The following is a 57671-nucleotide window of genomic DNA, read 5'->3' on the forward strand; positions in this document are numbered from 1 at the left end:
GCCTACTGTGGCTGTGGTTGATAAAACCGTCGATAAACGTGACCGGCGAGAAGTCGCACAAGCCTATTTGGAGTATTTATACTCCCCTGAAGGGCAAGAAATAGCCGCTAAAAATTATTATCGACCCCGTGATGCGGATGTCGCTAAAAAATATCAGCAACGCTTTCCTAAACTGAAACTATTGACGGTTGATGATGTGTTTGGCGGTTGGACTCAAGCGCAATCTACGCATTTTGCCAATGGGGGCGTTTTTGATGAGATTAGTCGCCGCCCCTAACACACACGGCATATTTTGAGTCGCCGACATCATTTTTGTGCACCTAATGGCCGGTTCTTTAGCCACCGAACGGCATGTTACATAGGAGAAACAGGGGTTGCTTTATGATGCTTGTGGATTGCTACCGCTCAATGAGGGGATGAGCGGTAGCAATATTTTTTCTGTTATTGCCAGACGTATTTCACGCCTAATTGGCCTAAGTAGAATGTTTGGCGGTTATGACTACCAGAGGTAATGCCGGCACCTTTCGGATTTTCCCAAGTACTCGGCTCAACAGCGAATCCACCCCATAATGTGATTTTGGGGGTTAAATTATAGAAAACTTGTGTGCCAACTCGGTAACCCTCTTTCACTTTCTGGGTCGTACGTTGGTTGCTGTCGTAATTGTGCTCATTTAGGTAATAGCGGAAGTACGGCATAATACTCCATTCTTGGTTTAGGGTAACTGGGAAGTAGCCACGGATTTGGTTTTGTTCCCATGTTTTATTGAAGTCTTTATCCCATGTCCAGTCGGTGTACATATAGAGTTTAGCGGTTGCCGAATCATTCACCTTGTAGACGATACCGTGCTCGGATTCCCACTCATAACTATTGGGGGCGTGGAAATTATCGTAGTGGTAAAACGCATCCCAGAAATTAAATGCCCACTTATCGTTGAAATTATAAGTCCCGCTAGGCATCAACCAAAATAGTGTGTTCGATGGACGCGCCATCGTTCCGGGAGCCGAGTCATTTGATTCTTTTCGGTAGGTCACGTTTAGGTTGAATTGCCCTACATCGCTCGAATACATTTTACGTGTTGCCCCAATTTGGGTACGGTTACGAATAAAAGAGTCTTTTGATGTAGAGAAATTATGGTTATAGCTTCTTAAAGACTCTTTGTGTTCAAGAAAGAAGCTCCATTTAGATTCAGGGTTTGATAAGAAGAGCTGGCCTATCATCGTTGTTTTGTCATATACCTTGCCGCCACTGGTATTATGGTGACCTTCAAATTTTTCTAATTCCATATAAACGTTAGACGTAATTCGCCAGTAGTCATTATTTATAGGCTCAGCCGCTAATACTGGGGTAGCAAGGCTAGTAACAGAGAGAAAGAGTAAACCATTCAATGATATTTTCATGATGATCCTTTAATTTTTAATTATTGTTTATGAGGTAGCAGTGTTTGTTTTTGTTGAGGTGTAATAACCAGCCTTATATTTCCGATGGAGATATAGAGGCTGGAAAGTACAGAGTGAAAATAGGCGTTAATGTGTTGTGTTGTAGGTTTCACCGTAACCATAAGGAAACAGGATTTTATCCCCTTGAGGGTTCTTGATATTGACCGGCAGTTGCCCCTTAGGCATATTCAAAGGTTGTGTCTGTTGGTCTGCAAATAATGTGCGTAATCCACTACGAATATTTGTTTCCAGTGAATTACGGTTATTATTCGTAATATCAAATCCAGTAATGCCGTAGATAGCGATGTTAGCTTTAACGTCTTTCAAATAGGCGATATCGTAAGGGTTACGAGAGGAAATAACGACGAGCGGAATATTTGCTTTATTCGCTTCATCAATGATTATCTGAGCGTTAGTTGGATTATCTTTTAAGTTATAGGTGGTCAATAAGATCAGATCTTGGTTTTTTAATCGAGGTTTAATATCTTTTTCAGTGAGGGTGTTTTCCGCTAATTTGATCACGATTTCTTGGCTATCAATAGTGACACCCGTTTCATTAGCAATAGCATTTAAGTGTTTTTGAATTAATTCATTACGTGGTTTTTCATCGGAAATGACGAGTATTCTATTTTGTGGTTTCAAGATATAAGGCAGAACATGATCATTTTTGATCACCGTAATCGCTTGCTCTGAAACCATATTCTCCAGATCTTTATGGCCTTTAGAGGCGACAATCTGTTGAGCATTTTTTAAATCAACCGGTTGAGCGGTGATCTCTTGCTGTAATTTTTTCAGTATGACGCGTTTAGCCGACTCATCAATACGTTTTTGTAATTCAGGGTTTTTCTTAGCCTCACTTTCAAGATAGCGATACATATTGTCTAGACGAGTAATTGATTCGCTGTCCCACATTTTGATTGGCATAAGGATGATATCCGAGCCTGCTAATAAAGAGGTTTCTACAGCCCAATTCATATCAAAATTATCCGCAATCGCTCCCATATCCATGGCGTCAGTGATGATGAGGCCATCATAATTTAGCTCATCACGTAAAATGCCGTGTAGGATAGGTTTTGACAGCGTAGCGGGTGTTCCCACCTCTTTCCCTGTTAGCGTTTTGATCTTGCTGTTATCGAGGGCAGGCACAATGATGTGCGCCGTCATTACTGCGTCTGCGCCATGGTTGAGCGCATACTGGAAGGGCGGTAACTCTGTAGAGCGCCACTCTTGTTCATTTGAATTCACGACAGGTAAGTCTACGTGAGAGTCAGAGGAAACATTACCATGCCCAGGGAAGTGTTTTAGTGAGGTCAATAAATTGTATTTATGGATGCCTTTGATGTAATTGGTCGAAAGCTGTTCGACCAGCTCTTTATTATCCGAATAGGAGCGCACACCAATGACAGGGTTATTTTGATTGTTATTCACATCGACAACAGGGCCAAAGTTGATATTAAAGCCGAGGCTGGATAATTCATAGCCATGGATCATGCCGGTTAGCTCTGCGAGAGCAGGATTACGGGTCGCGCCTAAGGCCATATTACCGGGCATTTCGGTTCCGACACGAAGGCGAGTGACATAGCCGCCTTCTTGGTCAGTACCAATAAAGAGTGGCAAATTACTACGGGAAGCTTGTAGCTGGTTAATTAATTCCACCGTTTGGGGGGTATCAATTAAATTTTCACGAAACAAGATGACAGAACCTAAGTGGTATTGATTAATCACTTTAGAAACTTCCTCGTTCATGACCAGAAATGGAGCTGGCTCGCCTTTGCTATCCTGATTCCAATATCTGAAGTCCAACATAAATAGTTGGCCAATTTTTTCGGCTTCAGACATATTATTGACAATTTCTTCAGCAGATTTTTGTTTGTTTTTCCACAAAGTATCAAGCTGTGCTTGTGAAATAGGTTCAGCCAACGACACGGCGCTCAATAAACAGAGGGAAAGTAGAGTCAGATTTTTCATCGAGTTATTCCTAAGTTATTTTTCGATGAATAATAAGTAGGGTTAATTAATTATAAAGTGAGATAAATCACAGATAAGATTATTCTTATTTGTTATGAAAGAAGAATAGTTATCGATTTAACAAATTGTGCTATATTAAGTAGTGCATTGATTTTGTTTGATTAATTTTGTGGAATACTTAATATTTCTATAGAATAATTCCACTTTGGAATTATTCCCTTATGTGATCTAGGCTGTGAATTGCGTGAAAAGATTTAATTATCTAAACTATTAATTGAAACTGAATTTTTATTCTGATTAATGTGTAAAAAATGTTTTAATTATTAATTTTAATATAAAATATAGCGTTTAATAAAAAAGCCGTATTACTGCTATTACGACTTTTTTATCTTTTAAAATAAAGTGTTGTGTTCCGCTTATCATTGCCAAGAGTATTTGATACCAATTTGCCCCAAGTAGTAGGTTTGACTATGACTCCTTCCTGATGTCATATGATTGTTTATGGAGTATTTCCACTGTGTCGCTTCAATCGCTGCGCCACCCCAGAGTGTTAATTTGGGGGTCACGTTATAAGCGATTTGTGTTCCAATACGATAGCCGTTTTTGATCCGTTGAGTTAAATTTTTCTGGCCATCATAACTGCTGTCATTCAAAAAATAGCGAAAATAAGGCGTAATCGCCCATTTTTCACTGATCTTAATAGGGAAGTAGCCTCTTATTTGATCCCGTGCAAAAACTTGATTGAAATCTTTATCCCACACTCTATCGTTATATAAAGTGAATTTTGCTGTAACGGCATTCGAGTGTTTGTAAGTGACGCCGTGTTCAGCTTCCCACTCATAGTAGTTTGATGCTAAAAAGTTACTGTAGTAATAGAGCGCATCCCAAAAATCAAAAGACCATTTTTTATTAATTTGAATGCTACCTGCTGGCATTAACCAATATAAGCTATTGGATGAAAGCGCGGTGGTATTCGGTGCGGAATCATTGGATTCTTTTCGGTAACTTCCATTTAGACTGAATGCTGCAACCGCACTTCGGTAGAGCTGGCGGGTCGCGCCAATTTGAGTTCGATTACGGATAGAGGAGTCACGGGAACTCGAAAAGTCATGCCCATAATTTTTTAATGACTCACGATGTTCGAAATAAAAGCCCCATAATGATTGTGGGTTAGTCAGTGCAAGCTTACCTACCATGCTGACTTTGTCGAATACTTTGTTATTAAAGCTGTCTCGTTGACCTTGGTACTCTTCAACTTCGACATAAACATCTGTGTCTACATGCCAATAATCATTACTGGCTTGGGAAAAAGCGGTTGTTGGTAATATTATGACTGTGCTTAGAATTAAACCTTTAAAATATTCCATAATCATCCTTATCGTGAATGCTTTATTTGATGAAAATTAATAATGCAATGTTGATGACGAATAGCCGTTATCATTTTTTATTTAACAGTAAGGTGTTATTTATCGTTAACATTCATTTTTTTAAAACGTGTAAATAATTTAAGGTCGAAGCCAATGTGAATTTAATGTAAAAAAAGTCGCCTTGTCGAGTATTCTTGATAAGAGGTATGAAAGGAATATTTAAGAATATTAGTGGGATAAGTAATAAATCATATTGATGATTTATAGTTTATTTTTCTAGGGATGATAAAATGCGAAAAGGAATAATTTATTTTAGGGAGTTTTTGTTTTTGTGATTCAAATAAATAAAATGAATTTTCTTTATTGTGGAAATATATTGTTTTTTATTAGTGTTATTATTCTTTTATTATGGTAGCAAATAAAAAAACCGCCAATAAACATTGACGGTTTATTCTCAATAAAAATAAATTATTTCGCGTTTTTCGCTTCAGCAGCCGCTTTAACAATCACAGCAAATGCGTCAGCTTTTAATGACGCGCCACCGACGAGTGCACCATCAATATCTGGTTGAGTGAAAAGCTCTGCCGCATTACTTGCATTAACAGAACCACCATATTGGATGATCACTTGTGCTGCGATGGCAGCATCTTTTTTCGCAATGTGGTCACGAATGAATTTATGAACAGCTTGTGCTTGCGCTGGGGTCGCTGATTTGCCTGTACCGATAGCCCAAATAGGCTCATAAGCAATCACTGCTCCTTGGAATGCCTGCGCGCCGAGTGTATTGAGCACCGCATCGATTTGGCGAGCACACACTTCTTCTGTTTTACCCGCTTCGTTTTCCGCTTCTGTTTCACCAATGCACAGCACAGGGATCAAACCTTGTTCTTTCAATACCGCAAATTTTTTAGCAATAAACTCATCGCTTTCTTTATGGTATGTGCGGCGCTCAGAGTGACCGATGATAATGTATTTTGCACCGATATCTTTGAGCATTTCCGCAGATGTTTCACCAGTGAATGCGCCGGAAAGGTTTACGTCAACGTTTTGTGCACCTAATGCGATACGGCTACCTGCAAGCGCATGTTTTGCTTGACCTAGGTAGATAGCCGGTGGGGCAATCGCTACATCGCAGCCATCAACACTGCTCAGTTCATTGCGTAAACCCGCGATCAGGTCATTAACCATATGGGTGCTGCCGTTCAGTTTCCAGTTACCCATTACCAATGGATGTCGCATGTTGTTTCCTCCAACCAGAGAGTTTGATTTATCAATAAGTGACTCGCCGCGCTGTTACATTTTGTGCAACGAGAAAAATGTTTCTGTCACTGTGCCTAAAATTGAGGTGTTAAGTATAAAGAGAATACATAACAATAGCTTTGCTTTTTATCACGCTGCTGACGATTGCTGTGATCCTTATCTATTTAAGGCGCTTCTGTTTCTAGCTTAATCGGTTCAACAGCAAAAGTAAGCACATTATTTTCACTTTTTACTAAAATGTAGCGTAGACCGCCTAAACGAACCTCTTCGGCGTGGACGGCATCTTTATTCGCCATAAATTTATTTAATGCGAGGGTTAATTCAGGCGCTTTATCGACAGAAATGTTTGGGTCAAATTGATGGATAATCGCCATAATATAGCGCTCTGCTAATTGCCTATTCGCTTGAGTATCTTGACGCTCTTCTGGCAGTAAAGTGACTTGTAAACTTTTAATCTTTTCGCTTCCACGCTCAAGAACAGCGGATGAATATAGGTGAGCATTAATTCGAGAAGCGGCACGAATATAGGGAGCCGAAATATCTTGGCTCGCTATCACCTTGTATTCATGTAGCGGTAACGTCGGATTGGTTTGATTAAACTGGTTACGTAACTGAGGGATAGTGAGGTCGAATGAGGGCGCATCAGGGGCTAAGTAAGCCACTTCAAAGTCCGTGTTGGGCAGTGTCGGTACTTTTTGTGCAAATGTCAGTTGTGGCAAACCAAGTAGAAAAACGGTTATGATGATAGGGATTGAACGGAGTGCGGGTTGTTTCATTTGTTTTGCCACTCATTTTAGGGTTTTTAATAGTGTATCAGGATCTGGTGTAATGACATTACAACAATGGGCCTTCTCCTTCAAAGGGCGAATAGGTCGTCGACCTTTTTGGGCGGGTATCGCCTTATGCTTTATTTTAATGACGGTTATTGTGCTTTTGCAAAATGCATTGCGCTTACCTGAAATCGTAGTGATCGTGTTGTTTGTATTGTTGCTATACCCGTTAGCGGCAATTTTTACCAAACGTCTACATGATAGAGGAAAACCCGGCGGCTGGTTTGCATTAATTATTCTTGCATTTGCCTTGTTTTCCATGGACGTCAGCCAATTAGCACCTGTTTGGCAATGGGGAATTGGGCGTTTTTTACCTCTTTTAATCGCCATGATTATGTTGTTAGACTGTGGTGTTTTTGTCGGGATGGATTCTGAAAATCAATACGGCAAAAAAACACAACCTGTTGATTATCTTTCTTGATCCCCTATATCACGCATTAAGGGGATCTTAGGATGACTACCAATATTGTTCACTGCTGATATGACCCGGTTTACGGCGTAAATGTTTGCGCATATCACGGGTTTTTATCAGTACCTCTCGTGTGTCTTTAACCATTTCAGGGTTACCACATAGCATTACGTGGCTGCTAGCAGCATCAAGGGAAACTCCTGTAACGTTTTCGAGCATCTGGTTTTCAATTAATGCAGGCACTCGCCCATATAAAGCGCCTTTACACTGCTCGCGGCTGACAACGGTCACCAAATGGAGCTTTTCTGGGTAGCGCTCGGCTAGCTGTTTCATTAAAGGAAGATAACTTAGGTCTTTTTGATAGCGGACGGCATGTAAAAGGATAATTTTTTCAAAACGCTCAAGATCCTTACCTTCTTGTAAGATAGAGAGAAAAGGACCTATTGCTGTGCCCGTTGAGAGCATCCAAAGATGCTGGCAGTCAGGGATCTCATCCAAAATAAAGAAACCAGACGCCTCATCAGTGACTTGCAGTGTATCTCCTACACGCAATTGGGCAAGTTTAGGGCTTAATTTCCCGTTAGGGACGACGACAAAGTAGAATTCAAGTCGATCATCGCTGGGAGCATTGACGTAAGAGTAGGCGCGTTGTACACGTTCTCCCTCGATTTCCAAGGCAAGTTTTGCAAATTGACCAGCGATAAAAGGTTTAATGGGGGCATTGATGACTAAGCTAAAGAGTGACTCGGTCCAAAATTTTGCTTCAATAACAGTTCCGTTAACCCAATTGGCCATAAATTTTCACCTCTGAATTTTTTTCAGCTTTGCGACTTATCAGAGTTTCATACTAAATCAGTTTACTATTTGCGCTTATCGATAAAGTGTTCCAGTGAATTATTCTTTTAAATGGTGCACTGCTAAATTTAATGTACAGTTTTATTGCCATATGTGGCGAATTTTGCTGACGTTGGCATGCTAATTAAAATGCTATCCTATCTCGAAAAAAAAATTCAATTTGTTATCTTAGTCGCGCAGCAGCTAACGATGGGATAACGGCTGCTTTATCAAATAAAACAATCGATAACACTCTGGGGTGTTCCCCTGAAATAAAGCTTTCATGTTATTTGTGTCTAATGACACAGCTAGGCTGTGCGCTCAGGATGATAAAATTAGTTTGAGAAGAAAATGAGAAAACTGGAAAATTTTAATTTACTGATCTTGCTGATTGCTTTAGCGGCAGTGGGGCAGATGACGCAGACGGTTTATGTACCTGTCATTGCGGATATTGCCGTGTATTTTGGACAACCGTCCGGCTCTGTGCAACGTGTCATGGCGGCCTATCTCTTTACTTATGGCTTTTCTCAGCTGATCTATGGGCCGTTGTCAGACCGAATTGGTCGCCGTCCCGTGATTTTAGTGGGAATGGTGATCTTTTTACTCTCAACGTTACTGGCTATTTTTGCGCCTACACTGGATATTTTAGTGCTCGCGAGTGGTTTGCAAGGTCTGGGAACTGGCGTCGCCGGTGTTATGGTTCGTACCATGCCACGCGATCTTTATAAAGGCACTTCATTACGCTATGCGAATAGCTTATTAAATATGGGTGTATTAGTGAGTCCTTTAGTGGCACCGATGTTTGGGGGCTTATTAGCCCACTTCTGGGGCTGGCATGCGTGTTATATTTTCTTGTTTGTATTAGGCGCTACTGTACTGTTAAGCATGTATCGCTGGTTGCCTGAAACAAGACCTGTTTCACCAGAAAAACACAAAATGCTCACTTCATACCGTCAATTATTATCAACGGGTTCTTTTGTGTCTTATTTAATCATGTTGATTGGCGCATTAGCGGGTATTGCTGTTTTCGAGGCGAGTAGCGGAGTGTTGATGGGCGGCGTACTGGGTCTTAACAGTATTACTGTCAGTATTTTATTCATTATTCCTATTCCAGCGGCGTTCTTTGGGGCTTGGTATGCAGGGCGTGATGGTAAAAGTTTTTATCAGTTAATGTGGCAATCGGTCATTTGCTGTCTGATAGCTGGCTTAATGATGTGGATCCCTGGTTGGTTTGGCACAATGAATATCTGGACTTTACTGGTACCGGCTTCTGTCTTTTTCTTTGGTGCGGGTATGTTATTCCCGCTTGCTACAACGGGGGCCATGGAACCTTTTTCCTATTTAGCGGGGGCGGCGGGCGCCTTAGTCGGCGGTATGCAAAATGTGGGATCCGGCATAGCAACTTGGGTGTCCGCGTTATTACCCCAAAATGGGCAGTTTAGTTTAGGGTTATTAATGTTCTTGATGTCAGTACTTGTTTTATTGTGTTGGCTGCCATTAGCACATCGCATGGATAGGACTGAACATACGGTATAATCCTCAGTTGCAGGCGGTACGCAATACCGCCTGCTCTAGCTTAGAGAGTTAAAGGCGCAGAAAAATTCTTGGTGCTAGCTGACCACAGTGTGTCGTTTTCTACACGCATATGCAGCGGTGTGTTATCCATCGCAGCAATCAAATCAATGTGTTGATCTCGCTGATTAAAAACAACGGGCCGATTGTAATCTAGCCACTGAGTATTCTCACTGAGCGGTATGGATGTATTTTGGTTTAATATTAATGTATTAGGATGAATATCGTCTTGTAAGTGCCTATCGATATAAACCTTAAGCCCTGTGATAGTTAATTTGGGTGTACTGTCGATATTGCCGATAATCGATAATTGCTCTCCCTGTCGTGATATCATCCATTGCTCTTGGGGAACTTGCTCTTGAATTTGCCCTGAGCCATCATCCAGCAGTAAGGTTAGCCAATAAGTGTATTGTCCTTCTGGCAGTTGCATCGCTGAGATATCCACGGTTTGATTAATATAAGCATCAGACAGCAGTAAACTCTCTGATTCAACATCATAAGCGATTGGCGTTACATATTTATCGATAACCTGCTCTAAGTGATTGATGGGTGAAAATGTGTGCACACCGTGAGGTAAGGCATGTTCTCCCCACGGATCACGTAATGAAAAATATTGTTTTTGCCGCTGCCCATCTTTCACCCAAATAGCACATAACACACTGTCTTGAGTTATTTTCTGTTTGTCGATTTTTCCAGTGGACATATCAATCAACGCTGTGTCTGTTGCTGACCAAAATAGTTTACTGCCTTGCCAATAGTCATCGAGCGTCAGCTGAGGAGTCGGGGATTTGCTATCCCACCGGCTAAATAGACGGTTTGCCAAAGCATTGGGGTTGTTGTAGGTATAAATGGGCTTATCGAGTTGTTTATCGGTATTGATTTTGGCTAATTCAAGTTTGACGAGCTCCCCTTTGTCAGGAAGATTGAGGTTGATTGTTGTTAAGTCCGTGACCGCTTGTAGATGTTCGGTCAATAGACCATATTGAGTCGCGTAGGTCACTTTAAGTGCATAGTGCATGTCGTCATTGTAAGGCCGACCTGTTGCTGTGATTAAATTATGGTATGGCGCTGGTAGGTGACCACGTGTTCGTATTGGCTTGAGCGTGCTATAGGGGTGAAGCTGACCATTTGGCATGGTTAAGATTGAAGCATTGATCCAATAAACAGGGACATCTCGTTGATGGGCTAATTCATAGGGAGAACTCGTTGGGTAAAACTGCGCGAAATTATCTTCCGTGAGTGTTTCCCATTGATGACTATTATCTGACCAACGCTGATAATAACCGTCACCAGCGAAACCATGATCTTCAATATCTTCACCTTCTAGAGCGTTTGGCTGCCAGCGTAATTTTTGTCTCAGAAATTGTTGTATACGCTGAGTAAAATAATCGGAGTGGGAAGTGAATGCATTAAAAATATCATGGCCTGCATCACTTAGGTAAGGATATAACATAGGCAGCACTTCAGCCACTTGGCCTGTATACGCATTGATGTACTTGTAAGTCATATATGACTGTGCCTGTTGGTCAAATGCGATGTTGAAGCCGTTGTGTTTCTTATCAAATGGGTAAGCCGTGCTAGGCTCCGTAGTATGGTGCAGACCAAATCCATGTCCGTACACTTCGTGCCACATGACATTGGCATAAGCGACACCACTACCTTGGTTTTTCCATGCTAAGCCAAGTAGGCTACTCACGCCTGTCGGGGTCAGTGAATAGTAATTAAAGTCACTATCAAGTCCATTTGTTCTACTGGTTTCGATGCTGCGATGGGAACCCCAAGAAATTTGTTCGCTGTGATGAGGATAAAGGCCGCTTAACCTATCATAGGTCGGCATAAAAAGTGCTGCGCGATGTGTGATTTGTGGCTCGAGAGGTAAAAACTGCGACAAAGCTGGGTAACTATATAAGGTAAATGCGTTAGTGGGCAGCTTGGCTGCGGCTTCCATCCCCCAGCTCAGGGGGGAATAGGCATAAACACCTTGTCCGTGACGATAAAGGCTATGGTTCGTGACACGCGAAACCATGTCATTGCTTGTGCTAATTTGGGGAGTAAAGATACCGTGGTGATCGGTGTACGGCATCACCACCGGGGTATCGCCTACCAATAATTGCAATTTGATACCCGGTTGTATCCATTGACCTTGAAGCGGAGCCGTATAACTCTGCTGATGCAGCTCATGGCTTTTTATGGTTGGCGTATTTGGAATAACAGGTAATTGCTGAGGTAAATTTTCTGGTCCAGTTAAACGAATTCGCCCAATTTCTTGGTCATCTTTATCCATCACGACTGCGGTAATGTCTGGCGCATTCGCGGAGGATGGACTTGTGATATCAACTTTTAATAATGCCCAACGATTGGCCGTGAGTACGAAATAGGGGGCATCGGGGCTTTGTAAATGGGTCTGTGCGAGCTGGATGGTGTGAACTTGCATATCTACCGGTACGTGATTGCCACGCGCAGCAGGCTCATGGTAGATCGGATCAGGTAGTGTAAAGACTCTTTTCCCCGGGTAGTTTGTCACAGGGGCATCGTCTGATTGTAGTTGAATCGACATGGGTGCGGAATATTGGCCATTTGTCAAAATGGCCATAAAGTCAAATTGATCGCTCCCTGAAAAAGGACTATCGCTATTTGCCTGATAGAGCCATTCACCTGTTTGATGGTTGAGTCTGACCTTGCCAAATGTTGGCTCCTCAAGTAAACGGTATTCAATAACATCTGGGTGAGTAGGCAATTTTCCCGTTATTGCTCCGATGACCAAAGAGGCGGCTTCTTCTCTATGATTTTCAGCGATAACAAAAGGCAATGTCTGATGTTGCAAACCCAAATTGAAGTTTTCAAGGGAACGCTTTAATGGGTCGAAGAGAGATAGCACCTGCTGATTTTCATCATAGCTTACATGCAGCGATTGGGTCTGCGCTTGGGACCGTAGATAATGCTGTAATTGTGCAACAAATTGCTCGGATGATGTGATCGGTAAGTCAGGCGATTTAAATTCACTCTTTAGCAAATGTACACGCTTGTCCGTTTCGCCTGCCAGTGATAAAGAAAGATGTGTTAATTCTTTCAGGCTATTCGCATACAGTTTGAAGGTGTGTGTCGTGCCATTTTCATCCTCTGTCGATGCTATGTGTGTGGGATTGATGGATATATGGGCGGTTGGTCGATTTTGTTTCAGTTGAAACTGAGTAAAATAAACATCATCACCTTGAATAATAATATGATTATTTTGATATCTGACGGATACCCTTGTGTCCACGTGGTCGGTGATCCGCTGATTAATATGTTGTTCTATTTCTTGTACTAATGATTGCCATGAAGGGTGAGATGACAGAGGGATATCTTCTAAGATAAAGGGCGTCGTGGCTTCAGGCGTGTGTAGCGTGAGTGAAAAGTACTCAGTTTGAGCAAGCATTTCTTCCGTTAAATTCAGCGTATTTATTGATGTTGAAGGCAACTGAATGGTTTGCTGATAATGAGATTGCCTTAATGAAGGTTCGGTTATTGTCGGAATAGGGTCTGAACTCACTTGAACGTCAGCGGTGTCATACTCTAAGGCGTCATCAGGAACCGGTTTATAGTCTTCACCATGACAAGCTAATTGCCAATAAAGTGCGAAGTGAGGCACTTCCCCCTGTGTCATTATTGTGGCTTGAATAGGGTAGCTTTCACCTGATTTTATATTATGAACTTGATTGCTTTCAGGGTCCTGAATGTGGCTGACTGAGTTTATTTGATAAGAGAAGGGCTCTGAACCTCTGCTGGTTAACCATAAGTCACCATCTTCAGGTGCCGTGACTACACCACTAAATAGCCATTGAGTTGGTCGGCTACGAGCAGGTAGGGGATCATTTGAGTTTGCAGAGAGCATATATTCTGCAACTCGCGTTGTTTCGTTAGTCAGTGGATCCCAGTCACTTACGGTCACTTGTAATCCCTTTCTCTTAAGGGTGACCGCTGGAATGGTGACATGTTCTTCATGGTTTTGTTGTGGATGAATGTCACTGATTAATTGTTGAATGGCTAGGCTGGGAACATGATGAGTTGGGCTGTGTAAAATAAAAACACTGCCGCCAGTCAGCTCCATCCAATGGCGGATTAACGCCACTTGTTGTTGATTCGCATTTGCTGGTAATACGACGATGTCATAATGGCGATGCCATTCACCACTGGGGAGTAGGGCATCTGCTAGTTGCTCTGCGGCTCGATGGTCGTTATCTTGCCAATGGTGTGGCGAGTTAAAGCTATCAACAAATAGATTGTGTTTGGTGTGAAAATCAAACCCAGAAAATTGTTCGGTATCGACCGCACTTAATAGGTAAGTTTTGCGGCTTTCATGAGCAATTCGTGGTTTTCCTGCTAACCAACTGATCAATTGAAAGGCCGTATTGCCCATCTTGGAATCGGTTGGACCTTGGTGAGATAATGCAGCGAGTAGTGCCGAATCATCGCGTATTACCGCAACACGACCACGATTCTTGTAATAGCCTAGCTGTAGTTTTTTTTGCTCAACTTCATGCACAATAATGGTATTGATGGCTTCATTTTGCGGATGATCGAGAGGTGTTGTGTTTATATTAGAGGCTTCTCTATGCTGAGGGTGGTGAAGTACATGGTCGGGCACCACTTCAAACCCATTCCCAGCATCCCAATAAAAGCGAAATTGTGGCACTAAGCCATCTGTAATGGCGGTAAATCGGATGGGGTATTGTTCCCCTGATTTGAGATGGTCGACGGTGATACCATCAGCGATTTGTTGTTGGCTTAAGTCGATTTTTTGCTGATTGATTTCAAGCGATAACGGTGTGTTATGCTGATCAACCATGAAGAGATATTTTCCATCCCGTGGCACATTGAGTACTCCCTCATAAACCCACTGGCTTTGAGAGGGCCTTGCCGTTAAAGGCGTCGTGTTATTTCTTAAATCCGAAATGGCAACAGATTGTGTCATAACAGGGAGATTTGGATCTGCCATATCATAAACAAACGCTAACAAACCAGATTCATTTTTTTCTTCTTTTGGTAAAGATACGGCCTCTTTTTGGTTATCCATAACCTATCTCCGTTGTTGAACAGTGGCTTTTATTCCCTATAAATCAATTGGATATTTTAAGTTATTAAAATGTGGCGTCTAATTTATTATTAATATACTAATAAGCTAATTATTTAATTAATCGATGGCGCGGTCATATAAAAAAGGCAACACCGAAGTGTTGCCTTTTTGTATGGGTTAGTGAAACGTGGCGTGAAAACTAGGCGCGATCTTCCCACTCTTGCGCTCTTGCAACCGCTTTCTTCCATCCTTCATATTTATAATTACGTTCTGTTGTTTCAATCCCCGGTTTGAAGACGCGTTCGATGCTTGCTTTTGATTGCAGTTCATCAAGGCTATTCCAAAAACCAACGGCTAAGCCGGCTAGGTACGCGGCACCTAAAGCGGTGCTCTCACGCACTTGAGGACGCTCAACAGAAGTCCCTAAAATATCCGCTTGGAATTGCATTAAGAAGTTGTTTGCGACCGCACCGCCATCAACACGTAGCGCTGCAAGGCGTGTTTCAGCATCCGCTTGCATTGCATCCAACACATCACGAGTTTGGTAAGCGATGGACTCCAGTGTGGCACGAATAATATGATTACGGTTTGCACCACGTGTTAAGCCAAAAATAGCCCCACGTGCATACGGATCCCAGTATGGTGCCCCTAAGCCAGTAAAAGCAGGTACAACGTAGACACCGTTACTGTCTTTGACTTTGGTGGCGAAATACTCGGAGTCAGTCGATTCATCGATCAGCTTCAACTCATCTCGTAGCCATTGAATGGATGCGCCACCGACGAAAACAGCCCCTTCCAGTGCATAATTGACTTCACCTCTTGGACCACAAGCGATTGTGGTAAGTAGGCCATGATTTGAACGAACCGCAGTTTCACCCGTATTCATCAATAAGAAACAACCGGTGCCATAGGTATTTTTTGCCATACCCTGTTTCACGCATAATTGGCCATAGAGTGCTGCTTGTTGATCACCAGCCATACCTGAAATAGGAATACGTGTTCCACCTTTACCACCGATGTTAGTTTGCCCATACACCTCAGATGATGGACGAACCTCGGGTAGCATTGCTCGTGGAATATTTAAGGCTTTTAAAATCTTATCATCCCATTCCAGATTGCGGATATTGAACATCATGGTACGGGAAGCATTGGTATAATCTGTTACGTGAACACGCCCTTGCGTCATTTTCCAGACAAGCCAAGTATCGACTGTGCCAAACAGCAGTTCTCCTTTTTCAGCACGTTCACGTGCCCCTTCCACATGGTCCAAAATCCATTTGACCTTGGTGCCGGAGAAGTATGGGTCAACAACCAGCCCAGTGTTTTGACGAATATACTCTTCTAGTTCCCGATCATTTTGTTTGAGATGCGTACAAAAATCAGCGGTACGGCGGCACTGCCAAACAATGGCATTATAAATTGGCTTACCTGTCGCTTTTTCCCAAACAATGGTTGTTTCACGTTGGTTGGTGATCCCGATACCCGCAACTTCGTCGGTACGAATATCTGCTTTCGCCAAGACTTCAATCAGTGTTGAGCTTTGTGATGCCCAGATTTCCATCGGGTCATGTTCTACCCAGCCTGGCTTAGGGTAGATTTGGGTGAATTCACGTTGAGAAATACTGATAATGTTGGCGTCGTGATCGAGTACAACGGCCCGCGAACTGGTTGTTCCCTGATCAAGAGCGACAATATATTTTTTCTCGATATTTGTTTCTGTTGTCATAATTTAAACCTGTTCCGGTGATGATTAAACGTTTTTACTCGCTGTTTTTGATTGCTCGTCTTTTTTCGTATGAATGAAACCGGGTAAATGACGAGTAATCAGCATGCGATAACCAAATGCACCAATTAACGCACCTACAATAGGAGCAATTAATGGGACAAGAAAATAAGGAATTTCACGGCCACCCGTGAGCGCAATGTCTCCCCAACCAGCAAAATAGGCGACGACTTTAGGGCCAAAATCACGAGCTGGGTTTAAGGCAAATCCTGTCAGTGGTCCGAAAGAGCCACCAATAACAGCGATTAATATACCAATTAGAAGAGGTGCTAAAGGACCGCGTGGAATACCATTACCATCGTCAGTGAGTGCCAAGATTAGGCAAAGTAGAATCGCGGCGATAACGACTTCAATAAAGAAGGCATGCATTTCGCTTAGCTGTGGTGCTGGGTAAGTGGAGAAAACACCCGCAGTAAAGAGACTTTCTTGTGTGCCGCGAACAATGTGATGAACTTGGTCGTAGTCAATGAATACAGGGGAGTACATGGCGTAAACTAAGGCAGCAGCAAAAAAGCCGCCTAACATTTGCGCAACAATATAAGGGGCAACTTTATGTCTTTCGAAACTCGCGAATAACCATAATGCGATGGTTACAGCTGGGTTAAGGTGAGCTCCGGAAATACCGGCTGTTAGATATACAGCGAGAGCAACACCAAAGCCCCAAATAATACTGATTTCCCAGAGACCGAGTTGTGCTCCCGCGATACGGACGGCAGCAACGCAGCCTAATCCGAAGAATACGATGAGTGCAGTACCTAAAAATTCTGATATGCACTGACCTGTAAGTGTAGTTGTGGTCGTTTGGCTCATATCTTTCTATCCTACGAAAATTAAAATTATTGTAATGTTTTTCAGATTAAGATCTTCAAAGTGAAAACCTATAGTGTAAATTTATCGTTAATGAGCGCAAACGAGAAATATCGAAATTGAAATATGTGTGTTACATCACCAAAACGAAAAAGAACGACCAAAAATAGTGACGTAATCGACCTTTGCAATGTGATCCGACCAGTGTTTTAAAATAAGTGATTAAGGGAATCAGAGTCAAGCTACTAGACACAGGGGATCATGCTACTTACAATCGATAATAAAGCTTACATGGGAGGTTAGAAGAATGTCATTTGAAGTATTTGAGAAATTAGAAGCAAAAGTCCAACAAGCGATTGATACAATCACATTGTTGCAAATGGAAATCGATGAACTGAAAGATAAAAATAGTGCACTCGTTCAAGAACTCGATAACGCGAAATCAGGTACTGAGTCACTCGTACGTGAAAATGAACAACTGAAACAAGAGCAGCAGACTTGGCAAGAAAAGTTGCGTGGGTTGCTCGGCAAAATGGAAGAAGTTTAAATACCCGTTATGTTTCGCGCCGCAGCAGTGCTGGCATCTCTCGGTTGCCTGATGCATATCTAGTGTATGTTCATCGGGGTCACTTGCGAATCGCTGCCTAGCTGCAACTCGAATAATTTAGGGTATTCAGTTAACGAGTTTCAATTCGTTAGAGCGGTATGTTTATTCATCAAGATAACAGTAATTTGGTGTTTAACGGCAACACAGGCTAGTTAGAGCGTTATACATTCAAGACGTTATGACGCCGTGTATGTTTGCCGTCATAGCTTGTGATGGCGACCCAGTTACAATACGAACGGTGTTGAGTATTTGGGAGAGTAATGGCTTTAATCATTTATAGCTGTTACTGATACTTGTAGGTGACATATTGGTATTAAAAGCTGACATGCTTGATGGGGTAGTGAGATTAACACCGCTACCCTTTGTGATATAGATACAGCAAAACGTGTTCTACCGAAAAGAAGGGCCGATATCATCATCGGCCCTTCTTTTTTAATGGAATTTGTTTATTTAAGGCCTAGAGGTCTTCATCGTCAATGACTTCAAAACCTGCACTATCCTGCGTTGCAAGAGGCTCTTCTGACAGAATAATGCCTGTATTATCGGCATAAAGGTAGTCACCAGAGAAGAAGGTAACGCCGCCAAAATTAACGCGGATATCACTTTCCCCAATCCCTTCATCTGGGCAACCGCTCGGTATTGCAGCAATGGCTTGAATACCCAGATCGAGCTCCATCAATGCATCCACTTGGCGTACAGCACCGTATATCACAATGCCTTCCCAGTGGTTATCGACCGCTAATCTAGCGAGCTCTGCATCAATGAGTGCTTTACGCACAGAACCGCCCCCATCGACGAGGAGAATACGGCCATGGCCATCTTCTTCCAGCAAATCATACAGTAGGCCATTGTCTTCAAAGCACTTAACCGTAATGATTTGACCGCCAAATGAAGTACGCCCACCAAAATTGGAAAATAGAGGCTCTACCACATTGACGCTTTCTTGGTAGATATCACAGAGTTCGGAAGTATCATATTTCATAGTGTATAGGTCTTTTTTTGCTGCAAGAGAGATAAAGTATATCCCTTTTAAGAGGTGATTGGCAAAATTCACCTCTTAAAAATAGGGGAGTCGAGTCAAAAAATAAGCAATTATTTACTCAATACTACACCGATAGAAAAGAGAACGTTAGTGAATAGTGCTGCTTTCACCATGTTTTCTAGCATCGGACGCATGCCTTCGGGTGTCGGATCACTGAGTACACGGCGAATATGATTCATCAACATAGGCACCGCCAGTAAAAATAACCAGCCGGCCCAACCGTGCAGATACAGTAAATTAAAGAAAGCTAGGCATAAAATCGCGATAATAATGATAGCTGCGTGATAGATCCTCGCACCTTGAGGGCCTAAACGTACCGCGAGGGTATTTTTGCCCGCTTTAATATCATTTTCGATATCGCGCATATTGTTAATATTGAGCACTGCAACTGAAAGTAATCCACATGCCGTTGCAGGTAAGAACGTGATCATATTAAAGCTGTTGGATTGCAAATAATATGTGCCAATAACACTGAGCCAGCCGAAGAAAATAAGAACAGAAATATCCCCTAAGCCTAGGTAACCATAAGGTTTTTTACCAACGGTATAGGTGATTGCCGCAACAATTGCAACTAACCCTAACACTAAGAAGCCGATAGCGTCTTCTGGTTTTTCACAAGCGACTATAATTAACAGCAGCCCTGAAATACAGGCAGCGATAATATTAATTTTGAGCGCTTTTTTCATATCTGCTTGGGTGATGACCCCTTTTTGCATGCCACGCAGAGGGCCTATACGTTCGGCAGTGTCAGAGCCTTTCACGGCATCGCCGTAATCATTAGCAAGGTTAGACAATATTTGCAGTAAACCTGCTGTAATGAGTGCTAAAAGGGCAACTGGCCACTTAAACGTGCCCATTAAATAGGTTAACGCAGAGCCAGTGATAATCGCAATCACCCCTAGAGGCAGGGTTTTAGGGCGTAAACTTTCTAGCCAGGCCTGCTTACGGCTAATAGAAGTAGATGAGCTCATTCAATAATTTCACAGGTTTGTTATGTTCAATATCATTAATAAGCCCTCACATGACATACCTTATGACTCTCGTTTCATGAGAGCGTCCTCATGGACAGCATAGGTCATGGTTTTGTGAGAAGCTGAATATTTGCTGCTTAATCTCATATTATAAAGTACAACGATGAATCACCGTTGTACTTTATTAGATGCATATTAAGGATACATGAAAACCTGATAATTAATAAGCTTATAAAATAAATCTACTCAGATCTTCATCAGCCACTAATTCATCTAGGTGTTGTCTGACGTATGCCGCGTCAATGTGAATGGTTTGACCGTTACGTTCACTCGCATCATAGGAGATATCCTCCATTAGACGCTCTAAAACAGTATGTAAGCGACGAGCACCAATATTTTCAGTCGACTCATTCACTTGCCATGCGGCTTCTGCAATGCGGCGAATACCATCTTCTGTGAACTCAATTGTGACACCTTCTGTTGCCATTAAGGCTTTGTATTGTTCAGTCAGCGAGGCATTTGGCTCCGTCAGAATACGTACAAAGTCTTCTGTCGTCAGTGCTTGTAGTTCAACTCGAATTGGCAAACGACCCTGTAATTCAGGGATCAGGTCAGAAGGGCTAGAGACTTGGAATGCCCCAGAAGCGATAAACAGAATATGATCTGTTTTGACCATGCCATGCTTAGTTGAAACAGTACACCCTTCGATCAATGGCAGTAAGTCACGCTGGACACCTTCACGGGAAACATCAGGGCCGGAGCTTTGTCCACCTCGTTTACAGATTTTATCGAACTCATCGATAAATACGATGCCGTGTTGCTCAACCGCTTCGATAGCCTGCTCTTTCAACTCTTCAGGGTTGACTAACTTGGCTGCTTCTTCTTCAACCAAAAGTTTAAAAGCTTCTTTTATCGTCATCTTACGTGCTTTTTGTTTTTGGCCCGCAAGGTTTTGAAACATAGATTGCAGCTGATTAGTCATCTCTTCCATACCTGGAGGAGCCATGATTTCAACGCCCATTGGCGCGGCAGCAACTTCAATTTCAATTTCTTTATCGTCTAACTGGCCTTCACGTAGTTTTTTACGGAAAGATTGACGTGCTGGTGAGTGCCCATCAACAGGCTCTGATTGGCCCCAGTTATTTTTTGCTGGTGGAATCAAGACATCGAGAATACGCTCTTCGGCTAATTCTTCTGCACGATACCGATTTTTTTCGATAGATTGCTGACGTACCATTTTGACAGCAGAGTCTGCGAGGTCACGGATGATAGAGTCTACTTCTTTACCAACATAGCCAACTTCAGTGAATTTTGTTGCTTCAACTTTGATGAAGGGGGCATTAGCAAGCTTTGCCAGACGGCGTGCAATTTCCGTTTTACCAACACCAGTTGGTCCAATCATTAAAATATTTTTTGGCGTGACTTCATGGCGCAACGTTTCATTCAGTTGCATACGACGCCAACGGTTACGCAGGGCGATTGCGACAGAACGTTTTGCCTTATTTTGACCAATAATATGGTTATCAAGTTCGCTAACTATTTCGCGTGGAGTCATTTCGGACATACAGGCAATCCTTATGATTTTGAAGAAATTTCTTCAAAGTTGACATTGTGGTTGGTATAGATACAGATATCACCGGCGATAGACAGTGCTTTTTCAGCAATTTCACGAGCACTTAAGTCGGTATTTTCAAGTAACGCGCGTGCAGCGGCTTGTGCATATGAGCCACCTGAACCTATAGCAATTAAATCATTCTCTGGCTGAACGACATCACCATTCCCTGTAATAATGAGGGAGGTATGTTCATCAGCAACAGCAAGTAGCGCTTCGAGTTTGCGTAGCATGCGGTCAGTACGCCAATCTTTTGCTAGCTCAACAGCAGCTTTAGTTAAATGGCCTTGATGTAGCTCAAGCTTGCGCTCAAACAACTCAAAAAGAGTGAATGCGTCAGCAGTGCCACCGGCAAATCCGGCAATAACTTTGTCGTTATATAAGCGACGAACTTTGCGGACATTGCCTTTCATGACGGTATTACCCATCGTCGCCTGCCCATCTCCACCAATTACGACCTGGCCATTACGGCGAACACTTACGATTGTTGTCATGAGTTAGCCCCTGGTTTTATGACGAAAAAATGCGGCGTATTAATTTTCCCAATTACCGACCTTCTTAAATCGGTAACTGGAAATAAACAAAATGCTGTAATAGCCGCTCTTGATAGTACGTTACAACAGTACATGGGGGAGGGGATTATATTTTTCAACCCCCAGAGGCACGAAGAATACAACCAGAAACACCGACGCTACTTGCTCGATCGCGCATTTTTTCTGCTGTTGCCTTAGAATAAGGGCCAAGCACAATACGATGCCAACCACCACCAACAGTGATTCTGCTCTCGATTCCTGAGAATGCGAGAGTGGCTCGGACAGATTCAGCCTGCTCGGCAGTACGGAAAGAGCCACATTGTACGAGCATATTTTGTAAATTATTGGCTGGCTTACTTTCAGATTGTGCAGGTGACGACTGCGCTGGTTGTGTAGAACGCGTCTCTGTTTTTGTCTCAGGCGGCGTTGTAGGCTTGTGCCGCACGGGTGGACTCACCGGCTGAGTTGGCTCATTGATGATCACTTGTGAGCGCGGTACAGGCTGCCCGTTATAAGGAACCTCCTGTAAATTGGTTACAGGACCACGTCTATCTGAATCAATTTGCTCCAAGAGCTGACGCTGTTCAGGTGTCAGATCGGATGGACGCATTATATTGCCATTCTGGCTGTTTGGTTGCTGAATATTTGGCGTATCAACACCACGTCGTTCCAGCTCTTTAATATAGCGCCAGCGCTCCTCGGGTTTTGGCGGCAGAGTATTGGTCGGCGCTGACGGTGGATTAGCCCCCACATTCTGCGGCGACTCTTTTTTATTTTGAGTGATATAGAAAAGGCCACCAACAAATAAAACCACAATGCCGACGGCAACGACCAATGTCGTTATCGGCAGTCCTTGTGCTTTCTTTGATTTACCTTTACTGGTTTTTCGGCGGGCTGGTGACCGCCCACGAGCTACATAATCTTTTTGTGCCACGCTGTTAATTCACTAGTTTATTGAGTGTCTGTGATTATTCAGTTTTATACTTGCATATCTCAAGCTGTAGTTGATTCGTTAGGCTGATTGACAATAATGGCCTATTGTTGCAGGCATTTCACTATTGTTCGGATCACCACTTAAGCTGCACCTTGAATAAGTTAGGACATACATGTTACTTAACCTGAACGACTTTGCCTAGCTTTTAGGCGCTTTTGCACTCTCTCTGATGATTAAATCAGAATCTAGGAGGCGAGAACCCGGAGTGACACTATTACCCTGTAGTTGTTCAAGTAGCAATAACATAGCATGTCGACCAATTTCATCTCGGGGATGGTTAATGGTTGTTAATGCCGGCAGTGTATACTTGGCTTGTTCTAAATTATCAAACCCGACGATAGATAAATCGTCAGGTAGCGTTAAACCTAATTTTTTAGCCTGCCACATGGCGCCGATTGCCATAATATCGCTATGACAAAAAATAGCGGTAGGAGGTTCCGGTAGCGATAGCAGAGTTTTGACTGCTTCAGCGCCACTTTCATGGGTAAAATCGCCTCGAACAATATAATATTCCCGCAATTTTTCGCCGGTACGTAGCATCGCTTTTTTATAACCTTCTAAACGATATTGGCTGTGAGGCATATGCTCAGGCCCTGCAATACATGCAATGCGCTTATGACCTAATTTTTGTAAATAATGGGTGGCATTAAAGGCTGATGTTAGGTTATCGATATGAACAGTCGGTAATTTTAATTCAGGCGAGAATTCGTTAGCCATAACGATTGGCGGTAAATTTTTTTGTTCTTCTGCGGATACATCAAACGGTAAGTTCGACCCTAACAGTACCATCCCATCGATTTGCTTTGTGATGATTAGATTAATAAAAGCGTTTTCTTGCTTTTGCTGATGTTTGCAGTCACCAATCAGTACAAAATAGCCTTCTTGTGCGGCAACTTTTTCAAGTCCACAAATAACATCACTAAAAAAAGGGTCGCTAATATCAGGCACTATCGCCAAGATCGTTTTCGATTCGTTACGTTTGTAGCTTCTCGCTAGGCTGTGTGGATAATAGCCCACGTCCATCACTGCTTGCTCGACTTTTTGACGAGTTTGTAATGAGACCTTTTCAGGCGTCATTAATGTTCTAGAGACAGTCGCCGTTGATACGCCCGCTGCTTTAGCAACATCTTTCATGGTTGCAGTAGCATTTTGTTGTTTTTGTTCCACAACGCCTTCCTTACGTTTAGTTAATCGATTGCTTTTTTGAATGGCGCAAAGACGTCATCGCTTCAAGTAACGAGTTATTCTAATTGGTTTAACAATAATATCTGTTACCTAGTTTACATAAAAACTGTGACTCACGTCATTTTTTAGAGCTGGTTCGCAAATATTGAAAATAGTTAGCATAAAGTTTCTGAATAAAAAGGAGGGATAATATCTGGTGAGTCAGTTTGTATGATTGCAGGTGATCGCAGGAAAAAAGTGCGGCTATTTGCATATCAAAAGAGGCTGGGAACGGTCGAGCCATGTCGAGTGTGATTCAACGGTCATTGCAATAACATAAGCAGCACTTCAAACGGGTAGGCTTTGCTTACTGTTAAACTCACAGGTAGGGCGGGCTTGATGTTGTAAATTCCCCCGAACACTCTATTGGCCTTGCTAAACGATATTACCTTTATTCTTGGTAAGAACCTCTGACACGCCATTCAACCCATCGTGAGTATTTTAGAAAATCTATAAAATCAATGAATTTTACTTACTGGAAATAAGTGTTTTTACGCAAGTAAACACAATAATCTACATGTCGAATACATAATCAGAATTTATCTATGATGTTTAGAATATTTTATAAAAATTTTAAATTATCAGACACAGAGCAGCTCATGATCTGAAGCTCAGAAGGTTTAGTCTTAACAAATGTACTACCTGAGATATTTGAGGAAGACATAATTGCATTATCAAATATACAGTCTTCAAAATAGCAGTTGTAAAAATTACATTTTTTTAAACTAGCATTAGTGAAATCACATTTGATAAATTTTTTACCATTGGCTAAAACATCTTTCATGTCGGAGTTAATAAACTGACAGGAAAAAAAATCAGCATTTAATTTTGATGACTCAAATTTTGCTCCACTGAAATTACATTTTGTAAATTTTTCAGCCAAGTTAGCAGGCATCTGTGAACCAATAAAGTTGCAATCTTCAAGTATTGAACTAATAAATCCAGTTACTCCTCTTGATGGTCCGTAATTATCTTTATTACCACTTATTACCCGTGAATAAGAAAAATCAATATTTGAGATATAGTGGTAATGAATAGGCTCTCTAAAAACAAATCCTCTAAAATCTAGTTTATTATTATCGGTGGACCCAAAAGGAGCCATATTCCAACGAGCATTAATAATATTTTTGTCTCGCCAATCTTCCTTTTTAAACATGGCGTTTATCTTAAAGTTCAGCTCATCAGTCCATCTCTCTACCATTTCTTTTTTTAATTTATTATTCATATAAAATAACCTCTATTGATAAAGAATATTAATCAACCAATCCGTAACATCGTCAATATTATATTTACTCATTTTAGATGCTTGCCCCGAAGTAGTTATATCAAATACAGCTACTTTTCCGTTTGGTAGTTCGAAATGATAATCTGGGCGTAAGCTCCCCCACCATGAACCTGTTTTATTTCTGATAATACCTTCAAGATATCTATTGTTAACGGTTAATTTGTCCGTTATTTGCTGAATAGCATTCCCGCTAGCAACATTTTTTAACCACTGGGGTATATGTTGATTATTTGCCCAATTTTGATATATCTTTCCCCATGCAGTAACCGCGGTCAAGATATTTACTTGCTCTCTGCACTGCGTAATCAAGTTCTCTCGCTGCTCGATCAACTTTTTGATTTCCGCCTAACCCTTTTCCATCTGAAGTTTTTCCAGAACACGCCCAACCCCACGGGTCCACCCATGTCAGTGGATTCGGTGCATACTGGTACAGATTGAACCCACCCGCTAACCCGATGGGGTCTTGCTGGGTAAAGCGGCCTAAATCTGGGGCGTAGTACCGGAAGGTATTATAGTGCAGGCCGGTTTCTTTGTCGAAATATTGCCCTTGAAAACACAGGTTTTGTTCACTGTTAAACTCACCGGTAGGGCGGGCCTGACGCTGTAAATACCCCCAAACACCATACTGACCTTGCCAAACGAGATGACAGTCACTGTTGGTGAGCGCCTCCGGCAATCCGTTTAAGCCACTGTGCGTGTAATAGATGGCGCACCGTGGATTGACGGGGGTATCCGTGCACTCAATACGGGCTAAAGAGGTATAACTGTGGTCATTGTACGCATGGTACACCGTGGTGTGCGGTTTGGTGCCTAAATGCTGGGTTAATTACCCTAAAAGGTCATACTGATCGCTGTTATAGTACCCGTACCCTGAAGTAGAAATATAGCGTTGAAGCTCCTTTTGGGCTGGATTTGTTCAATAATTGCCTGTTATCAATTGTTATTAGCAAAAGTTGGTATGCGCATTGGGAAAACGTAAATACATTTTTTGTTTACCCTGATGATATCCGCAAAACTATTTATACCACGAATGCCATCGAGTCACTAAATAGCGTTATTCGTCATGCGATTAAGAAACATAAGGTATTCCCCAGCGATGATTGAGTGCGTAAAGTGATTTACTTAGCGATTGAATCAGCTTCTAAAAAATGGAGCATACCAATTCAAAACTGGAAACAGGCAATGAACCGTTTTATTATTACGTTTGGTGACCGCCTAGACGGTTACCTTTAATGAAAGGCAAATACACAGAATTATTTACAGGGTCTAATACCTCGGCAGTTTCTTATTTAAGAGATAATAGTTCAAAATCAAGAAAAGTATGATCAAATTTTACCGATAATAATTTTTCTTTAAAACTTTCAGATATCACGATATTAAACGTACTATTCCATTCATACAAACGAAAGGCATCTAAGTTTTTAGGTATCTTACTTTTATAAATAACAGGTTCAATAAAAAAACGCCCACGCTTTGACTCCCATGTTTCTGGAATATATCCCACAGGCCAGTGATCAACTTTAGAATGTTCCCAATCAACACAATCAATGTAATTAAATACATGCATCAATATATATTTTAAATGACTATCTCTATTAATAATTGGTATTGGCTGGACGCCGTTAACGTCAAAATCATCTGTACAAAAAATACTGTCATTAAATGCTAAGAATCTAGAGCCTGTTGAGGTAACTGGGGGAATCTTACCCTGACTTAATATATCGAAATATAAAACACCATTAAATCTCCCTTGGATAGCTGATAGTTTTACATCATTTAATTTATTTCCTTTATCATCTAAAAAAATGGGCTTGGGTTCATATAACCTTTCCACTTTTTACTTGCAGGATTTATACCCAACTTATAATAATTCATTATTTATTAACCTTCGTCAATATATCATTAAGCCAAGAGCCTGGAGTGATAGCGTCAACTCTCAGTTTTTCTATATTTACTATCACCTAACAGTCAGTGGGATCCACGTCAATATTCCATTTCACTTTGCGGCTTTCTGGTTGGCTCTGCAATTCAGGCAAAATTTGTGCGACAAATTGCTGCAAATAACCTCGTGATGGGTGTTGTAATAATAATTGCCAGCGAAAGCGACCACCTCGCTTAGCTTGGATCGATGGGGTAGGGCCTAAAATCCATAAACGGGGATCACTTTGCGGGTGTTCAGTAATATATTGGCGAACGTTTTGTAAAAATTGCCGAGCATCCTGATTATTGTGATCTTCTGAACGCAATAAAATATGGCTAGAAAACGGTGGTAGCATAGCGATGCGCCGCTCTTCCATCGCTTCTTGAGTAAATGCCTCATAGCCATTTTCTAATAGCGTCAGTAATAGTGGGTGCTCGGGGTGATGTGTTTGCAAAAATACTTCACCTTGTTTACCCGCGCGGCCTGCTCGTCCAGAAACTTGAACATAGAGTTGAGCAAATCGCTCGGCGGCTCTAAAGTCACTTGAAAACAGGGCGCCATCCACATCCAATAAAGCGACCAGCGTGACATCGGGAAAATGATGGCCTTTTGCCAACATTTGTGTGCCAATCAAAATTCGTGCTCCACCAGCATGTACTTCATTTAAATGCTGTTCAAGTTCCCCTTTACGGCTGGTGGTATCACGGTCAATACGCGTGACAGGTATGTCAGGGAATAATTCATTGATGCCTTCTTCCAATTGCTCTGTTCCCATACCAACAGGCACAAGGTGCGTTGAGCCGCAGTGTGGGCATTGGCGAGGCACGGGACGTTGGCTATCACAATGATGGCAGCGTAGCTGACGGAAATTTTGGTGTAAGGTGTAATAGTGATCGCAGCGTTGGCATTCCGCTATCCAGCCACATTCATGGCAGAGCAATGCGGGTGAGTAGCCTCGGCGATTTAAAAACAAAATAACCTGATTATTTTGCGCTAAATGCTGCTGAATATGCTTAATCAATAAATGGGATAAACCAAATTTAAGCGGTTGACCTTTTAAATCAATCAGATGTTGTGTCGCTGGACGCGCATTGCCTGCTCGTAATGTTAAATTGAGTTGGCGATACTTTTTTTGCTGAACATTGGATAACGTTTCTAAAGAAGGCGTTGCTGTTCCCATGATAATCGGGATATTTTCTTTTTTAGCGCGGAAGACGGCGAGATCGCGCGCATGGTAACGCCAGCCATCCTGTTGTTTGTAAGAGTTGTCGTGCTCTTCATCAATAATAATGATGCCTAAACGAGCGAAAGGGGTAAACAGAGCGGAACGAGTCCCTATCACAATAGCGTTACTGCCTTGCTTCGCACGTAGCCACACGGCAAGGCGCTCACTATCATTTAATCCTGAATGGAGTACGTCTACGGGAGCATTAAATCGCTCTCGAAAACGGCTAATTGTTTGTGGGGCTAATCCAATTTCAGGAACTAAAACCAGTGCTTGCTTACCTTGAGCGAGAATGTTTTCGAGTACGCTGAGATAAACCTCCGTTTTACCTGAACCAGTAATGCCGGCAAGAAGCCAAGGTGAAAAATGGTCATCTTCGGCACGAATAGCCCCAACAGCGGTAGCCTGTTCACTGTTTAAGCGTAGGCGTTCACCACTGACAGCAAATTGTGATTGCCATTTTTCAGTGATAGGTTGAACTGGATATAGCTCAATATATTCTTTCTTTTTCAGTGATTGTAATGCGCTTTCACTTAATTCTAATTCAGCGACTTGGTGACGATATACGGAGCGGCGGCGTAACAATGCTAACGCTTGTTGCTGTTTTGGTGAACGTTTTAATTCATTAAGGTCAAGTGCGCTGCCTTGTGGTGTTATCTGCCATTGCCAAATAGGTGAAAACTCCGCTGCCTTACCCTGTCGTAATAGAATGGGCAGTGCATGAAACAACACTTCGCCAATGGGGTAGTGATAATATTGTGCAGACCATAGTAATAGCTGCCATAAGTCATCAGGGAATAGCGTTTCTTTATCGAGAACAAGCTCAATGGTTTTTAACTGATCTTCAGATAGTTCACTTGTATGGCTGTGATTGACCACCACGCCGAGCGCTTGGCGCTTTCCAAAAGGCACCATGACACGGCCACCTATGGGGGGAATGGGCATGTTGTCGGCTAAGCGATAGTCAAATGCACGATTTAAAGGAACAGGTAAAGCCACCTGAACGACGATCATAACTGGAGTTCCGTCTAGTTTTTATGCAATAATAGTTTAATTATTTTGTTAGAGTACCATAAAAACTACGTGGTTTTCATTGCGCGATAAACAGATTTTCTGTATGATCCGCCGCCTTTGGTATCTAATTTTACCAATAAATCATTTTAATCAACACGACGTGTGGTGTCCGGCGTTAGGGCTGGAATGGCGACACGGCCTTAATAGAGGTTTTCCCATGAAAAAAGGTATTCACCCTAAATACGAAGAAGTTACTGCAACCTGCTCTTGCGGTAATGTTATGAAAATTAATTCAACAGCAGGTCACTCGCTGAACCTGGACGTTTGTGGTAGCTGCCACCCATTCTACACTGGTAAACAGCGTGACGTTGCTACTGGTGGTCGTGTTGATCGCTTTAACCAACGTTTCAGCATCCCAGGTTCTAAGAAGTAATCAAACCTGTGAAATGCGAAGAAAGGGAAACTTAGTTTCCCTTTTTTTATGCGCGTAATATGGCTGAAAATCATTTAACGCCTTCCAGTCATTGGGTTCTTACTTGTGATAGGAGATCGACATTGACACTGTCATATTGTCGTCCGTTTGTTGCCAACCGACACGGGGCATATTGTTGAGTTCTGAGTGACGTTAATATTGAGTCCAGCAACTGTGTAAGGGTTAACAGTACGCTCATCACCTTTATCATAGGCATACGCATCAATATAAGGGATGTAACCCGTAAACGCATCACGGTCACTGTTGAGTTTAATTTCTGTAGCCACTTCTCCATCCACTGAGAACATCTCATGAATATCATGTTTGATATCCATTCCTAATTGCAGATCGGTGAGTTTGTTACCGATACGGCCATATTCTGCTGTAAATTCAGCATGTTTGGTTTTGATATAGCGGTTATGGCAGCTATTTTTATAGGATAAAGTGACTTCAGGCATTCGCTGAGTTTGAGGCGTTACGGGAATACCATAACCAATACTGAGTTTTTTCTGCGTTTAAGAACGGGTCGTTAATGTCAATATGGGGATTATTAATCGGTTGATGGTACGCAAAATTAGCGTATGGGGTGATACGCTAATTGCGTGATGTCGCGATTAATACTTACGGCAGGGAGCCGGTGCGTATTGTGTATTAGCTGGGAACGGATTAGCTTCACATGCAGGTAAGGTTTCCTGTACTTCAAAAAAAGCGAGGCCAATCACGCCAATATTTCGAGCATCACCTTGTACGTTTTGATTCACGTAGGATGATTCAGGCGCTGCAAAACGAAATGCGGCAACGTGCTGACTATTCTTGCGAAAGCCTTCGATTGTCAGTTTCTTTCCTGGTCGAATTAAATAGCCTCTATTTCGGTAAGCGCCTGCTTGTCCATTGAGGACATCAAGGCCATCAACAGTAGTGACCACCTCATAGGTTCTATTTTTATCATTGTTAGTGATTTGTAGCGTATAACGCATCCCCTCTGTTGCTGGCAGTTTATATCCCTTTTGGGAATGACGGTACATTGGCATGGCGCGTTTATTTTCATCGAGTATTTGGATCTCGAGAGGAGATGCGGCGATATAAGTTTGTGTTGCAATATGCTTTGGTACCGCTTCACCTTGGTAATAAATAGTGGCGGCATCATAAGGTGCCTCTGTGAGGCGGCTGGCTGTCACACCCTGTACGGCAGAGTGAATATCTTCCCCCCACTGTGTGCCTAACGTTTTTGCGGTTGACGTTGGTTGGGGTTCCTGTGTTGCCGTAGAATTGATTGCTTGGCGTGGGTAAGAAGAGCATCCCGCTGTGAACAGCAAAACACTACTGAGTAGAACAATTGAAGCCTGAGCGTATAAACCCATGGAGATTAACCTTTGTGCCTTTATAGTTGATAGAGGAAAAACTCACTACAAGTATAAATAAACACAAAAAAGAGGGACTGGGGGGAGTCTGAAATATAAATAAATAGGAATAATCGCCCCTTATCCTACCGATTAAAAACCTTAATCTGCAATCAAGGTAAGTAGGATAAGGGGAAAGAGAATTAATATTCCCAAGTTTCTGGGTCAATACCAAGTTCGCGCATGATCTCTTTTGCTGCTTCAGGGATTTCATCACTACGCTCTTTACGCAAATCTTCATCATTTGGCAGAGGCTGTCCCGTGAAGGCGTGTAAGAAAGCTTCACACAGCAACTCACTGTTGGTTGCATGACGCAAGTTATTGATCTGTCTGCGAGTACGCTCATCAGTTAAAATTTTCAGTACCTTTAATGGGATCGATACTGTGATTTTTTTTACTTGCTCACTTTTTTTGCCATGTTCAGCATACGGACTGATATATTCACCGTTCCATTCAGCCATGAGTTACCTTGGTTAGTTTCATTGATAATAAAAAATAATATGCCCGTAATCTTTCCAAGAACAAGATATTTGTGTTCTTGAATGTAAAACCAGCATAGTCAGTTAGAATCTGCATAAAATATAATAATTTCTTTTGAAAATTATTATGTTAATTCATTTTGTACAAATTACAAACAATTTACGCATAATCTTTAGGGATGATTATTTCATTAGTTAGTATAAACGTAAAGAAGTTTGGACGTCTAGATATATTGACGTCCATACATCTAATGAGTATTATTTGACTTACCGTCAATCAGGAGAAGCGTTTATGTCCCTTAAACCGTCGACTATCGCCATTCATAATGGATTAAATGAAGATACGCAGTTTGGTTGCGTTGTTCCCCCTATTTACCTGTCGAGCACTTATAACTTCACAGGATTCAATGAGCCGAGAGTTCATGATTATTCACGTCGAGGAAATCCAGGACGTGATATTGTGCAAAGAACCATCGCACAGCTTGAAGGCGGTAGTGGTGCGGTAATGACTAACAGTGGAATGTCCGCATTACATCTTTTATGTACGGTGTTTTTACAGCCTGGTGACTTACTGGTCGCCCCTCATGATTGTTATGGTGGAAGTTATCGTCTCTTCAATAGCCAGCATCAACGAGGCGCTTATCAAGTACAGTTTGTTAATCAAAACAATCAAGATGAGCTACTTGCTGCACTGAAGAAAAAACCTAAATTGGTCCTGATCGAAACACCAAGTAACCCGCTACTGACTATTTATGATATTGAGCATATTGCGCGTTTAGCGCATGAAGTGGGGGCTTTCGTTGTTGTCGATAACACGTTTTTAAGCCCTGTTTTACAACAACCTATCGCGTTAGGGGCAGATTTTGTGGTGCATTCCTGTACAAAATATCTTAATGGGCATTCAGATATTATTGCGGGTGCAGTGATTGCCAAAGAGGAAAAATGGGCTTTAGAATTAGCGTGGTGGGCGAATAATATTGGTGTCACGGGTGGCGCATTTGATAGTTATCTGTTGTTAAGAGGGATACGAACGTTGTCTCCACGCATTAAGCAGCAACAAAGTAATGCGCTGGAAATCGTCAATTATCTTACAGCTCAACCATGGGTGAAAAAGTTATACTACCCAGCGTTACAAGACCATGCTGGTCATGAAATCGCGGTGAAACAGCAAAAAGGCTTTGGTGCGATGCTGAGCTTCGAGTTTAATGGCGATGAACAACAGTTGTGCCGTTTTTTGAGTGCATTAACATTGTTTACATTGGCGGAGTCATTAGGCGGTGTTGAAACATTGATCTCGCATACCGCAACGATGACCCATGCAGGGATGTCGGCAGAAGCACGTGCCGCCGCCGGTATTACCGATAGTCTACTCAGAATTTCTGTTGGGATCGAAGATAGTGAAGATTTGATCGCAGACTTAGAGAATGCATTTAGAGTTGCAGCGCAACGTTAGTGGAGTATTTGATGAGCGTACTGACAGCAGTTGAGGCGGGTCCATATCACCGCCAGTTACATAAATTTGGGGGGAGTAGTTTAGCCGATGTAAAATGTTACCAGCGAGTTGCTAACATTATGGCGAATTATAGTCAGCCTGGTGACTTAATGGTCGTTTCCGCCGCTGGCAGTACAACTAACCAGTTAATTAGCTGGTTGAAACTGAGTCAAAGTGATCGTATTTCTGCTCATCAAGTTCAGCAATACTTGCGTCGTTATCAGCAAGAGTTGATCAATGGGTTATTGTCTGAAGAAAAAGCGGCTCAACTAAATCATCAATTTGTTGAAGACCTAGAGCGTTTAAGTACGTTATTAGATAAACCTATTAATGATGCCTCTTATGCTGAGGTTGTCGGGCATGGTGAAATTTGGTCAGCGCGGCTCATGTCAGCCGTATTACAGGAAGCTGGCATGCAAAGCGAATGGCTGGATGCTCGTGCTTTTTTACGGGCAGAAAGAGCCGCTCAACCTCAGGTTGAAGAGTCGCAATCACGCCAATTATTGCAACAAATTTTAGTGCAGTATCCTAAGCATCGTCTCGTTGTAACCGGTTTTATTTCGCGTAACCAAGCGGGAGAAACCGTGCTATTAGGCCGTAATGGTAGCGATTACTCCGCCACGCAAGTCGGTGCATTAGCTAACACCGAAAAAGTGACAATTTGGAGTGATGTTGCGGGGGTTTATAGTGCGGATCCACGCAAAATTAAAGATGCTTGTTTATTACCATTATTACGGCTTGATGAAGCCAGTGAATTAGCTCGTCTTGCCGCCCCAGTCTTACACACACGGACACTACAGCCCGTTTCTGTCAGTAATATTGATTTGCAGTTGAGGTGTAGCTACCAGCCAGAGCAAGGGTCAACAAAAATTGAACGTGTTTTGGCCTCTGGCACAGGCGCTAAGATTGTAACCAGTCATGATGACGTCTGTTTGATTGAATTGCGAATTGCACAAGGGCGTGATTTTAATCAGATATATAAAGATATTGATCTATTATTAAAGCGAACTCAATTACGCCCGTTGGCGCATGGCATTCACCCCGATAGAAACCTATTACAATTTTGCTATACCGCTGAAATTGTTGAAAGTGCGTTGGATGTGTTAGAAGAAGCGGCATTGCCGGGCACATTATCTCTTCGGGAAGGCTTTTCGCTGGTGGCACTGGTTGGTGCTGGTGTCTGTAAGAACCCACTGCATAGTCATCGTTTCTATGAAGAGTTAAAAGAACAACCAGTTGAATTTGTTTGGCATTCAGAAGAAGGTATCAGTTTAGTCGCGGTCTTGCGTTCAAATCAGACTGACCATGTTATTCAAGGCATGCATCAAAGCCTCTTTCGTGCTGAAAAACGTATTGGGTTGGTATTGTTTGGTAAAGGTAATATTGGTGCGCGTTGGTTGGAGCTGTTTGCCACAGAACAACCCAATATTTCAGCACGCAGTGATTTTGATTTTGTGTTGGCCGGCGTTGTCGATAGTCGCCGTAGCTTACTGAATTATCAAGGAATTGATCCTAGCCGTGCGTTAGCGTTTTTCGACGATGAAGCGATTGAGCATGAAGATGATAATCTCTTTTTATGGATGCGCGCACATCCATACGATGATTTAGTGGTGCTTGATGTGACCGCCAGCCAAGCGCTAGCAGAGAGTTATGTGGATTTCGCTAGCTATGGCTTCCATGTGATCAGCGCAAATAAAATTGCCGGCGCTGCACCAACACAACAGTATCGTCAGATCCGTGATGCATTCAGTAAGACTGGCCGTCATTGGTTATACAATGCGACGGTGGGAGCCGGTCTACCAATCAACCATACCGTACGCGATCTTAAAGAGAGCGGCGATGCAATTTTAGCGATTAGTGGTATTTTTTCAGGTACGCTGTCATGGCTGTTTTTACAGTTTGATGGTTCAGTGCCTTTTAGCGAGCTAGTCGAACAAGCATGGCAGCAAGGGCTGACGGAACCTGATCCTCGCATTGACCTTTCAGGTGAGGATGTTATGCGTAAATTGATTATTTTAGCACGCGAGGCGGGCTATGAAATTGAACCGAGTGATGTGCGTGTTGAATCCTTGGTGCCAGCGCAGGCAGAAGAGGGGTCTTTAGACGAGTTCTTTGAAAATAGTGCGGTCATTAATGAACAAATGCAGCAGCGTTTAGAAGCCGCTAAAGAAATGGGAATGGTATTGCGCTATGTTGCACGATTTGATGCGGTGAAAGGTCGCGCTCGTGTTGGTGTTGAAGCCGTTAAACCTGAACATCCACTCTCTTCTCTGCTACCAGGGGATAATGTGTTCGCGATAGAAAGTCGCTGGTATCGTGATAATCCATTAGTTATACGTGGCCCTGGTGCCGGCCGTGATGTGACTGCTGGAGCTATTCAATCAGACCTTAATCGGCTTTCACAATTGCTTTAATCAGTTTGATAGTTAGGCATCGCGATGGTGCCTACTATCACTATCCGTGATTTCCCTTATTTTTCTTCTCCTATTTTTCACCTTTTTGTTCTGATGATTTAATTCTTAAGCAATATTCATGTCTTGAAAGTGCTGAATCGACGATATATTGCGCTGAAACAATACTTAAATAAGAAAAACTAATAAGAATAAGGCTGTAATTAAATTTCAGAAAAATCCCCCAAAGTGCTTTTTTTCTGATATCTATATAGAGACAAGGGTAAAATTTGGCGGCTGTATCACAAAACAACAACTCTATCGCAGCCGATTGAAATTTAGTTACAGGAAATTAGGTCGCAGTCTGTTAACCGTCAACCAACCTGAGGCGGTGTTGCATTCTGCCAGAAGCACAAGGTCAGGAGTCTCATGAATCAGCAATATTCCGCAATGCGCAGTAATGTCAGTATGCTGGGTAAACTACTTGGCGACACAATCAAAGAAGCGTTAGGTGAGGATATCCTCGATAAAGTTGAATCTATCCGTAAGTTATCAAAGTCATCACGCGCGGGTAATGAAGTACAACGCCAAAAACTATTGATGACGCTACAAAACCTCTCTAATGACGAGCTATTGCCAGTTGCAAGGGCGTTTAACCAATTTCTGAATCTGACGAATGTTGCTGAACAGTATCACAGCATCTCTCCGCATGGTGAAGCAGCGAGTAATCCTGTTGCACTTAAAAAACTCTTTAGTCGCTTAAAAGAGAAACATTTTACCGATGCTGATCTCTGTCAGGCAGTCAATCAGCTGTCGATCGAACTGGTATTAACGGCACATCCGACTGAGATCGCACGCCGTACCTTGATCCATAAATTGGTTGAGGTTAATAACTGTTTATCGCAACTCGATCATGATGATCTGGCTGATTATGAACGCAATAATATTATGCGTCGTTTACGCCAGTTGGTCGCTCAATCATGGCATACAGATGAAATCCGTAAAATACGCCCAACGCCGATTGATGAAGCAAAATGGGGATTTGCCGTAGTTGAAAATTCATTGTGGGAAGCAGTTCCGGCTTTCTTACGTGAATTTAACGAACAACTTGAAGATTCAATTGGTGCTGAACTTCCTGTCGAAGCAAACCCAATTCGTTTTACTTCTTGGATGGGGGGAGATCGCGACGGTAACCCGAATGTCACCGCTGAAGTGACTCGTCATGTCTTATTGCTTAGTCGCTGGAAAGCTGCCGATTTATTTTTGAAAGATATTCAAGTGCTCGTTTCTGAATTGTCCATGACAGAAGCGACGCCAGAGCTACGGGCGTTAGCGGGGGGAGATGATATTGATGAGCCATACCGTCAAATTGCAAAAAATTTACGAGGTCAGCTTTTCTCCACATTAGAATATTTAGAGCGCCGCGTAAAAGGCGAGCAGGTATTACCTCCTGCTGATTTACTGACGGATAATGCGCAATTGTGGGAGCCTTTATACGCTTGTTATCAGTCACTGATGGCGTGTGGGATGAGCATTATTGCTAATGGACAATTACTGGATACCTTACGCCGTATCCGTAGTTTCGGCCTGCAACTGGTGCGTATTGATGTTCGCCAAGAAAGTACGCGTCATACAGAAGCACTTTCTGAACTGACTCAATACCTTGGTTTAGGTGATTATGCCGCGTGGTCTGAAGACGAAAAACAAGCGTTTCTTTTGTCTGAACTACAATCACGTCGCCCACTGATCCCACGTAACTGGCAACCTAGCCCAGAAACAGAAGAAGTCTTCGAAACGTGCCGCGTTATTGCCGAATCGAAAAATGATTCTATTGCCGCCTATGTTATTTCTATGGCGAAAGTACCTTCTGACGTTTTAGCCGTTAAATTACTGCTAAAAGAAGCTGGCGCATCTATTCGCCTGCCTGTCGCACCACTTTTTGAAACACTTGAAGACTTAAATAATGCTGAAAGTGTGATGAAAAAATTATTGAGTATCGAGTGGTACCGTGAGCTGATTGATGATCGTCAAATGGTCATGATTGGTTATTCAGATTCGGCAAAAGATGCGGGAGTCATGGCTGCTTCATGGGCGCAATATCGAGCACAAGATGCATTAATTAAGCTATGTGATAAAGAAGGGGTAACCTTGACGCTATTTCACGGCCGAGGTGGTACTATCGGTCGTGGCGGTGCACCTGCACACTCAGCTCTCTTATCTCAACCACCGGGTAGTTTGAAAGGCGGCTTACGTGTTACCGAACAAGGTGAAATGATCCGCTTTAAATTTGGTTTACCGCAAGTGGCGATCAGTAGTCTTGCTCTGTATGCGAGTGCCATTTTAGAAGCCAACTTGTTGCCACCTCCTGAGCCGAAACAAGAGTGGAAATCTGTGATGGATACGCTCTCTGATGTTTCGTGCGCCATGTATCGTGATTATGTACGTGAACAACCTGACTTTGTGCCATATTTCCGTGCTGCAACGCCTGAACTCGAATTAGGCAAATTGCCATTGGGCTCACGTCCAGCAAAACGCCGTCCAACTGGGGGGGTCGAAACCTTACGTGCCATTCCATGGATTTTTGCATGGACCCAAAACCGCCTTATGTTGCCTGCATGGCTAGGTGCTGGTGCTGCCTTGAAATACGTGATTGAGGAAGACGGTAAACAAGCCATATTAGATGAGATGTGGCAACAATGGCCATTCTTTAACACCCGCATCGCCATGTTGGAGATGGTTTACGCCAAGGCTGACTTGTGGCTGGCGGAATATTACGACCATCGCTTGGTCGAAGAACGTTTATGGCCGCTGGGGCTAAAATTACGTGAGCAGCTTTCTGAAGATATTAAGAGTGTGCTCGCGGTATCGAAGGATGAAGCTTTAATGGCGGACTTACCTTGGATTGCTGAGTCGATCGCATTACGTAACGTGTATACAGATCCACTCAACGTATTACAAGCGGAGCTATTACACCGTTCTCGCCAACAAGAACAACCCGACCCACGTGTTGAACAAGCGCTGATGGTGACGATTGCGGGTGTCGCTGCGGGAATGCGCAATACTGGCTAGGTAATATACCGGTCAGATCAGTTCGCTGATTTGGCCGATATCACATCCTTTATTAAAACAGTAAGAAGGTTGCCAAATTGATAATGGCGCCTTCTTTTTTTATTGATTTTTCTGTATTGCCTTTGACGCAGTGGTATCACTTATCTTATTGAGAATAACCACAAGAACTTTATTGATATTTATGTTAAGTTGCTAAAATAGATATGAGTTATGGACTGAATTGCATGACTTCATTCATGTATCAAACGACTAATGGAATGATGGATGTCGGTCAGATTTAATTTATTCCTGTTGTATTCAACAACGGATATCCGAAGGATAGAGTGTCATAACAATGCGTAAACTGATTATTTCTATTTTAGCGCTTATTATTATTATTTCGGTCATTGTCATTACCAACTACAACAGTATTCAACAAAATGATGAAGCTGTTGATGCTGCCGCATCCGAAGTTATTAACCAATATCAACGTCGTGCTGACCTTATTCCGAATTTAATTAATGTGGTAAAAGGTTATTCTGGTTATGAAGAAAAAATACTGATAGACGTTGTGCAATTAAGGGCGAAAGTTGGGGCAATTAACATTGATGCCAGTGCGTTATCAGACCCTGCTATTTTAGCGGAGTATCAAAAAGCACAAGCACAATTAGGGCAATCATTATCCCGTTTATTAGCCATATCGGAAAGTTATCCAGACCTTAAAGCAAGCCCATTATATCAAGACTTAATGACACAACTGGAAGGTGCTGAAAATCGTATTGCAGTTGCAAGAGGTCGTTATATTGAAGCAGTCCGCCAATACAATACACAAATTCGCAAGTTCCCTAATAACTTGATTGCAAGTTATTTTGGTGACTCTGCAAAAGCGAATTTTAACGTAGAAAACGAACAGGCGATAAAAACAGTACCGACGGTGGATTTTAATTGAAATATCGGCATGTCATCTGGCTATTATTCTTCTGTGTATTGAGCAGCGGAACTTGGGCGACACAACGCATTCCACTTCCTGCATTGGGAAGTGATAGGGTACTCGACCATGCAGGTCTATTAAGTGAGTCACAGTATCAAACGTTAAATAACCAGCTATTAAACTTTGAAAAGCAGCGTGGTGATGGAACGCAATTTGTTGTTTATATTGTTCCAACGACAGCACCTGAAACAATAGAGCAATTTTCATTACGCGCGTTTAATCGTTGGGGACTCGGAAAAAAAGGCAAAAATAATGGTATATTGCTTGTTGTATCGCTAGACGACCGCAATGTCCGTTTTGAAGTTGGGTATGGTTATGAAGGCGTGATGACCGATGCCCTCTCTGGGCGTATGATTCGCCAAAGTATTATTCCTAATTTTAAACATGAACATTATTACACAGGGATCCAAAATAGCGTATCTCGTGTGATAAATGTGATCAATGAAGCCGTAGGCTATCAAATGGGCGGCTCTTATGGTGGATTTGTGCTACCAAAGAGTATCGAGAACTATAAACTCTTCTATTTCATATCATTTATTACCGCTTATTTTACGGCGCTCTTCTATGGTACTAAACAACGTCGACTATATATTGAAAAGAAAATCTATCGTATCGCGTATGCGGATAAATCCAAACGGGCACGAGCAAATCAACAGCTACAGTTAGCTAAGCTAAAAAAGTATCATCAATATAAATACTACTTTCCTTCACTATTTAGTACGTTGTTGATAACGACTCTCTATTATTTAGCACTCATGTTATTAACGACCTTGTTAGAAGGAAGATTTGACCTAATTTTACTTCTCTTGATGGCCCTATTTTGTGTTGTAGGGAGCATGTTTGCGACATCAATACTTTTGGTCGTGATACATACCATTTTGCCTGCTTACCGACAGCAACAACAGGAATGGAATGATATTTGCCGACCTTATTATTCCTCTTCTTTTAGCTCATCGGATTTTTCGAGTTCATCGAGCTCGTCAAGCTCCTCGAGTTCATCGAGTGATCATGACAGTGGCGGAGGCGGTGGTGGGTTGAGTGGCGGCGGTGGTGCCTCAGGGCATTGGTAATAGCATAAGAGAGATGAAGGTCGCAAAGTGCGGCCTTCATACTCTATAGCGGCTATGGTCTTACTCCAAGCGTGTGGCAAATCGCATACGTCAGTTCAGAGCGGTTTAAGGTGTAAAAATGGAAATCTTTCACGCCTTCACGGCTTAAAATCTTCACCATATCCATGGCAATTGAGGCGCCAACTAAATTACGGCTTTCAGGATCGTTATCTAACCCTTCAAACATTTTATTCATCCATGATGGGATACGCACGTTGGTCAGCTTGGCAAAACGTTCCAATTGACGGAAGTTTGAGACAGGGAGAATTCCCGGTACAATTTCAACATCAATCCCCGTTGCGACGCAGCGGTCACGAAAACGTAAATAGCTCTCTACATCAAAGAAAAATTGCGTAATAGCCCGATTCGCTCCCGCATCAATTTTCTTTTTTAAGCTAATCAAATCAGCTTGGGCGCTTTTAGCTTCAGGGTGCACTTCTGGGTAAGCGGCGACTGAAATATCAAAATCTGCTTCTGTTTTAAGAAGCTCAACTAAATCAGCCGCATACATATCTGGTTTACGGCTATTATCCGGCAAGTCACCACGTAATGCCACGATTTGGCGAATACCGTTATTCCAGTAATCACGCGCGATTTCTTTGAGTTCCTCACGGGATGCATCAATACAAGTCAAATGAGGCGCTGCAATTAAGCCGGTTTTGTCTTTAATATCTTTAATAATGCTATGGGTTCTATCACGCTCACCTGAATTTGCACCATAAGTTACAGAGACAAATTTGGGTTTAAGGTTTTTCAGTCTATCAATGGATTTCCACAGGGTTTGTTCCATCTCTTCAGTGCGTGGCGGAAAAAACTCAAAGGAGACATTAATTTGCCCATCTAGCTCAGCGAGACTTTGATTTAGCGCTTCGCGCTGATTTGCGTGAAAGAAACTCATACCCTGTCCTCATGACTTTGTAATGACGAAACGAAAATTGTATCGATAATTGATTATATCCATTTGTGCGTCTATACGTTTAGACGTCTAAATAGAGATTACCGGATATGCTGATACTGAGTCAACACTTAAATGAAATAGAGGTGTGAGGGTTTTTCAGGGGGAATAGGAAAAAAATTCATGTAAGAAAATGCGCAATAACCAAAGATTATTGCGCAGAACGCATTTTTATTCAGTTAAGCAGAAGTGCTCAATTAACTGGCTAATGAGTTGTCGAGTGGGTTCGATGAATTTCATATCAATAAACTCATCGGGTTGATGCGCTTGTTCAATAGAGCCGGGGCCCAGTACCAACGTTGGACACAATTCTTGAATAAATGGCGCTTCAGTACAGTAATTTACGGTATCCGCTTTTTGACCAAGGAGCTGTTCAATCACTGCAACCATTTTATGATCGGTTGGGCACTCATAACCGGGGATCGGCGGGTGGAGAGATTCAATGGCTAACCGTCCCGGCCATTGTTTTTTCACCGGCTCTAAGGATTCATTTAATAATTCATCGAGATCTTGCAAAGTCAGCCCAGGTAATGGGCGAATATCCATGTGCAATTCACAGCAACCACAAATTCGGTTAGCTGCATCTCCACCATGAATATGACCAAAATTCATGGTTGGATAAGGGATGACAAAAGCCGGATTGTGATAGCGCTCTTTCAGCGTATTACGCAGTGTCATGAGATGTGAAATAGATTCATGCATCAATTCAATTGCGTTAACGCCTCGGGCAGGGTCACTCGAATGGCCTGATTGGCCAGTAATACGGATCGCATTGGAAAGATGGCCTTTATGTGCTCGTATCGGTTGTAGTGAGGTTGGCTCACCAATAATCGCAAAATCAGGACGTAGCTGTGTACTGGCCGCAAAATAACGCGCCCCCGCCATTGATGTTTCTTCATCTGCCGTTGCAAGGATATGCAGTGGGCGAGTCAGTTTATTGATATCAATATCACGCAACGCATCAACGATAAAAGCAAAAAAGCCTTTCATATCCGCAGTGCCGAGGCCATATAACTTGCCGTCTTGTTCTGTCAGGGTAAATGGATCTTTGCTCCATCGACCTTCATCAAACGGCACGGTATCCGTGTGGCCACATAGCATCAAGCCACCACTTCCTTCACCAATCGTCGCGAGTAGGTTGTATTTGTCGCGGGTATCTGGCACTGGTTGTATATTCACCGTAAACCCGAGTGTTTCTAGCCACCCACCAAGCAGTTCGACCAGAGCCTTATTACTCTGATCGAGTTGCGAATCAGTGGCACTGATAGAGGGAGTGGCAATTAATTGACGATAAATCTCAATAAATGCAGGTAATTTAATATTCACTGTTGACAGCCTTTATCCATAATAGTATCAATATTCATGCACTTTATTTGAATAAAAATACACATTAAACTGTTTGGGTCACGAGCACAAGGTAGAAAGCATATGTTGAACACACTCATTATCGGAGCCAGTGGTTATACTGGAGCAGAATTAGCGGCTTATCTGCAACGTCATCCTGAAATAAATCTTCAGGGATTGATGGTGTCAGCTCAAAGTGCTGATGCAGGTAAATGCTTTTCTGATCTACATCCCCAGTATAAGGGTATTATCGATATTCCTGTCTTACCATTAACGGATGTTGCGGCTGCGGCACAAGGTATTGATGTCGTTTTTCTTGCCACTGCTCATGAAGTTAGCCATGACATCGCCCCTCAGTTTTTAGAGGCAGGCTGTGTCGTCTTTGATTTATCGGGTGCTTATCGTGTTCAAGATGCCGCTTTCTACCCAAAATATTACGGATTCGAACATACAAACAGTCAATGGTTAAATCAAGCGGTTTACGGCCTTGCTGAGTGGCAAGCCGACAAAATTCGTCAAGCACAACTCATCGCTGTGCCGGGATGCTATCCAACGGTTTCTCAATTAGCGTTGAAACCGTTGATTGAAGCGAAACTACTTGATGACCAAATGTGGCCAGTGATTAACGCGACGAGTGGGGTCTCGGGCGCGGGTCGTAAAGCTTCTATGACAAATAGTTTTTGTGAAGTGAGTTTACAGCCATACGGTATTTTCACGCATCGTCATCAACCTGAAATCGCAACGCATTTGGGACGTGAAGTCATTTTTACACCGCACTTGGGGAATTTTTCTCGCGGTATTTTGGCTACGATTACTTGTAAGGTAAACGCTGGTGTGACGACCGAACAGATTCAACAAGTCTTCAAAGATGCCTATCACAACAAACCGCTAGTGCGTTTGTATGAAAAAGGTGTTCCAGCACTGAAAGCTGTCGTTGGCACACCATTTTGCGATATTGGCTTTGTATTAAAAGGCGAGCACCTAATCTTAGTCGGAACGGAAGACAACTTATTAAAAGGTGCAGCAGCACAAGCGGTACAGTGCATGAATATTCGTTTCGGTTTTAATGAAACGCAATCATTACTTTAGTGATATCACGGTCAACGAACTTATTAAGGATTAACCCATGCAACCATTAGTGATCAAATTGGGTGGTGTATTACTGGATAGAGAAGAAGCGCTTGAAAGATTATTTACTGCATTACAAACCTATCGTCAGTCTCATCAACGACCTTTAGTGATTGTACATGGTGGTGGTTGTCTGGTTGATGAACTTATGCAAAAGCTCCAATTACCGGTGGTGAAGAAACAAGGACTCCGTGTCACACCTGCTGATCAGATTGATATTATCACTGGTGCATTAGCAGGCACTGCCAACAAAACACTATTGGCGTGGGCGACTAAATACCAGTTACAAGCGGTTGGACTATCATTAGGTGATGGACAAAGTGCAACAGTCAGCCAGTTAAATGATGAGCTTGGTCATGTTGGGGATGCGAAACCCGGTGATCCTAAATTGTTACAGTTACTATTGGGGGCAGGTTATTTACCTATCATAAGCTCGATCGGTGTGACTGAACAGGGTTTATTGATGAATGTGAATGCTGACCAAGCAGCAACGGCTATCGCACAAGCTTTGAATGCCGACTTAGTCCTATTATCAGATGTTAGCGGCATCCTCGATGGGAAAGGGCAAAAAATTGATGAAATGACCACAGCAAAAGCGCAGAAGCTCATTGAACAAGGCATTATCACAGATGGCATGATCGTCAAAGTGAACGCGGCATTAGACGCAGCAAAAACGTTGCAACGCCCAGTAGACATTGCAAGTTGGCGTCATGCAGAGCAACTCCCCGCACTATTTAATGGCACAGCCATCGGTACGCGGATTTTAGCATCATAAAATGGGTGCGTTCGGGGGGCTTTGCCAACCAATAACACATGAACTCTTTAATTAAGCGAAATCGGGATAGGTAAGTTATGAAAAAGGGCATCAAAAAAATCGTATTGGCATATTCAGGCGGTTTAGATACATCAGCCATTATTCCATGGTTGAAAGAAAACTATGATGACTGCGAAGTGGTTGCCTTTGTGGCAGATGTAGGTCAAGACAGAGAAGATCTGGTGGGTGTGGAGCAAAAAGCACTGCAATCAGGTGCATCTGAATGTTATGTGGTGGATCTGCGCGAAGAATTTATCAAAGAATATATCTACCCAGTATTAAAAACGGGTGCGTTATATGAAGGAAGCTACCTATTAGGCACGTCGATGGCACGTCCTATTATTGCTAAAGCACAAGTTGAAATCGCATTAAAAGTTGGGGCCGATGCCGTTGCGCATGGCGCAACCGGTAAAGGAAATGACCAAGTGCGTTTTGAAAGCACATACACCGCGCTGGCACCTCAGTTAAAAGTTGTTGCGCCGTGGCGTGAGTGGAATTTACGTTCCCGTGAAGCGCTACTGGACTACCTGAAAGAACGTAATATTCCAACAACGGCAAGTTTAGAGAAAATTTATAGCCGCGATGAAAACGCATGGCATATTTCGACTGAGGGTGGCGTATTAGAAAGTACTTGGAATGCAGCCAACCAAGACTGCTGGGTGTGGACTGTGGATCCAAAAGATGCTCCAGATGAAGCGGAACTCGTCACTGTTGGCGTTAAACAAGGGGAAGTGGTTTCTGTTAATGGTCAAGCTTTATCTCCACTCGGTTGCCTTGAAGCATTAAACGTCTTAGGTGCGAAACACGGTGTGGGTCGTATTGATATCGTTGAAAACCGTTTAGTAGGCATGAAGTCTCGTGGTTGTTATGAAACACCCGGAGGCACCATTATGATGGCAGCTCTACGTGGTATTGAGCAACTTGTTTTGGATCGCGATAGCTTCAAATGGCGTGAGCAGCTAGGCCTAGAAATGTCTTATGTGGTCTATGATGGGCGTTGGTTCGCTCCTTTACGTCAATCACTGCAAGCGGCAGCAGAATCTTTAGCGCAGGATGTCACCGGTGAAGTTGTTTTGAAACTGTATAAAGGGCAAGTGACAGCTATTCAGAAAAAAGCTGATAACAGCCTGTATTCAGAAGAGTTTGCAACTTTTGGTGAAGATGAAGTCTATGATCACAGCCATGCTGGTGGCTTTATCCGTTTATATTCTCTTTCTTCACGTATTCGTGCACTCAAAGAGCAGAACAAAGCGAAATAGTTTTATTGAAATACTCCGCCGACAGCCATTGGCTGTCGGGGATAACATTTATTTTATCAATCAGATAGGGAACAGTTATGGCACTTTGGGGTGGACGTTTTAGTCAAGAAGCCGATCAACGGTTTAAACAATTTAATGATTCATTGCGTTTTGATTACCGCTTGGCGCAACAAGACATTATTGGTTCGGTTGCCTGGTCAAAAGCGTTAGTCACAGTCGGGGTGTTATCAGAAGCAGAACAACAATCCCTTGAACAGGCATTGAAGGCGCTATTGAAAGAAGTACAAGATAACCCCGAAAGCATTCTGCAAAGTGATGCAGAAGATATTCATAGCTGGGTTGAAGGAAAACTGATTGATAAAGTAGGTGATTTAGGTAAAAAACTGCATACGGGTCGTAGCCGTAACGACCAAGTCGCGACGGATTTGAAATTATGGTGTAAAGACCAAATAGCACAACTATTAGAAGCGGTGATTGAGCTACAAAAAGCCTTAGTTATCACTGCTGAAAATAATCAAAATGCAGTGATGCCTGGTTACACCCACTTACAACGTGCTCAGCCCGTTACTTTCGCACACTGGTGTTTAGCATACAGTGAAATGCTGGCTCGGGATGAAAGCCGCCTCAAAGATACATTAAAACGTTTAGATGTTAGCCCGTTAGGCTGTGGTGCATTGGCAGGTACGGCTTACGATATTGACCGTGAACAACTGGCTTCTTGGCTGGGGTTTGCATCTGCAACACGTAATAGTCTTGATACGGTGTCAGATAGGGATCATGTTTTAGAACTGTTATCTGATGCAAGCATTGGTATGGTTCACTTATCCCGTTTTGCGGAAGATTTAATTTTCTTCAATAGCGGTGAAGCTGGTTTTGTTGAACTTTCTGACAAAGTCACCTCCGGTTCATCATTAATGCCTCAAAAGAAAAACCCAGACGCACTTGAGTTAATTCGTGGTAAGTGTGGTCGTGTGCAAGGGGCATTAACTGGGATGATGATGACGCTTAAAGGATTGCCATTAGCTTATAATAAAGATATGCAAGAAGATAAAGAGGGCCTGTTTGATGCTCTTGATACGTGGCTAGACTGTATGCATATGGCTGCATTGGTGTTAGATGGTATTCAAATCCGTCGTCATCGTTGTGAAGACGCAGCAAAACAAGGCTATGCCAATGCGACAGAACTCGCAGACTACCTTGTTGCTAAAGGCGTTCCATTCCGTGAAGCACATCATATTGTGGGCGAAGCCGTTGTGGCGGCAATTAGCCAAGGAAAAGCGTTGGAAGAAATGACATTAAGTGATTTACAAAAATTCAGTGATACTATCCAACTCGATGTATATCAAATCTTATCGTTACAATCATGCTTAGATAAGCGTTTAGCCAAAGGTGGGGTTGCAAAGAGCCAAGTGAGTCAGGCAATCATCGAAGCTAAATTACGTTTAGGGCTGTAAGAGATGGTTGGGTGTTGAGTAGAAACATAAAAAAAGCGGGGTAGTTATTCTACCCCGAGGTCAGTCGTTGCTACTTAAATATACTTAATTGTTAAAAGGCCTAATTGACTTTGCTTATCAACCCAATGATAGGTATAAACGCCTCTACCATTATTCATGGTTCCCCAGTCTTTAGACTGCGCTATTTTTTTGATATCCAATTTTTCTTCTACCATATCCGCCTTGTCATTTAAGCAATTAAATATTAATTGTTGTTGGTTGCTTACACTGTTCATACAAGGTGGATGGACAATAGAGCCAGTAAAATGAATAACCCCACTGTGCGTTCTTTGTTTTACTTCCGTATCTGCAACGCTAAATACAGGAGTCATTAAGAGTACTGTTAATAGAGCGAAAAGATTTTTGTTTAAAGTTGAAGATAATGTTTTCATGATTTTTTTCCTTGCTGATCTGTAGTTTATAATTAACTGTTTGTTTTTATTTATTTTTTGTTAAAGGTACTGCACTGAAATCATGGCAAGATTTCTTTCTTTATTCGTCCATTTGAATTGATATATGCCGCGATTATCAGTTGTTTGCTTCCATTCAGATGTTTTGCTTTGTCGTGAGTAATGAATATTTGATTTTTTAGTTTTATTTTCTTTGCTATTAAAACAATTCAATTGAACGTTGTTGTTATTAAAATCATAGCTGCAAGGCGGTTGTACAATAGCTGCTTTAAATGTAATGGTGGTATTGTTTGTCTTTGCTTGTGCATTCTCTGTTAATAGTACTGTAGCGAGTAATACAAGTGACATTGATGATATGACGACTTTTTTCATCATGGCTTTCATCCTCTAGATATATTTAAGTGTGGTTTGCGTATATTAATTACCACCAATTTTTGATGAGCGAATTATATAGATATCAACTCGATTTAGGTGTTAATTTTAAAAAGCAAATGTGAGTAAATATATTTAAAATGAGTTGGCTTTATTTATGCACAGCATTGCCTTATGTATAATGTGTCAGAATTAAACTCTGTAAAATATCATCAATTGTTGGTATTTGGTGTTATATGCCACTGCCTGTCTTTATTTTGTTGGTTTTATCTTTCGCAGTGTGAAAAAAGTCATTATCTAATTTGATGTAAAATATAAAGTAAATCATGGGAATTTTTATTGATTTTTTAATTAAAATTAATAAATCAATAAACAAAATCGACATAATGTATCTAAATGTTTCACTGGGTAAGTGAATTATTAATTATCTTTTTTAATCCTTATTGTGTTTTACCTTAATATATTTGTAAGTCTTTAAAATGTTTTTATTTTACTTAATTATCTGTTGTTAATATTGATGGCTGATTTTATGTAATAATAAATTTATATCTTTAACACTCAATCGGCGTATTACAGGGCCAATAAGAGTACATTAGTTGTTTATACCTATCGGTGTGCTTTGCTTATTAACTCTCTAATGATAGTTAGGTAATGCCATTCTTAATTTTTTGGTGGCTATTGTGCTTCTCATCGTGAAAGCCATAATTCTCTTCATATCTATATGAGTGATTCTTTTTGGTTATCAAGATCGTTGTTATGAATGCTGACAGGACTTGCCACCAATGAAACGCGATGGTTCCAACGATAAGTACAGTGTTTAACAAGTCGCTAAGCGTTTTGCTAATCGAGTACAAGAATGTGAATGGATTAATACGGTTTACGATAGGATTTAAGCTTTTCATAGCGTTTCTCCTTTGGCTGTACCTGTAATAGGTTTTAAGCATTCCAGAAAATCGCTATTCCATTAACGTCTATTTCCTTTTTGTTGTTCCTTCTTGTTTACCTAAATATAGCCTCCATTTTGGAATGCAATTTATTTTTTCACTAATAATATGTTGCTAATTATTAGTGAAAAACTTCAAAGTTAATCACGGCATCGATAATTTTTTGGGTATAAATATTATTTATATTTCTTAGTTAAGTGATTAATTTTTTATGGTGGGTTTTGAGTTTTCTTTAGCTGGGGGGCACAGAGCTAAAAAATATATTTATAAATAATATGTTAATAAACGTGAACTAATATTACTATTTATTTCATTAATAATGGTATTTAATTTCATCAAAACGATGAAAATTAATGATATTTGAAATGTTCTATTGGGTTATTTTATGAGAGATTCAATGTAATATTTAGTCATATGGTCATGTATTCAATCTGGTGATTAATCTGTAATATAGGGTAATTTATCGGAGAATATTCATGGCTAAAGTCGATGTAAGGTGCCCATTTTGTCAACAAACTCCCTCAGTGAAAAAACATGGCCTAGGGAGTACAGGTCATCAACGTTATCGTTGTCAAGACTGCTGCCGAAGCTTCCAACTCGACTATGAATATCGTGCCTGCCAGCCCGGTACCAAAGATAAAATTATCGACCTAACGATGAATAATGCCGGTATTCGTGATACCGCTAGAGCCCTTCATATCAGCATTAATGCGGTTGTTCGCACTTTAAAAAACTCTCGCCGAAGCAGGTAACCTCTTTACCCCTTGATAATCTGCACATTGAACTCCTTTGCGAAGTCGATGAACAGTGGTCTTTTGTGGGTAATAAGAAGCAACAACGCTGGCTTTGGTATGCGTGGGAGCCCCGCCTAAAACGGATAATTGCTCATACGTTTGGTCGTCGAAACAAAAGGACTCTTCACCAGTTACTGGCTTTACTGTCTAGGTTTAATGTGGCTTTTTGGTGCACGGATAAGTTCAGTGCTTATGAGATATTGCCCAAGCAGAAACATGTGGTAAGTAAGTTTTATACGCAACGAATAGAAAGAGAGAATTTGAACCTGAGAAACCGCTTGAAGCGCCTTAACCGTAAGACGTTAGGTTACTCGAAGTCACCTGAAATGCATGACAAAATCATCGGTACATTCATTGAACGCGAATACTACCTATTATGATGATCTCTATATTGAATACACGACCTAGTCATATTCGGTTTCATTTAGACATGTTTATACTGAGTACACAGGATACCTAAAGCAGTAAAAATGAAGAAATACTGAGCATCTCAATGGTAATTGATAGTTAAAAGCATTAGATTTCTGCTATACTGATTGGCAATCTATATTAAGAAGGGCTGCAAAATGAACATTCGCGATCTGGAATATCTAGTAGCATTAGCTGAACACAAACACTTTCGTCGAGCCGCGGACTCTTGTCACGTGAGTCAACCAACACTGAGTGGCCAAATACGTAAGTTAGAAGAAGAACTCGGTGTTATGTTACTGGAACGAACCAGTCGTAAAGTGTTATTTACTCAACAGGGGTTGCTGCTTGTTGAACAAGCGAGAACGATTTTACGCGAAATTAAAGTATTACAAGAAATGGCGGCTCTACAAGGTGAAAGTATGTCGGGACCTTTACATATAGGGTTAATTCCGACAATTGCTCCTTATCTTCTACCTCTGATTATTCCCGAATTGCATAAACTGTTTCCTAAACTTGAGATCTATTTACACGAAGCGCAAACGCAACAATTACTCGCGCAGCTCGATAGTGGGAAATTAGATTGTGCAATTTTGGCTCAAGTAAAAGAAACAGATCCGTTTATTGTGGTTCCTTTATTTGAAGAACCGATGAAGTTAGCTATTTATGAAGGTCATTCATGGCGTGATCGCGACACTATTGATATGAGTGAATTAGCGGGTGAAAAGCTATTGATGCTTGAAGACGGGCATTGCTTACGTGATCAAGCCATGGGCTTTTGTTTCCAAGCTGGCGCAAAAGAAGATACACATTTTCGTGCTACCAGTTTAGAAACTTTGCGGAATATGGTCGCGGCGGGAAGTGGAATTACATTATTACCTGATTTGGCAGTACCGAGTGAAACATGTCGTGATGGGGTGTGCTACTTAAATTGTATTCATCCAGAACCGAAGCGTACTGTGGTATTAGTTTATCGTCCAGGATCACCATTACGTGGACGCTATGAGCAACTTGCTGAAGCTATTTATAATTTAATGAGTAGTTATTACAGCCAAAAGGCGCGTTAAAGTGACATAGAATCTATTTTACTTGCGAGTAGTGATTGCCGTGTGATTTTCGGCAATCACTAACGTCACTGCTTAAAATAAACGGTTTAACCCATTTAATGCTGCGACACGAAATGCTTCTGCCATCGTAGGGTAGTTGAATGTAGTATTCACAAAATACTCGATCGTATTTCCTTCCCCTTTTTGCTCCATGATAGCTTGACCGATATGAATAATTTCAGCGGCTCTTTCACCGAAACAGTGGATACCCAAGATCTGCAATGTTTCACGATGAAATAGAATTTTCAAGCTGCCAACATTCATACCCGCAATTTGCGCGCGAGCCAAATGCTTAAATTGAGCGCGTCCGACTTCGTATGGAATTTTCATCGCTGTTAATTGCTGTTCTGTTTTACCAACAGAACTAATTTCAGGGATGGTATAAATACCAGTAGGAATATCTTCAACTAGATGGGCATTTCCTAAATCTTCGGCAATAGCTCGAGCGGCAATACGACCTTGGTCATAAGCAGCGGATGCCAAGCTTGGGTAACCAATAACATCGCCAACAGCATAAATACGTTCATTAGATGTACGATATGCGCTATCGACTTTAACGAGTCCTCGGCCATCAGCTTCAATACCAACATTAGCTAAGCCAAGCTTGTCTGTATTACCTGTCCGCCCGTTAGCGTAAAGTAAACAGTCAGCTTTGACTTTTTTGCCTGACTTAAGATGAACAATAACCCCATCATCGACGCCTTCAATTTTTTCATATTCTTCGTTATGACGAATAACGATACCGCTATTCCAGAAGTGATAAGAAAGGGCATCTGACATTTCTTGGTCTAAGAATGCCAGCAAATGATCGCGAGTATTAATTAAATCAACTTTAACACCTAATCCGCGGAAGATAGATGCATATTCACAACCAATCACGCCAGCACCATAAATAATCACATGACGCGGTTCATGGGTGAGATTTAGGATGGTATCACTGTTGTAAATACGGGAGTGATTAAAATCAACATCGGATGGACAATAAGGGCGAGAGCCTGTCGCTATCACAATATTATCTGCGCTGAGAACATCGCAGCTTCCATCTGCATAGCGCACACTAACATGGCGCTCATCAATAAAGGTTGCTTCGCCAGAAAACATTGTGCAGCCATTACGCTCATAAAAACCTTGGCGCATACGTGTTTGTTGGCTAATGACACTTTCAGCATGCTTAAGGATTTCAGAGAAAGAGGAGCGTAAAGAGCGAGAATTATCACTGTAGAGAGGATTTTGGTTGAATTCGATAATTCGACTAACGGCATGACGGAGTGCTTTGGAGGGAATGGTTCCCCAGTGGGTACAGCCACCGCCGACACTATTATAACGTTCTATAACGGCGACGTTTTTTCCTTGCTTCACCAGTCCCATGGCGGCGCCTTCTCCACCTGGCCCGGAACCAATGACGATTGCATCAAAATGAATGTGTTGCATGAGGTAAGACCTGCTATAAAAACAAAATGACAACATGATGTTAGCATATCCGCTGATTATTTACCCGTTTTAGTCATGACCTTTCAATCTATAACTTAATTTATACCGCTTATTTTATTGGCTGACGGGGAATCGACAGCTTAAATTAACAGGTGTGGCTGGCTTTGATTCAGAAAAATATTTCTTTATGCCTTATTTAAATGGGGTAATGAATTTTGAGCAATTAAGCCATGAAAAGCCAAAAGTTATTGAAAAATGATTTGGTCAAATTCTGAAAAGCAGTAATCTGTATACTTAATCGCTTTTTCCCTCAAACAGTCTAATAATTTTAGGGTATGCTAGAACGATAGCCGCGCTGTCATTTTAATATTTTGGTATATTGAAAGTTAATGGCTGTTTAATGACATAGAAATCAGGATCACCGTGAGCAATAATATTGGCGTTAGAGCAAAACAGAAAGAAAAAACTCGTCGTTCGCTCATTGAAGCCGCATTTAGCCAATTAAGTGCAGAACGTAGTTTTACCAGTCTCAGCTTACGTGAAGTCGCACGTGAGGCAGGCATTGCACCCACTTCATTTTATCGCCATTTCAAAGATGTTGACGAACTGGGTCTGACCATGGTTGACGAAAGTGGTTTGATGTTGCGTCAACTGATGCGGCAAGCTCGGCAGCGTATCGCAAAAGGCGGTAGTGTGATCCGGACGTCAATCTCAACTTTTATGGAGTTTATTGGTAATAACCCTAATGCCTTTAGGTTATTATTGCGTGAACGCTCCGGTACTTCAGCTGAATTCCGCGCTGCGGTGGCACGGGAAATCCAACATTTTATTGCTGAATTGGCGGATTACCTAGAACAAGAAAGCCATATGCCGCGCCATTTCACTGAACTACAAGCAGAATCCATGGTTACCATCGTTTTTAGTGCGGGTGCTGAGGCGCTCGATATTGATGAAGAGAAAAGGCAACATCTGGAAGAACGGCTTGTACTTCAACTACGAATGATTGCTAAAGGCGCATATTACTGGTACCGACGCGAACAAGAAAAACAGAATCAAACTGACCCCGATCTCACTAAATAACATAAGGAGAATCAATGACGGAACACAATCGCTATGAGAAAAGCACATTACTACTCGCCTTAGTCATTGGCTTATCGACTCACGGAACTTTCTCTGCTCTGTTTAACTCCTTAGTAGAGTTTTCCATTTTTCCAATTATTACTTTAGTATTAGCAGTTTATTGCTTACATCAGCGTTATTTACATCATGCGATGCCTATAGGATTGCCTAAATTTGTCGTGGGTAACTTCTTTTTAGGTTTGTTTGCTTATGCGGCAATTTTACGCGTACAACACCCAGAAGTTGGCTCTAACTTTATTCCTGCAACGATCATTGTTGCTTTAGCATTGTGGTTGTATACAAGCTGGAAAGCACGTAAAAGAGAGCAGCAAGAACTGACAGCCGAAAATGAAGCTGAAATTTAATTTCAATTAAAATTAGCTTGTAAAAATGAGCTTGATAGAAAACGCCGTAATGTTAAGCATTGCGGCGTTTGTGTTTCACAATCAAAAAAACTAACGGCGAGTCAGCAAAACACCACTTTCCATATGATGGGTGTAAGGAAACTGATCAAACAGCGCGAGTTTTTTCACTTCATGAGTTTCATTTAAAACCGCTAAATTGTCACACAAGGTTTCTGGGTTGCAAGAAATATAGAGGATATGGTCATACTCTTGCACTAATTGAACGGTTTTATCATCTAGGCCACTGCGTGGAGGGTCAACGAAAATAGTATTACATTGGTAATCACGTAAATTAATACCTTCAAGGCGTTTAAACTCACGTATGCCACGCATAGCCTGTGTAAAGTCTTCTGCTGACATACGGATAATCTGCACATTATTGATGTTGTTTGCAGCGATATTATATTGTGCAGCAGATACCGACGGTTTAGCAATTTCAGTTGCTAAGACGCGCTCAAAGTTTTGTGCTAATGCCAATGAAAAATTGCCATTTCCACAATACAGTTCAAGTAGGTCGCCTGTAGCCCCTTTAGTTGCAGCGATTGCCCACTCCAACATATTAATATTCACGTGAGCATTAGGCTGGGTAAAGCTATTTTCAACTTGCCGATAAATCATATTCCGACCATTAACGGGTAGCACTTCATCAACATAATCATTATCGAGCATGATTTTAGTTTTTGATGCACGACCGATGAGTTGAAGATCAAAACCTTTACTCACTAATTTTGCTTTTAATTGTTTAGCTTCTTCGGTCCACTCGTCATTCAGTTTTTTATGATAGAGCAAAGAGATAATTAACTTATTACTCAGCGTTGAAAGATAGTCGATTTGAAATAATTTATGACGCAGAAGCGTACTTTCTTTTATTAAAGGCAAAAGTGCTTGCATTGCCTGGTTAATTAGCTCACTTGCAACGGGGAATTGATCAACCCGAATACGTTCTTTGGTTTCTTTATCAAACATGATATGAAATAAATCATCACCGTCGTGCCACACTCTAAATTCTGCACGCATCCGATAATGGGATTCTGGTGACGCAAATACTTCAGGCTCAATTGTCGTATAAGGGGCCATCATCATTTTTAGTCGTTCTACTTTTTCTGCAAGTTGCAATGCATAGTGCTCGGTGTTCATTAATATGGCCCCATTCATAGAAAACAGTAAAAATTGCATCAGGGACGAAATTGTAGGGCAAGTCGTGCAGATGTCCAGTTTTGATTCTATTTATAAAGTCTCTGGGCTGAATAAGATGCCAATCGTGAGTGTCATATGAGGGATCATGAAAATAGATCCATAGACACCTATACTCGTTCCCTTTAGGATAATACGGCTATGGCCTCAATGCATGAAGAGGGAACTCGGTGTGATTCCGAGACTGACGCGCAGCGGTAATGAAGTATAAGAGGAGATACAACACTGTTTTAAATTGATGGGAAGTTGCCTCCATAATTATCGTACCCTTAATGGGTATCACTTCTAAGTCCGAAGACCTGCCATAGCTCTATCGCTTTGTTGATTATTAGCGCGGATCTGATATTCAACCTCGCGGAATTTTAATTTTATTGATATTCCGAGTTTATCAAAATGAATAAGAATAAGTTGTTGCCGTTATCGGCTGCTGCTATGGCAGTGTTGTGTGGTATTTCTTCTTTGGCAAATGCAAATAATCAATCAGATGAAATGGTGGTATCAGCGAACCGCTTTGAACAGCCTATCTCATCGATATTAGCGCCAGTAACCGTTGTCACGCGTGAAGATATTGATCATTGGCAGTCGAATACTGTGATTGATGTATTACGGCGGCTACCGGGTGTGGATATTGCCCAATATGGTGGTATAGGACAGCAGAGCTCCCTCTTTATTAGAGGTTCAGAGTCTCGCCATGTATTGGTATTAGTTGATGGTGTTCGTTTAAACCAAGCGGGTATTTCTGGCTCATCAGATATGAGCCAAATTCCTATCTCTTTAGTTCAGCGAATCGAATATATTCGTGGGGCAAGATCGGCTGTTTATGGCTCGGATGCAATTGGTGGTGTTGTTAATATTATTACTCGCCGAGATAATGTAGGAACCACATTAAATGCGGGTATTGGTTCTTATGGTTATCAGAATTATAACGGCTCAACTCAACAGAAAATCGGTGAAAATACAACAGTAACCGCTGCCGCAGCTTATACCTATACAAAAGGATTTGATCTAGCACCTAAGGACGTTAGTCCACGTGACTACGATAAAGATGGTTTTCTTAATAAATCACTATGGCTAGGTGTGGAGCACCAGTTATCATCTGAAATATCAGCTTATGCGAGAGCATATGGATATGATAATAGAACTCGTTATGATGCCTCTGAATACTCAGGTGTGCGGGTAGATACCCGTAAACTTTATAGCCGTACATATGAAACTGGCGTTAAATATCATCAAAACCAATACTCAACCTCACTATCCGGAAGCTATAGTTACGTTAAAGATTACAATTTTGATCCAAGGCAAGGGCAGTATGCTAGCTCTTCTAATCTAGATGAATCAAAGCAGTATAATATTCAGTGGGGCAA

Annotated in this window: 48 protein-coding genes, 1 pseudogene and 1 riboswitch (2 of these 50 running past the window's edge); of the genes and pseudogenes, 20 read left to right on the top strand and 29 right to left on the bottom strand. The window is 41.8% G+C overall.

What is annotated here, in order from left to right:
• Positions 1–277 carry the final stretch of a sulfate ABC transporter substrate-binding protein gene (locus O7C57_RS00750; protein ID WP_196714165.1) on the top strand. Its footprint begins 725 nt before the window's first position, so only the last 277 of its 1002 coding nucleotides appear in the window; its start codon lies beyond the left edge, outside the window; its stop codon occupies positions 275–277.
• A 164-nt stretch (positions 278–441) separates the two neighbouring features.
• Here the strand turns inward: O7C57_RS00750 and O7C57_RS00755 are convergent, their stop codons facing one another.
• The 5 genes from O7C57_RS00755 to O7C57_RS00775 form a co-directional block, all read right to left on the bottom strand.
• Positions 442–1398, bottom strand: coding sequence for an OmpG family monomeric porin (locus O7C57_RS00755; protein ID WP_163863352.1), 957 nt, complete (start codon positions 1396–1398; stop codon positions 442–444).
• A 126-nt stretch (positions 1399–1524) separates the two neighbouring features.
• Complete coding sequence (locus O7C57_RS00760) at positions 1525–3405, bottom strand: glycoside hydrolase family 3 protein (protein ID WP_154623653.1); 1881 nt, start codon at positions 3403–3405, stop codon at positions 1525–1527.
• Positions 3406–3824: 419 nt separating this feature from the next.
• Positions 3825–4772 (bottom strand): OmpG family monomeric porin, encoded by a 948-nt coding sequence (locus O7C57_RS00765; protein WP_282561668.1) that lies wholly within the window; start codon positions 4770–4772, stop codon positions 3825–3827.
• A 468-nt stretch (positions 4773–5240) separates the two neighbouring features.
• Positions 5241–6011, bottom strand: coding sequence for a triose-phosphate isomerase (gene tpiA / locus O7C57_RS00770; protein ID WP_154623342.1), 771 nt, complete (start codon positions 6009–6011; stop codon positions 5241–5243).
• 185 nt (positions 6012–6196) lie between these two features.
• Positions 6197–6808, bottom strand: a complete 612-nt coding sequence (locus tag O7C57_RS00775) for a DUF1454 family protein (protein WP_154623343.1) — start codon at positions 6806–6808, stop codon at positions 6197–6199.
• 52 nt (positions 6809–6860) lie between these two features.
• On the opposite strand from O7C57_RS00775, the gene O7C57_RS00780 reads away from it, so the two are divergent.
• Positions 6861–7283: a DUF805 domain-containing protein gene (locus O7C57_RS00780; protein ID WP_154623344.1), complete on the top strand. Its 423-nt coding sequence runs from the start codon at positions 6861–6863 to the stop codon at positions 7281–7283.
• Positions 7284–7319: 36 nt separating this feature from the next.
• Here O7C57_RS00780 and fpr read toward each other — a convergent pair whose 3' ends face one another.
• Positions 7320–8066 (bottom strand): ferredoxin--NADP(+) reductase, encoded by a 747-nt coding sequence (fpr, locus tag O7C57_RS00785; RefSeq protein ID WP_269723509.1) that lies wholly within the window; start codon positions 8064–8066, stop codon positions 7320–7322.
• A 390-nt stretch (positions 8067–8456) separates the two neighbouring features.
• On the opposite strand from fpr, the gene emrD reads away from it, so the two are divergent.
• The gene (gene emrD, locus O7C57_RS00790; RefSeq protein WP_269723510.1) at positions 8457–9641 is read left to right on the top strand and encodes a multidrug efflux MFS transporter EmrD; all 1185 of its coding nucleotides are present in this window, start codon (positions 8457–8459) and stop codon (positions 9639–9641) included.
• Positions 9642–9681: 40 nt separating this feature from the next.
• On the opposite strand, the gene O7C57_RS00795 is transcribed toward emrD, so the two are convergent.
• The 3 genes from O7C57_RS00795 to O7C57_RS00805 form a co-directional block, all read right to left on the bottom strand.
• Positions 9682–14733, bottom strand: coding sequence for a hypothetical protein (locus O7C57_RS00795; RefSeq protein WP_269723511.1), 5052 nt, complete (start codon positions 14731–14733; stop codon positions 9682–9684).
• A 199-nt stretch (positions 14734–14932) separates the two neighbouring features.
• Complete coding sequence (gene glpK, locus O7C57_RS00800) at positions 14933–16459, bottom strand: glycerol kinase GlpK (protein ID WP_154622272.1); 1527 nt, start codon at positions 16457–16459, stop codon at positions 14933–14935.
• Positions 16460–16483: 24 nt separating this feature from the next.
• Positions 16484–17326, bottom strand: a complete 843-nt coding sequence (locus O7C57_RS00805) for an MIP/aquaporin family protein (RefSeq protein WP_154622271.1) — start codon at positions 17324–17326, stop codon at positions 16484–16486.
• Positions 17327–17630: 304 nt separating this feature from the next.
• Here O7C57_RS00805 and zapB point away from each other — a divergent pair, with 304 nt between their 5' ends.
• The gene (zapB, locus tag O7C57_RS00810; RefSeq protein ID WP_154622270.1) at positions 17631–17870 is read left to right on the top strand and encodes a cell division protein ZapB; all 240 of its coding nucleotides are present in this window, start codon (positions 17631–17633) and stop codon (positions 17868–17870) included.
• 517 nt (positions 17871–18387) lie between these two features.
• Here zapB and rraA read toward each other — a convergent pair.
• From rraA to O7C57_RS00855, 9 genes are all read right to left on the bottom strand, one after another.
• Entirely contained in the window at positions 18388–18912 is a 525-nt protein-coding gene (gene rraA, locus O7C57_RS00815) for a ribonuclease E activity regulator RraA (protein ID WP_154622269.1), read from the bottom strand.
• 110 nt (positions 18913–19022) lie between these two features.
• Positions 19023–19943 (bottom strand): 1,4-dihydroxy-2-naphthoate polyprenyltransferase, encoded by a 921-nt coding sequence (locus O7C57_RS00820; protein ID WP_154622268.1) that lies wholly within the window; start codon positions 19941–19943, stop codon positions 19023–19025.
• 229 nt (positions 19944–20172) lie between these two features.
• The gene (gene hslU / locus O7C57_RS00825) at positions 20173–21507 is read right to left on the bottom strand and encodes an HslU--HslV peptidase ATPase subunit (protein ID WP_154622267.1); all 1335 of its coding nucleotides are present in this window, start codon (positions 21505–21507) and stop codon (positions 20173–20175) included.
• An 11-nt stretch (positions 21508–21518) separates the two neighbouring features.
• Positions 21519–22049 (bottom strand): ATP-dependent protease subunit HslV, encoded by a 531-nt coding sequence (hslV, locus tag O7C57_RS00830; protein WP_154622266.1) that lies wholly within the window; start codon positions 22047–22049, stop codon positions 21519–21521.
• A 154-nt stretch (positions 22050–22203) separates the two neighbouring features.
• A complete protein-coding gene (gene ftsN, locus O7C57_RS00835; protein ID WP_163863346.1) occupies positions 22204–23022 on the bottom strand; it encodes a cell division protein FtsN in 819 nt (272 codons plus the stop codon).
• 198 nt (positions 23023–23220) lie between these two features.
• Positions 23221–24216, bottom strand: a complete 996-nt coding sequence (gene cytR / locus O7C57_RS00840; protein ID WP_154622273.1) for a DNA-binding transcriptional regulator CytR — start codon at positions 24214–24216, stop codon at positions 23221–23223.
• Positions 24217–24868: 652 nt separating this feature from the next.
• Positions 24869–25531: a pentapeptide repeat-containing protein gene (locus tag O7C57_RS00845; protein ID WP_154635541.1), complete on the bottom strand. Its 663-nt coding sequence runs from the start codon at positions 25529–25531 to the stop codon at positions 24869–24871.
• A 12-nt stretch (positions 25532–25543) separates the two neighbouring features.
• Positions 25544–25867: a hypothetical protein gene (locus O7C57_RS21495; RefSeq protein WP_154623349.1), complete on the bottom strand. Its 324-nt coding sequence runs from the start codon at positions 25865–25867 to the stop codon at positions 25544–25546.
• Positions 25818–26381 carry an RHS repeat-associated core domain-containing protein gene (locus tag O7C57_RS00855; RefSeq protein WP_244316454.1) on the bottom strand — a complete coding sequence of 188 codons (564 nt, stop codon included), beginning with the start codon at positions 26379–26381 and terminating at the stop codon, positions 25818–25820. Before O7C57_RS00855 ends, O7C57_RS21495 begins: the two co-directional genes overlap by 50 nt.
• Before the next feature lie 152 nt (positions 26382–26533).
• On the opposite strand from O7C57_RS00855, the pseudogene O7C57_RS00860 reads away from it, so the two are divergent.
• Positions 26534–26824 (top strand): annotated as a pseudogene (locus O7C57_RS00860) (transposase); the annotation flags it as partial.
• Positions 26825–26876: 52 nt separating this feature from the next.
• On the opposite strand, the gene O7C57_RS00865 reads toward O7C57_RS00860, so the two are convergent.
• Together O7C57_RS00865 and priA are read right to left on the bottom strand one after the other, a co-directional pair.
• Positions 26877–27425 (bottom strand): hypothetical protein, encoded by a 549-nt coding sequence (locus O7C57_RS00865; protein ID WP_269723512.1) that lies wholly within the window; start codon positions 27423–27425, stop codon positions 26877–26879.
• A 127-nt stretch (positions 27426–27552) separates the two neighbouring features.
• On the bottom strand, positions 27553–29751 hold the full coding sequence (priA, locus tag O7C57_RS00870) for a primosomal protein N' (RefSeq protein ID WP_269723513.1): 2199 nt from the start codon (positions 29749–29751) through the stop codon (positions 27553–27555).
• Positions 29752–29968: 217 nt separating this feature from the next.
• Here priA and rpmE point away from each other — a divergent pair, with 217 nt between their 5' ends.
• Positions 29969–30184 (top strand): 50S ribosomal protein L31, encoded by a 216-nt coding sequence (gene rpmE / locus O7C57_RS00875; RefSeq protein ID WP_154622565.1) that lies wholly within the window; start codon positions 29969–29971, stop codon positions 30182–30184.
• 131 nt (positions 30185–30315) lie between these two features.
• Here the strand turns inward: rpmE and O7C57_RS00880 are convergent, their stop codons facing one another.
• The 3 genes from O7C57_RS00880 to metJ form a co-directional block, all read right to left on the bottom strand.
• Positions 30316–30681, bottom strand: coding sequence for a hypothetical protein (locus O7C57_RS00880; protein WP_154622563.1), 366 nt, complete (start codon positions 30679–30681; stop codon positions 30316–30318).
• 156 nt (positions 30682–30837) lie between these two features.
• Complete coding sequence (locus O7C57_RS00885; RefSeq protein WP_269723514.1) at positions 30838–31584, bottom strand: hypothetical protein; 747 nt, start codon at positions 31582–31584, stop codon at positions 30838–30840.
• A 182-nt stretch (positions 31585–31766) separates the two neighbouring features.
• On the bottom strand, positions 31767–32084 hold the full coding sequence (gene metJ / locus O7C57_RS00890; protein ID WP_004924597.1) for a met regulon transcriptional regulator MetJ: 318 nt from the start codon (positions 32082–32084) through the stop codon (positions 31767–31769).
• Positions 32085–32394: 310 nt separating this feature from the next.
• Between metJ and metB the strand changes: the two genes are divergently transcribed.
• From metB to O7C57_RS00915, 5 genes are all read left to right on the top strand, one after another.
• Entirely contained in the window at positions 32395–33555 is a 1161-nt protein-coding gene (gene metB / locus O7C57_RS00895; RefSeq protein WP_154622561.1) for a cystathionine gamma-synthase, read from the top strand.
• Positions 33556–33566: 11 nt separating this feature from the next.
• The gene (locus O7C57_RS00900; RefSeq protein WP_247047159.1) at positions 33567–36008 is read left to right on the top strand and encodes a bifunctional aspartate kinase/homoserine dehydrogenase II; all 2442 of its coding nucleotides are present in this window, start codon (positions 33567–33569) and stop codon (positions 36006–36008) included.
• A 405-nt stretch (positions 36009–36413) separates the two neighbouring features.
• On the top strand, positions 36414–39053 hold the full coding sequence (ppc, locus tag O7C57_RS00905) for a phosphoenolpyruvate carboxylase (RefSeq protein ID WP_154622559.1): 2640 nt from the start codon (positions 36414–36416) through the stop codon (positions 39051–39053).
• A 334-nt stretch (positions 39054–39387) separates the two neighbouring features.
• Positions 39388–39981: a LemA family protein gene (locus tag O7C57_RS00910; protein ID WP_154622558.1), complete on the top strand. Its 594-nt coding sequence runs from the start codon at positions 39388–39390 to the stop codon at positions 39979–39981.
• Positions 39978–41093 (top strand): TPM domain-containing protein, encoded by a 1116-nt coding sequence (locus O7C57_RS00915; protein WP_269723515.1) that lies wholly within the window; start codon positions 39978–39980, stop codon positions 41091–41093. Before O7C57_RS00910 ends, O7C57_RS00915 begins: the two co-directional genes overlap by 4 nt.
• Before the next feature lie 52 nt (positions 41094–41145).
• Here O7C57_RS00915 and metF read toward each other — a convergent pair whose 3' ends face one another.
• Together metF and argE are read right to left on the bottom strand one after the other, a co-directional pair.
• Positions 41146–42030: a methylenetetrahydrofolate reductase gene (gene metF, locus O7C57_RS00920; RefSeq protein WP_154622556.1), complete on the bottom strand. Its 885-nt coding sequence runs from the start codon at positions 42028–42030 to the stop codon at positions 41146–41148.
• 228 nt (positions 42031–42258) lie between these two features.
• Positions 42259–43413, bottom strand: a complete 1155-nt coding sequence (gene argE / locus O7C57_RS00925) for an acetylornithine deacetylase (RefSeq protein ID WP_196714153.1) — start codon at positions 43411–43413, stop codon at positions 42259–42261.
• A gap of 102 nt (positions 43414–43515) precedes the next feature.
• Here argE and argC point away from each other — a divergent pair, with 102 nt between their 5' ends.
• The 4 genes from argC to argH all read left to right on the top strand — a co-directional run bounded on the left by argC (position 43516) and on the right by argH (position 48086).
• The gene (argC, locus tag O7C57_RS00930) at positions 43516–44520 is read left to right on the top strand and encodes an N-acetyl-gamma-glutamyl-phosphate reductase (RefSeq protein ID WP_163863328.1); all 1005 of its coding nucleotides are present in this window, start codon (positions 43516–43518) and stop codon (positions 44518–44520) included.
• A 37-nt stretch (positions 44521–44557) separates the two neighbouring features.
• Positions 44558–45334, top strand: coding sequence for an acetylglutamate kinase (argB, locus tag O7C57_RS00935; RefSeq protein WP_269723516.1), 777 nt, complete (start codon positions 44558–44560; stop codon positions 45332–45334).
• A 77-nt stretch (positions 45335–45411) separates the two neighbouring features.
• Positions 45412–46632 carry an argininosuccinate synthase gene (locus tag O7C57_RS00940; RefSeq protein ID WP_154622552.1) on the top strand — a complete coding sequence of 407 codons (1221 nt, stop codon included), beginning with the start codon at positions 45412–45414 and terminating at the stop codon, positions 46630–46632.
• Between the two features lie 77 nt (positions 46633–46709).
• Positions 46710–48086 carry an argininosuccinate lyase gene (gene argH / locus O7C57_RS00945; protein WP_154622551.1) on the top strand — a complete coding sequence of 459 codons (1377 nt, stop codon included), beginning with the start codon at positions 46710–46712 and terminating at the stop codon, positions 48084–48086.
• Between the two features lie 74 nt (positions 48087–48160).
• On the opposite strand, the gene O7C57_RS00950 is transcribed toward argH, so the two are convergent.
• Together O7C57_RS00950 and O7C57_RS00955 are read right to left on the bottom strand one after the other, a co-directional pair.
• Positions 48161–48517: a hypothetical protein gene (locus tag O7C57_RS00950; RefSeq protein WP_154622550.1), complete on the bottom strand. Its 357-nt coding sequence runs from the start codon at positions 48515–48517 to the stop codon at positions 48161–48163.
• A gap of 60 nt (positions 48518–48577) precedes the next feature.
• Positions 48578–48910: a pilus assembly protein gene (locus tag O7C57_RS00955; RefSeq protein WP_154622549.1), complete on the bottom strand. Its 333-nt coding sequence runs from the start codon at positions 48908–48910 to the stop codon at positions 48578–48580.
• 1417 nt (positions 48911–50327) lie between these two features.
• Between O7C57_RS00955 and O7C57_RS00960 the strand changes: the two genes are divergently transcribed.
• Together O7C57_RS00960 and oxyR are read left to right on the top strand one after the other, a co-directional pair.
• A protein-coding gene (locus O7C57_RS00960) for an IS1 family transposase (protein WP_269723143.1) occupies positions 50328–51025 on the top strand; the annotation gives its coding sequence in 2 pieces (ribosomal slippage) (positions 50328–50577 and positions 50577–51025; 699 coding nt in all).
• Positions 51026–51211: 186 nt separating this feature from the next.
• Positions 51212–52120: a DNA-binding transcriptional regulator OxyR gene (gene oxyR / locus O7C57_RS00965; protein ID WP_154624410.1), complete on the top strand. Its 909-nt coding sequence runs from the start codon at positions 51212–51214 to the stop codon at positions 52118–52120.
• 72 nt (positions 52121–52192) lie between these two features.
• Here oxyR and sthA read toward each other — a convergent pair whose 3' ends face one another.
• Positions 52193–53590: a Si-specific NAD(P)(+) transhydrogenase gene (sthA, locus tag O7C57_RS00970; RefSeq protein ID WP_154624411.1), complete on the bottom strand. Its 1398-nt coding sequence runs from the start codon at positions 53588–53590 to the stop codon at positions 52193–52195.
• Between the two features lie 423 nt (positions 53591–54013).
• On the opposite strand from sthA, the gene fabR reads away from it, so the two are divergent.
• Positions 54014–54670, top strand: a complete 657-nt coding sequence (gene fabR, locus O7C57_RS00975) for an HTH-type transcriptional repressor FabR (RefSeq protein ID WP_163863326.1) — start codon at positions 54014–54016, stop codon at positions 54668–54670.
• A gap of 14 nt (positions 54671–54684) precedes the next feature.
• Positions 54685–55074: a YijD family membrane protein gene (locus tag O7C57_RS00980; protein WP_154624413.1), complete on the top strand. Its 390-nt coding sequence runs from the start codon at positions 54685–54687 to the stop codon at positions 55072–55074.
• 90 nt (positions 55075–55164) lie between these two features.
• Here O7C57_RS00980 and trmA read toward each other — a convergent pair whose 3' ends face one another.
• Complete coding sequence (trmA, locus tag O7C57_RS00985) at positions 55165–56250, bottom strand: tRNA (uridine(54)-C5)-methyltransferase TrmA (protein ID WP_230085892.1); 1086 nt, start codon at positions 56248–56250, stop codon at positions 55165–55167.
• Between the two features lie 182 nt (positions 56251–56432).
• Positions 56433–56628, top strand: a riboswitch (cobalamin riboswitch).
• Between the two features lie 72 nt (positions 56629–56700).
• Between trmA and btuB the strand changes: the two genes are divergently transcribed.
• Positions 56701–57671, top strand: partial view of a TonB-dependent vitamin B12 receptor BtuB gene (btuB, locus tag O7C57_RS00990; RefSeq protein WP_163863323.1) — the 5' portion only. The gene runs 916 nt beyond the window's last position; only the first 971 of its 1887 coding nucleotides appear in the window; it begins with the start codon at positions 56701–56703; its stop codon lies beyond the right edge, outside the window.

It is taken from the genome of Providencia sp. 21OH12SH02B-Prov (assembly GCF_027362595.1).
GTDB classification, from domain to species: domain Bacteria; phylum Pseudomonadota; class Gammaproteobacteria; order Enterobacterales; family Enterobacteriaceae; genus Providencia; species Providencia zhejiangensis.

Excerpts from the sequence above, each read along its gene's own strand:
- O7C57_RS00755 (WP_163863352.1), bottom strand. The coding sequence starts at position 1,398 with ATGAAAATATCATTGAATGGTTTACTCTTTCTCTCTGTTACTAGCCTT.
- O7C57_RS00760 (WP_154623653.1), bottom strand. The coding sequence starts at position 3,405 with ATGAAAAATCTGACTCTACTTTCCCTCTGTTTATTGAGCGCCGTGTCG.
- O7C57_RS00765 (WP_282561668.1), bottom strand. The coding sequence starts at position 4,772 with ATGGAATATTTTAAAGGTTTAATTCTAAGCACAGTCATAATATTACCA.
- tpiA (WP_154623342.1), bottom strand. The coding sequence starts at position 6,011 with ATGCGACATCCATTGGTAATGGGTAACTGGAAACTGAACGGCAGCACC.
- O7C57_RS00775 (WP_154623343.1), bottom strand. The coding sequence starts at position 6,808 with ATGAAACAACCCGCACTCCGTTCAATCCCTATCATCATAACCGTTTTT.
- O7C57_RS00780 (WP_154623344.1), top strand. The coding sequence starts at position 6,861 with ATGACATTACAACAATGGGCCTTCTCCTTCAAAGGGCGAATAGGTCGT.
- fpr (WP_269723509.1), bottom strand. The coding sequence starts at position 8,066 with ATGGCCAATTGGGTTAACGGAACTGTTATTGAAGCAAAATTTTGGACC.
- emrD (WP_269723510.1), top strand. The coding sequence starts at position 8,457 with ATGAGAAAACTGGAAAATTTTAATTTACTGATCTTGCTGATTGCTTTA.
- O7C57_RS00795 (WP_269723511.1), bottom strand. The coding sequence starts at position 14,733 with ATGGATAACCAAAAAGAGGCCGTATCTTTACCAAAAGAAGAAAAAAAT.
- glpK (WP_154622272.1), bottom strand. The coding sequence starts at position 16,459 with ATGACAACAGAAACAAATATCGAGAAAAAATATATTGTCGCTCTTGAT.
- O7C57_RS00805 (WP_154622271.1), bottom strand. The coding sequence starts at position 17,326 with ATGAGCCAAACGACCACAACTACACTTACAGGTCAGTGCATATCAGAA.
- zapB (WP_154622270.1), top strand. The coding sequence starts at position 17,631 with ATGTCATTTGAAGTATTTGAGAAATTAGAAGCAAAAGTCCAACAAGCG.
- rraA (WP_154622269.1), bottom strand. The coding sequence starts at position 18,912 with ATGAAATATGATACTTCCGAACTCTGTGATATCTACCAAGAAAGCGTC.
- O7C57_RS00820 (WP_154622268.1), bottom strand. The coding sequence starts at position 19,943 with ATGAGCTCATCTACTTCTATTAGCCGTAAGCAGGCCTGGCTAGAAAGT.
- hslU (WP_154622267.1), bottom strand. The coding sequence starts at position 21,507 with ATGTCCGAAATGACTCCACGCGAAATAGTTAGCGAACTTGATAACCAT.
- hslV (WP_154622266.1), bottom strand. The coding sequence starts at position 22,049 with ATGACAACAATCGTAAGTGTTCGCCGTAATGGCCAGGTCGTAATTGGT.
- cytR (WP_154622273.1), bottom strand. The coding sequence starts at position 24,216 with ATGAAAGATGTTGCTAAAGCAGCGGGCGTATCAACGGCGACTGTCTCT.
- O7C57_RS00845 (WP_154635541.1), bottom strand. The coding sequence starts at position 25,531 with ATGAATAATAAATTAAAAAAAGAAATGGTAGAGAGATGGACTGATGAG.
- priA (WP_269723513.1), bottom strand. The coding sequence starts at position 29,751 with ATGATCGTCGTTCAGGTGGCTTTACCTGTTCCTTTAAATCGTGCATTT.
- rpmE (WP_154622565.1), top strand. The coding sequence starts at position 29,969 with ATGAAAAAAGGTATTCACCCTAAATACGAAGAAGTTACTGCAACCTGC.
- O7C57_RS00880 (WP_154622563.1), bottom strand. The coding sequence starts at position 30,681 with ATGCCTGAAGTCACTTTATCCTATAAAAATAGCTGCCATAACCGCTAT.
- O7C57_RS00885 (WP_269723514.1), bottom strand. The coding sequence starts at position 31,584 with ATGGGTTTATACGCTCAGGCTTCAATTGTTCTACTCAGTAGTGTTTTG.
- metJ (WP_004924597.1), bottom strand. The coding sequence starts at position 32,084 with ATGGCTGAATGGAACGGTGAATATATCAGTCCGTATGCTGAACATGGC.
- metB (WP_154622561.1), top strand. The coding sequence starts at position 32,395 with ATGTCCCTTAAACCGTCGACTATCGCCATTCATAATGGATTAAATGAA.
- O7C57_RS00900 (WP_247047159.1), top strand. The coding sequence starts at position 33,567 with ATGAGCGTACTGACAGCAGTTGAGGCGGGTCCATATCACCGCCAGTTA.
- ppc (WP_154622559.1), top strand. The coding sequence starts at position 36,414 with ATGAATCAGCAATATTCCGCAATGCGCAGTAATGTCAGTATGCTGGGT.
- O7C57_RS00910 (WP_154622558.1), top strand. The coding sequence starts at position 39,388 with ATGCGTAAACTGATTATTTCTATTTTAGCGCTTATTATTATTATTTCG.
- metF (WP_154622556.1), bottom strand. The coding sequence starts at position 42,030 with ATGAGTTTCTTTCACGCAAATCAGCGCGAAGCGCTAAATCAAAGTCTC.
- argC (WP_163863328.1), top strand. The coding sequence starts at position 43,516 with ATGTTGAACACACTCATTATCGGAGCCAGTGGTTATACTGGAGCAGAA.
- argB (WP_269723516.1), top strand. The coding sequence starts at position 44,558 with ATGCAACCATTAGTGATCAAATTGGGTGGTGTATTACTGGATAGAGAA.
- O7C57_RS00940 (WP_154622552.1), top strand. The coding sequence starts at position 45,412 with ATGAAAAAGGGCATCAAAAAAATCGTATTGGCATATTCAGGCGGTTTA.
- argH (WP_154622551.1), top strand. The coding sequence starts at position 46,710 with ATGGCACTTTGGGGTGGACGTTTTAGTCAAGAAGCCGATCAACGGTTT.
- O7C57_RS00950 (WP_154622550.1), bottom strand. The coding sequence starts at position 48,517 with ATGAAAACATTATCTTCAACTTTAAACAAAAATCTTTTCGCTCTATTA.
- O7C57_RS00955 (WP_154622549.1), bottom strand. The coding sequence starts at position 48,910 with ATGATGAAAAAAGTCGTCATATCATCAATGTCACTTGTATTACTCGCT.
- oxyR (WP_154624410.1), top strand. The coding sequence starts at position 51,212 with ATGAACATTCGCGATCTGGAATATCTAGTAGCATTAGCTGAACACAAA.
- sthA (WP_154624411.1), bottom strand. The coding sequence starts at position 53,590 with ATGCAACACATTCATTTTGATGCAATCGTCATTGGTTCCGGGCCAGGT.
- O7C57_RS00980 (WP_154624413.1), top strand. The coding sequence starts at position 54,685 with ATGACGGAACACAATCGCTATGAGAAAAGCACATTACTACTCGCCTTA.
- trmA (WP_230085892.1), bottom strand. The coding sequence starts at position 56,250 with ATGAACACCGAGCACTATGCATTGCAACTTGCAGAAAAAGTAGAACGA.